The 51,708-nt window shown below is 69.1% G+C and carries 51 protein-coding genes and 2 pseudogenes; 17 read left to right on the top strand and 36 right to left on the bottom strand.

Translation table 11 applies throughout. The features are described from left to right. Nucleotides 1–142: 142 nt before the first annotated feature. A pseudogene (locus ETD86_RS60075) lies at nt 143–367 on the top strand (integrase core domain-containing protein); the annotation flags it as partial. Here ETD86_RS60075 and ETD86_RS16650 read toward each other — a convergent pair. Further along, on the bottom strand, nt 335–625 hold the full coding sequence (locus ETD86_RS16650; protein ID WP_138667070.1) for a YraN family protein: 291 nt from the start codon (nt 623–625) through the stop codon (nt 335–337). The pseudogene ETD86_RS60075 and the gene ETD86_RS16650 sit on opposite strands and share 33 nt — an antisense overlap. A gap of 450 nt (nt 626–1,075) precedes the next feature. Here ETD86_RS16650 and ETD86_RS16655 point away from each other — a divergent pair, with 450 nt between their 5' ends. Beyond that, entirely contained in the window at nt 1,076–1,564 is a 489-nt protein-coding gene (locus ETD86_RS16655; protein ID WP_138667071.1) for a DinB family protein, read from the top strand. Nucleotides 1,565–1,571: 7 nt separating this feature from the next. Here ETD86_RS16655 and ETD86_RS16660 read toward each other — a convergent pair. The 17 genes and pseudogenes from ETD86_RS16660 to ETD86_RS16740 all read right to left on the bottom strand — a co-directional run bounded on the left by ETD86_RS16660 (nt 1,572) and on the right by ETD86_RS16740 (nt 14,838). Further along, a pseudogene (locus ETD86_RS16660) lies at nt 1,572–2,190 on the bottom strand (IS5 family transposase). A 651-nt stretch (nt 2,191–2,841) separates the two neighbouring features. Further along, a complete protein-coding gene (locus ETD86_RS16665) occupies nt 2,842–3,105 on the bottom strand; it encodes a hypothetical protein (protein WP_138667072.1) in 264 nt (87 codons plus the stop codon). A 265-nt stretch (nt 3,106–3,370) separates the two neighbouring features. Next, nucleotides 3,371–3,694 (bottom strand): DUF2469 domain-containing protein, encoded by a 324-nt coding sequence (locus ETD86_RS16670; protein WP_026215037.1) that lies wholly within the window; start codon nt 3,692–3,694, stop codon nt 3,371–3,373. Between the two features lie 39 nt (nt 3,695–3,733). After that, nucleotides 3,734–4,402 carry a ribonuclease HII gene (locus ETD86_RS16675; RefSeq protein WP_138667073.1) on the bottom strand — a complete coding sequence of 223 codons (669 nt, stop codon included), beginning with the start codon at nt 4,400–4,402 and terminating at the stop codon, nt 3,734–3,736. Between the two features lie 52 nt (nt 4,403–4,454). Then, nucleotides 4,455–5,048, bottom strand: coding sequence for a signal peptidase I (lepB, locus tag ETD86_RS16680; RefSeq protein ID WP_138667074.1), 594 nt, complete (start codon nt 5,046–5,048; stop codon nt 4,455–4,457). After that, the gene (gene lepB, locus ETD86_RS16685; RefSeq protein WP_170223111.1) at nt 5,048–5,908 is read right to left on the bottom strand and encodes a signal peptidase I; all 861 of its coding nucleotides are present in this window, start codon (nt 5,906–5,908) and stop codon (nt 5,048–5,050) included. The genes lepB (ETD86_RS16680) and lepB (ETD86_RS16685) overlap by 1 nt, the downstream gene beginning before the upstream one ends. A 146-nt stretch (nt 5,909–6,054) precedes the next feature. Then, on the bottom strand, nt 6,055–6,417 hold the full coding sequence (gene rplS, locus ETD86_RS16690; RefSeq protein WP_138667075.1) for a 50S ribosomal protein L19: 363 nt from the start codon (nt 6,415–6,417) through the stop codon (nt 6,055–6,057). A 137-nt stretch (nt 6,418–6,554) separates the two neighbouring features. After that, nucleotides 6,555–7,334 carry a tRNA (guanosine(37)-N1)-methyltransferase TrmD gene (trmD, locus tag ETD86_RS16695; RefSeq protein WP_138667076.1) on the bottom strand — a complete coding sequence of 260 codons (780 nt, stop codon included), beginning with the start codon at nt 7,332–7,334 and terminating at the stop codon, nt 6,555–6,557. After that, the gene (gene rimM, locus ETD86_RS16700) at nt 7,334–7,834 is read right to left on the bottom strand and encodes a ribosome maturation factor RimM (protein WP_138667077.1); all 501 of its coding nucleotides are present in this window, start codon (nt 7,832–7,834) and stop codon (nt 7,334–7,336) included. Before rimM ends, trmD begins: the two co-directional genes overlap by 1 nt. Nucleotides 7,835–7,905: 71 nt before the next feature. Continuing rightward, nucleotides 7,906–8,151 carry an RNA-binding protein gene (locus ETD86_RS16705; RefSeq protein ID WP_043634919.1) on the bottom strand — a complete coding sequence of 82 codons (246 nt, stop codon included), beginning with the start codon at nt 8,149–8,151 and terminating at the stop codon, nt 7,906–7,908. Between the two features lies 1 nt (nt 8,152). Then, complete coding sequence (gene rpsP / locus ETD86_RS16710) at nt 8,153–8,593, bottom strand: 30S ribosomal protein S16 (protein WP_138667078.1); 441 nt, start codon at nt 8,591–8,593, stop codon at nt 8,153–8,155. A 320-nt stretch (nt 8,594–8,913) separates the two neighbouring features. After that, nucleotides 8,914–10,464, bottom strand: coding sequence for a signal recognition particle protein (gene ffh, locus ETD86_RS16715; RefSeq protein ID WP_138667079.1), 1,551 nt, complete (start codon nt 10,462–10,464; stop codon nt 8,914–8,916). Between the two features lie 57 nt (nt 10,465–10,521). Further along, a complete protein-coding gene (locus ETD86_RS16720; protein ID WP_138667106.1) occupies nt 10,522–11,082 on the bottom strand; it encodes a GTP-binding protein in 561 nt (186 codons plus the stop codon). Between the two features lie 7 nt (nt 11,083–11,089). Then, entirely contained in the window at nt 11,090–11,506 is a 417-nt protein-coding gene (locus tag ETD86_RS16725; protein ID WP_425465641.1) for a DUF742 domain-containing protein, read from the bottom strand. Between the two features lie 5 nt (nt 11,507–11,511). Beyond that, the gene (locus ETD86_RS16730; protein ID WP_138667080.1) at nt 11,512–11,934 is read right to left on the bottom strand and encodes a roadblock/LC7 domain-containing protein; all 423 of its coding nucleotides are present in this window, start codon (nt 11,932–11,934) and stop codon (nt 11,512–11,514) included. A gap of 67 nt (nt 11,935–12,001) precedes the next feature. Continuing rightward, a complete protein-coding gene (locus ETD86_RS16735) occupies nt 12,002–13,063 on the bottom strand; it encodes a hypothetical protein (RefSeq protein WP_170223112.1) in 1,062 nt (353 codons plus the stop codon). Further along, nucleotides 13,030–14,838, bottom strand: a complete 1,809-nt coding sequence (locus ETD86_RS16740) for a sensor histidine kinase (protein WP_138667082.1) — start codon at nt 14,836–14,838, stop codon at nt 13,030–13,032. Before ETD86_RS16740 ends, ETD86_RS16735 begins: the two co-directional genes overlap by 34 nt. Before the next feature lie 437 nt (nt 14,839–15,275). Here ETD86_RS16740 and ETD86_RS16745 point away from each other — a divergent pair, with 437 nt between their 5' ends. Genes ETD86_RS16745 through ETD86_RS16760 form a run of 4 tightly spaced genes read left to right on the top strand, consistent with a single transcriptional unit; the run spans nt 15,276 to nt 18,857 of the window. Continuing rightward, nucleotides 15,276–16,262: an ABC transporter substrate-binding protein gene (locus ETD86_RS16745; RefSeq protein ID WP_246147952.1), complete on the top strand. Its 987-nt coding sequence runs from the start codon at nt 15,276–15,278 to the stop codon at nt 16,260–16,262. After that, nucleotides 16,259–17,035, top strand: a complete 777-nt coding sequence (locus ETD86_RS16750) for an ABC transporter permease (protein WP_138667083.1) — start codon at nt 16,259–16,261, stop codon at nt 17,033–17,035. Before ETD86_RS16745 ends, ETD86_RS16750 begins: the two co-directional genes overlap by 4 nt. After that, on the top strand, nt 17,032–17,823 hold the full coding sequence (locus ETD86_RS16755; RefSeq protein ID WP_246147953.1) for an ABC transporter permease: 792 nt from the start codon (nt 17,032–17,034) through the stop codon (nt 17,821–17,823). The genes ETD86_RS16750 and ETD86_RS16755 overlap by 4 nt, the downstream gene beginning before the upstream one ends. A gap of 17 nt (nt 17,824–17,840) precedes the next feature. Then, nucleotides 17,841–18,857, top strand: coding sequence for a methyltransferase (locus ETD86_RS16760; RefSeq protein ID WP_138667084.1), 1,017 nt, complete (start codon nt 17,841–17,843; stop codon nt 18,855–18,857). Between the two features lie 54 nt (nt 18,858–18,911). Here the strand turns inward: ETD86_RS16760 and ETD86_RS16765 are convergent, their stop codons facing one another. From ETD86_RS16765 to ETD86_RS16780, 4 genes are all read right to left on the bottom strand, one after another. After that, nucleotides 18,912–19,499: a GTP-binding protein gene (locus ETD86_RS16765; protein ID WP_138667085.1), complete on the bottom strand. Its 588-nt coding sequence runs from the start codon at nt 19,497–19,499 to the stop codon at nt 18,912–18,914. Beyond that, entirely contained in the window at nt 19,480–19,827 is a 348-nt protein-coding gene (locus tag ETD86_RS16770) for a DUF742 domain-containing protein (RefSeq protein ID WP_138667110.1), read from the bottom strand. Before ETD86_RS16770 ends, ETD86_RS16765 begins: the two co-directional genes overlap by 20 nt. A 73-nt stretch (nt 19,828–19,900) precedes the next feature. Next, a complete protein-coding gene (locus ETD86_RS16775) occupies nt 19,901–20,323 on the bottom strand; it encodes a roadblock/LC7 domain-containing protein (protein WP_020546542.1) in 423 nt (140 codons plus the stop codon). Beyond that, on the bottom strand, nt 20,320–23,271 hold the full coding sequence (locus tag ETD86_RS16780) for a sensor histidine kinase (RefSeq protein ID WP_170223113.1): 2,952 nt from the start codon (nt 23,269–23,271) through the stop codon (nt 20,320–20,322). Before ETD86_RS16780 ends, ETD86_RS16775 begins: the two co-directional genes overlap by 4 nt. A gap of 518 nt (nt 23,272–23,789) precedes the next feature. Between ETD86_RS16780 and ETD86_RS16785 the strand changes: the two genes are divergently transcribed. The 4 genes from ETD86_RS16785 (at nt 23,790) to ETD86_RS16800 (ending at nt 27,329) form a co-directional block, all read left to right on the top strand. Beyond that, nucleotides 23,790–24,788 carry an ABC transporter substrate-binding protein gene (locus ETD86_RS16785; RefSeq protein WP_138667087.1) on the top strand — a complete coding sequence of 333 codons (999 nt, stop codon included), beginning with the start codon at nt 23,790–23,792 and terminating at the stop codon, nt 24,786–24,788. After that, nucleotides 24,785–25,600: an ABC transporter permease gene (locus ETD86_RS16790; protein WP_170223114.1), complete on the top strand. Its 816-nt coding sequence runs from the start codon at nt 24,785–24,787 to the stop codon at nt 25,598–25,600. Before ETD86_RS16785 ends, ETD86_RS16790 begins: the two co-directional genes overlap by 4 nt. Then, nucleotides 25,597–26,457 (top strand): ABC transporter permease, encoded by an 861-nt coding sequence (locus tag ETD86_RS16795; RefSeq protein ID WP_138667089.1) that lies wholly within the window; start codon nt 25,597–25,599, stop codon nt 26,455–26,457. Before ETD86_RS16790 ends, ETD86_RS16795 begins: the two co-directional genes overlap by 4 nt. Nucleotides 26,458–26,555: 98 nt before the next feature. Continuing rightward, nucleotides 26,556–27,329 (top strand): ABC transporter ATP-binding protein, encoded by a 774-nt coding sequence (locus tag ETD86_RS16800; RefSeq protein ID WP_138667090.1) that lies wholly within the window; start codon nt 26,556–26,558, stop codon nt 27,327–27,329. Nucleotides 27,330–27,363: 34 nt separating this feature from the next. Here the strand turns inward: ETD86_RS16800 and ETD86_RS16805 are convergent, their stop codons facing one another. After that, nucleotides 27,364–27,840, bottom strand: a complete 477-nt coding sequence (locus ETD86_RS16805; RefSeq protein WP_246147954.1) for an NUDIX domain-containing protein — start codon at nt 27,838–27,840, stop codon at nt 27,364–27,366. A 120-nt stretch (nt 27,841–27,960) separates the two neighbouring features. Here ETD86_RS16805 and ETD86_RS16810 point away from each other — a divergent pair, with 120 nt between their 5' ends. The 3 genes from ETD86_RS16810 (at nt 27,961) to ETD86_RS16820 (ending at nt 31,086) form a co-directional block, all read left to right on the top strand. Further along, nucleotides 27,961–28,689 (top strand): SAM-dependent methyltransferase, encoded by a 729-nt coding sequence (locus ETD86_RS16810; RefSeq protein ID WP_138667091.1) that lies wholly within the window; start codon nt 27,961–27,963, stop codon nt 28,687–28,689. 170 nt (nt 28,690–28,859) lie between these two features. Continuing rightward, a complete protein-coding gene (locus ETD86_RS16815; protein WP_138667092.1) occupies nt 28,860–29,480 on the top strand; it encodes a TetR/AcrR family transcriptional regulator in 621 nt (206 codons plus the stop codon). Between the two features lie 4 nt (nt 29,481–29,484). After that, nucleotides 29,485–31,086, top strand: a complete 1,602-nt coding sequence (locus ETD86_RS16820; RefSeq protein ID WP_138667093.1) for an FAD-dependent monooxygenase — start codon at nt 29,485–29,487, stop codon at nt 31,084–31,086. Nucleotides 31,087–31,090: 4 nt separating this feature from the next. Here ETD86_RS16820 and ETD86_RS16825 read toward each other — a convergent pair whose 3' ends face one another. From ETD86_RS16825 to ETD86_RS16835, 3 genes are all read right to left on the bottom strand, one after another. Continuing rightward, nucleotides 31,091–31,411, bottom strand: a complete 321-nt coding sequence (locus ETD86_RS16825) for a tetratricopeptide repeat protein (RefSeq protein ID WP_138667094.1) — start codon at nt 31,409–31,411, stop codon at nt 31,091–31,093. A gap of 1 nt (nt 31,412) precedes the next feature. Continuing rightward, on the bottom strand, nt 31,413–32,402 hold the full coding sequence (locus tag ETD86_RS16830) for a pirin family protein (RefSeq protein ID WP_138667095.1): 990 nt from the start codon (nt 32,400–32,402) through the stop codon (nt 31,413–31,415). A 163-nt stretch (nt 32,403–32,565) separates the two neighbouring features. Then, nucleotides 32,566–33,360 (bottom strand): SDR family oxidoreductase, encoded by a 795-nt coding sequence (locus tag ETD86_RS16835; RefSeq protein ID WP_138667096.1) that lies wholly within the window; start codon nt 33,358–33,360, stop codon nt 32,566–32,568. A 224-nt stretch (nt 33,361–33,584) separates the two neighbouring features. Between ETD86_RS16835 and ETD86_RS16840 the strand changes: the two genes are divergently transcribed. Beyond that, on the top strand, nt 33,585–37,430 hold the full coding sequence (locus ETD86_RS16840) for a Pls/PosA family non-ribosomal peptide synthetase (protein ID WP_138667097.1): 3,846 nt from the start codon (nt 33,585–33,587) through the stop codon (nt 37,428–37,430). Then, nucleotides 37,427–38,713, top strand: a complete 1,287-nt coding sequence (locus tag ETD86_RS16845) for a M1 family metallopeptidase (protein ID WP_138667112.1) — start codon at nt 37,427–37,429, stop codon at nt 38,711–38,713. Before ETD86_RS16840 ends, ETD86_RS16845 begins: the two co-directional genes overlap by 4 nt. Before the next feature lie 137 nt (nt 38,714–38,850). Here the strand turns inward: ETD86_RS16845 and ETD86_RS16850 are convergent, their stop codons facing one another. The 6 genes from ETD86_RS16850 to ETD86_RS16875 all read right to left on the bottom strand — a co-directional run bounded on the left by ETD86_RS16850 (nt 38,851) and on the right by ETD86_RS16875 (nt 46,457). Then, nucleotides 38,851–39,429 carry a GTP-binding protein gene (locus ETD86_RS16850; RefSeq protein ID WP_138667098.1) on the bottom strand — a complete coding sequence of 193 codons (579 nt, stop codon included), beginning with the start codon at nt 39,427–39,429 and terminating at the stop codon, nt 38,851–38,853. Then, nucleotides 39,410–39,814: a DUF742 domain-containing protein gene (locus ETD86_RS16855; RefSeq protein ID WP_241564763.1), complete on the bottom strand. Its 405-nt coding sequence runs from the start codon at nt 39,812–39,814 to the stop codon at nt 39,410–39,412. Before ETD86_RS16855 ends, ETD86_RS16850 begins: the two co-directional genes overlap by 20 nt. 22 nt (nt 39,815–39,836) lie before the next feature. Then, on the bottom strand, nt 39,837–40,259 hold the full coding sequence (locus ETD86_RS16860) for a roadblock/LC7 domain-containing protein (protein ID WP_090935862.1): 423 nt from the start codon (nt 40,257–40,259) through the stop codon (nt 39,837–39,839). Beyond that, a complete protein-coding gene (locus ETD86_RS16865; protein WP_138667099.1) occupies nt 40,256–43,519 on the bottom strand; it encodes a sensor histidine kinase in 3,264 nt (1,087 codons plus the stop codon). The genes ETD86_RS16860 and ETD86_RS16865 overlap by 4 nt, the downstream gene beginning before the upstream one ends. Before the next feature lie 254 nt (nt 43,520–43,773). Beyond that, complete coding sequence (locus ETD86_RS16870; protein WP_138667100.1) at nt 43,774–45,171, bottom strand: aminobutyraldehyde dehydrogenase; 1,398 nt, start codon at nt 45,169–45,171, stop codon at nt 43,774–43,776. Nucleotides 45,172–45,185: 14 nt separating this feature from the next. Beyond that, nucleotides 45,186–46,457, bottom strand: a complete 1,272-nt coding sequence (locus ETD86_RS16875; protein WP_138667101.1) for a glycosyltransferase — start codon at nt 46,455–46,457, stop codon at nt 45,186–45,188. A 124-nt stretch (nt 46,458–46,581) separates the two neighbouring features. Here ETD86_RS16875 and ETD86_RS16880 point away from each other — a divergent pair, with 124 nt between their 5' ends. After that, a complete protein-coding gene (locus tag ETD86_RS16880) occupies nt 46,582–47,187 on the top strand; it encodes a TetR/AcrR family transcriptional regulator (protein WP_170223115.1) in 606 nt (201 codons plus the stop codon). 32 nt (nt 47,188–47,219) lie between these two features. Here the strand turns inward: ETD86_RS16880 and ETD86_RS16885 are convergent, their stop codons facing one another. Genes ETD86_RS16885 through ETD86_RS16900 form a run of 4 tightly spaced genes read right to left on the bottom strand, consistent with a single transcriptional unit; the run spans nt 47,220 to nt 51,024 of the window. Continuing rightward, nucleotides 47,220–48,269 (bottom strand): ABC transporter ATP-binding protein, encoded by a 1,050-nt coding sequence (locus tag ETD86_RS16885; RefSeq protein WP_138667102.1) that lies wholly within the window; start codon nt 48,267–48,269, stop codon nt 47,220–47,222. Next, nucleotides 48,256–49,041, bottom strand: a complete 786-nt coding sequence (locus tag ETD86_RS16890) for an ABC transporter permease (RefSeq protein WP_138667103.1) — start codon at nt 49,039–49,041, stop codon at nt 48,256–48,258. Before ETD86_RS16890 ends, ETD86_RS16885 begins: the two co-directional genes overlap by 14 nt. Further along, nucleotides 49,034–49,900: an ABC transporter permease gene (locus ETD86_RS16895; protein ID WP_246147955.1), complete on the bottom strand. Its 867-nt coding sequence runs from the start codon at nt 49,898–49,900 to the stop codon at nt 49,034–49,036. The genes ETD86_RS16890 and ETD86_RS16895 overlap by 8 nt, the downstream gene beginning before the upstream one ends. Nucleotides 49,901–49,905: 5 nt before the next feature. After that, on the bottom strand, nt 49,906–51,024 hold the full coding sequence (locus ETD86_RS16900) for a polyamine ABC transporter substrate-binding protein (protein ID WP_138667104.1): 1,119 nt from the start codon (nt 51,022–51,024) through the stop codon (nt 49,906–49,908). Between the two features lie 360 nt (nt 51,025–51,384). On the opposite strand from ETD86_RS16900, the gene ETD86_RS16905 reads away from it, so the two are divergent. Continuing rightward, nucleotides 51,385–51,708, top strand: a 324-nt coding sequence (locus tag ETD86_RS16905; RefSeq protein ID WP_211370098.1) for a hypothetical protein, incomplete at its 3' end; no start/stop codon positions are given.

Here is a 51,708-nt window from a genome sequence, read left to right on the forward strand (position 1 = left end):
ACACCGCCCTGGAAGCCGTCGCTGCACGCGTCCGGCGCCACGAAGAGCAACTCCGCCGACTTACCACCCGGGTCAGCTGAAAGCGTTAACCGGCCAACGCCCAGAACCAGCGTCATTAGCCGGATAAGCGCTCGATAACGCAGCGGCCGAGGCGTTCAACAGCACGCTCAAGGTCGAGTACGTGCACCGTCACCGGTTCCGCACCCGGGCCGAAGCCCGTCTGAAGATCGCCACCTGGATCGCGGACTTCTATAACACCATCCGCAGACACAGTGCGAACGACGGCTTGGCGCCCATCACATTCGAACGTCACATGATCGAGAAGAGGACAGCCTCATCGGCCCTGCTGAGGACCGCTGTGGCATAGATCCGTCTCCACGCTTTGAGGGGATTGACACTCCAGCTTGGCAGGGTTCACGGACTCCAGGGCTGTGCCGTGGGATCTGCTCGATCGGGTCTTGACTTCGACGACGACGAGGGTGGGGCCGTCTTCGGCGATGATGTCGATCTCTCCGTAACGGCAGCGCCAGTTGCGTTCGAGGATCTTCATGCCCTTGGCCTCCAGGTAGATCACGGCTATTTGCTCGCCCTGTTTGCCGAGCTCGAGGTCGTTCTTCGTGGCCATGCGCCCCTCCGTCAGGTCGGCTTCGGTCCGGTCCGGTACGGGAACCGACCTTGGCGGATGGGGGGTGGTGGCCGTCGAGCCGAGCGGGATTCTGGGGATTGTGGAGCGATGAGCGCTGTGGCTTGTGGATAGGGGGCCGCGATCTGTTGGCGACTTGGGGGTGAAATGCCAGGGCATGCTGCGATGAAGACGGTGTCGAGCGTGAGATGCGACCCACACGCCGACGTCGTAAGCGGACGTGACGAGGAACGTCTCGGCGCCAGAGGCATCTCAGGGGGCCTTAGAGGTCCTAACAAAATGAATCTTGACCGGCCGTGCATCCATGCTTCGATGCCCATCGAGATGTCTGGAGCCTAAGTTGCGTTCCGGAGCCGTTGTCGGTCTCCGCCGGGTTGTGGTCAGTGAGTGTGCCCTGTCCGGTCGTGTAACGCACTGAACTGGAGGCCGTGGTTGTCCGATGAGATTCCGACCACTGATAATCGCGAACCGGCGCTGGTCGTCACGTCGATGATCGACCACGTACTCGACCTGGCGGCGACCTGGACAACGTGGGACGGTCGCCCGGTGCGCGCCGATGAGCGGGTCTACACCCCGCACAAGGCAATCCGCCGAGTCACCGATCACCTCATCGATCACCTCGCCGAGGTGGAAGCACGGCTGGCCGGCGACCCAACGATCCCTGATCGCTGGCATGCGTCGGCGAGCACAACTCCTGCCGATCTGGCGCCCTTCACCGACCAAGACCTGAACGAGGCCAGGAGCCGGCTCACCCGGCTCAGCCGGATCTGGGCCGACCGACTGACCGCGCTCACTCCAGACCAGCTCGACCGGTCGCCCGGTGAGGGCTGGACATTCCGGCAGATCGCGTTCCACCTGGCAGACTCGGCCTACTACGCCGACGCCGTTGGGGACCTGTCGGCGGTTGGATCCGATCGCTGACCTGTTATCAGCTTCTCGTGAGCCGTCGCCAGCAGATGATTGCGGCGGCGAGGGTCATGAAGGCCTCGTGGATGTCGTCGCGGACCTCCCAGCGGATGCGCAGGCGGAGGCGGGCCGCTTGCGAGGGCGGCCGCGCACCGGCGGGATGGCCTTGATCAGCGGCAGGAGCTGAGTGACGTCGTTGCGGTTGCCGCCGGTTAACGACACGGCGAGGGGGATCCCATTGCCGTCGGTGATGACGTGGTGTTTCGAGCCCGGCTTGGCGCGGTCAACCGGGCTCGGCCCGGTTTTGGGCCACCCTTGAGCGTCCGGACGTGGGAGCTGTCGATCACCGCCTTGGACCAGTCCAGCTGACCAGCGGCGTGCAACTCGGCGAGCAGCAACTGGTGCAGCTTGTCCCACACCTCGGCCTGATGCCAGTCCCGCAACCTGCGCCAGCAGGTCATCCCCGAACCGAAGCCAAGCTCTTGCGGCAGGAACTCCCAGGCAATGCCTGTGTAGAGCACGAACAGGATGCCCGACAGGACCTTCCGGTTATCCAGGCGCTTGCGGCCCGGGTGATCGGCACGGCGTGGCACAATCGGCAACAACGGCTCAATCCGCGCCCACAACTCGTCGGGCACGATCCACGGTGGCTGCTCGCCCTTACTCACAGCGATGATCAACCTGAAGATGATCACCTTTATTCTTAGATCATTTTGTTAGGACCTCTTAGCCTCAAGGCGCCTTCGCCTCAAGGCGCCAGGCACGTGGAGGCAAACACGTGGAGGCAAACACGTGGAGGCAAACACGTGGAGGCAAGCACGTGGGGCTTGCAGGCGCGCAAGGGCGACAGACATGCGGAGGGTGTCCAGGCCTACGCGAAGTGCCAGGCATGCGCGGAGCGCTAGCTAAACGAGAAGTGCCAGGCATACGCGCAGCAGCAGGCACACACGCAGCGGCAGGCACATGGGCAGCAGCAGGCACACGAGCAGCGCCAGGCACACGCAGCGCCAGGCGCGGGCAGTGCCAGGGCGGGCAGCGCCAGGGCGGGCAGCGCCAGGCATGCGCGGGAGCGCCAGGTCCATAAACGTTCAGCGCCGAGGCAGGCGAAGCCGTGCGGGCGCGGTCTGGTGCCGGATGGTGGTGCCGCAGGCAATAGACATAGACACCGTGGCGGGACGCGACCTCACAGAGCCGGTAAGCCTGACGCCGCGGGAAGACCTGCCGAGGTGGCAGCGCGGGCTGCAGATTGATCGCTAGCCGTGTCGGCTGCCAGCTACACCGGTAGGGCGGGGTCAGCGGAACCGGTCGAGGGCCTCGTCATAGATACGATCGAAATTGATCTTGAAGTGTCGCCCATCCGGCGTCGTGAGACCGACGGTCACGAATTCCGCACCCTGTGGCGTCTGGATCTCGACGCCTGCTCCTGCCCGCGGGATGGTCCTCCGCAAGACCTTGGCATCCCGGTCGATGGTGTGGACCACCTGTTGATCCGAGATCGTCAAGTAGCCGCCGATCCAGCCCTGGCGACTGTCGATCGAGGCAAAACCGTGGATCATGCAGGAACGGTCACCGAGCCATCGGCATGCGACTTCGCGCGAGGCATCCCCCACCGACGAGGAGCCGAGCCCAGGAACCAACCGAGGAGGCCGCCGAGAATGGTGCCAGGCTACGTTCCAGGGCAGGCAGACGCGCGCATCGACCACTGCCAAGCGGGCCCCGGACCCGACCGGACCCAGCGGACGGTAGGCGGGCCACGCCCGACCTGGCGGACGGTAGGCGGACGAGCCGAGAGCCACCCGACCCACCCCGCTCGAACACGGGCTACCCCGAGAACCCTTCCTTCGGCATCTCCAGATCGGCCTTGGCCAGCTCCTCCACGTTGACATCCTTAAACGTGACCACCCGCACGTTCTTCACGAATCGCGCCGGCCGATACATGTCCCACACCCAAGCGTCCTGCATCTTCACATCGAAGAAGACATCGCCGTTCTCCGCGGTACGGACGTCGAGGTCGACCGAGTTGGTCAGATAGAAGCGCCGCTCAGTCTCCACGACGTATGTGAACAAACCGACGACATCACGGTATTCGCGGTAAAGCTGCAGCTCCATCTCGGTTTCGTACTTTTCGAGATCCTCTGCGCTCATCGCGGTCCTCCTGTCGTACCGGTCCCCCGGTTTGCCTGCTCAGGCAACCCCGGCCCCCATTTCATTCTCACCCATCTCCCTGGCCACCGTGACGAAGGAGTAACGGTGATCAGGACATGGGCCGTGCGCTTCCAGCGCCAGCCGATGCCCCGGTGTGACGTACCCCTTGTGCTCGGCGAAGCCGTACTGCGGGAAACGTTCGTCGAGCCCCACCATCAGGCGGTCCCTCGTCACCTTGGCCACGATGGACGCGGCCGCCACGCACGCGGCCACCTGATCCCCCTTCCACACGGCGAGCGACGGCGCGGGCAGCCCGGGTACCGGGAAGCCGTCCGTCAGGATGTACTCCGGGTCACAGGGCAACTGTGCAACAGCTCGCCGCATTCCTGAAACGTTGCACTTGTGAAGACCTTTGGCATCGATCTCCCCCGGCGGGATGATCACGATGCCTACGTGGGAGACACGCGTGATCCGATCGTAGAGACGCTCGCGCACCGCAGGCGTGAGGAGTTTCGAGTCGCCGAGGCCGTCGATCTCCCTGCGCAGGATCACGGCCGCCACCACGAGCGGCCCCGCGCAGGCGCCGCGGCCTGCCTCGTCGACGCCGGCGATCGGGGTGAGGCCGCGACGGGCCAGCGCCCGCTCATAGGCGTAGAGTCCGGAATCGCGCCGGACGACACTCGGTCGAGGGCGGAACGCAACTGTCATGACAGAGGCAGCGTACGCCCCATTCGCCGCAGCCCGCGACCGAAAGCCCTCTCTACTTGACCTTGTCGAAAATGTCGGGCCGGGAGAAGAGATAGCCGCGGGACAGCGGCCAATACCGCACGACCGCCTTGCCGACCACCGCCTCTTCGGAGATGAACCCCTTACCCGGCTCATCCATGTGGGCCCGGGAGTCGGCTGAGGCGCTGCGATGATCTCCCATCAGCCACAGTTTCCCGGCAGGCACGGTGATGTTGAACTTGTCATCGGAAGCGTAATCGCCGGGGTACAGGTAGGACGTCTCGTCCAGGGGCGTGCCGTTGACGCTGATGCGCTTTTTCGAGTCGCAGCACACCACCTTGTCGCCGCCGACGCCGATGACGCGCTTGATGGTGTCCTCGCCGTTCCAGCCCTTGAACACCACGATGTCGCCGCGCTCCGGCTTGCCCGCGAGCTTGTTGACGAACACGCGGTCGTTGACCAGCAGAGTGTTCTCCATCGAGACGGACGGGATGTAGAACGAGCCGACCACGAACGCCTGCAGCAACAACGCGAGGCCGATGCCCAGGACGAGCAGCAGCAGCGTTTCGCGGAAGCCGCCCTTCTTCTTCTCTTTCCCCACGCCCTCCGCCTTCTTGGTGACGGCCATCAACGCCTCCTCCGCAGCCGGCGCCGACGAACCAGGACCAAGGGTACGGCCAGCCCGAACCCGGCGACCAGCGGCATGGACCCGCCGAGCGCCTGCAGCGCGGGCTGCGCGAACGTGTCCGGGATGTCGATCACGCCCGCCCGGTCGAACGGCCAGACCTTCACGAACGCCCGCCCGATGACCTGACCTTCGGGAATGGAACCGCCACCCGGGTCGCCGGTGTGGGAACGCGAGTCGAGCGAGACCGAGCGGTGGTCGCCCATGACCCACAACCGCCCTTGCGGCACCGTGATGTCGAAGAACTTGTCGGATGGAACGTTACCGGGGTAGAGATAACTCTCCTCGTCGATGGGCGTGCCGTTGACCGTGATGCGTCCCTTGGAGTCGCAACACTTGACGTGGTCCCCACCGATGCCGATGACCCGCTTGATGTAGTCCTTCTCGCCGGGCACGATGCCGAACGCCGTGCCCACCCACAGGAAGAACCCCGCGACCGCGTTGGACGGCTCCTCCAACTGGAACTCGCCGTCCCAGGAGTCGACGCCCGAGAAGACCACCACATCGCCGCGCTCGATGTCGCGCGTGTGGTAGACGAGCTTGTTGACCAGGACCCTGTCATTCTTCAGCAGGGTGTTCTCCATCGACTCCGACGGGATGTAGAACGCCTGAACCACAAACGTCTTGATGATCAGGGCCAGCACCAGGGCCACCACGACAAGAACGGGAAGTTCTTTCCAGAACGACCCCTTCTTCTCCTGTTTCTTGTCCTTGGCCGGCTTCTGAGTCTCTTCGGCGACCACGTCCACCTCGTCCTCGACAGGGCGGCGCGCCGCGCCGTACTCCTGGCTCTCGCTAGTCATCGCTGACGAGCCTAGATGATGAATCGGCTCGGCAAGCCTGGACCGACGTTACACCGAGCACGAGTCGCTCCACATAAAGGGAACGGCCCTGTAAAGCCGAATGGTCCGCGCCGGGTGGCGCGGACCATTCGGGGAAAGACCAGGGGCTACTTCGCGGTCGTCGTCTCGCGCTTCTCGCGGATACGGGCGGCCTTGCCGCGCAGGTCACGCATGTAGTAGAGCTTCGCCCTGCGCACGTCGCCGCGGGTCACGAGCACGATCTTCTCGATGACCGGGCTGTGCACGGGGAAGGTGCGCTCGACGCCGACGCCGTAGCTGACCTTGCGGACCGTGAAGGTCTCGCGGGCGCCGCTGCCCTGCCTGCGCAGCACGAAGCCCTTGAAGACCTGGATACGGGAGCGGTTGCCTTCGACGACTCGTACGTGAACCTCGAGCGTGTCACCGGGGCGGAAACCCGGCACGTCGCTGCGCAGGGTCGCCTTCTCGAGCTCCTGGATCTTCGTGTGCATGAGAGCTGTCCTCAAGTCCTCGTGAGCACGCGGAGGTCCACCCGGCCGTGGCTCGCGGCGGACGCGCCTGCTGATGTGATGAACCCGGGATCGTTTCCCGGGCATGGCTGACCAACCAATTGACAGTTGGCAGCGATTCAGTTTGCCATATCTTCCGGCAGGACGCGAAACGAGAGCTCCTCCAGGAGCTTCCTGTCGTGTTTGTCGAGCGTGTCGGGGTCGAGTGCCGCGGCCAGCTCGGGCCGGTTCCGCACGGTGCGGCGCAGCGCCTCGTCCCGTCGCCACCTGGCCACCTTCCCGTGGTGCCCGGAGAGCAACACGGCAGGCACCTCGTGGCCGCGCCAGACGGGCGGTTTGGTGTAAACGGGGCCCTCGACCAGGTTACGCATGGACCCGGGCGCGAAGGAGTCGTCCACGGCCGACTGGGCGTTGCCCAGCACGCCGGGCAGCAGCCGGCCGATGGCCTCCACCATGACCAGCACCGCGACCTCGCCTCCGGCCAGCACGTAATCACCGATGCTGACCTCGTCCACGGGCAGCCGGGTGGCGTACTCGGCCATGACCCGCGAGTCGATCCCCTCGTACCGCCCGCACGCGAACAGCAACCACGGCTCCCCCGCCAGCTCCTGCGCGAGCTCCTGCGTGAACGGCCGCCCGCTCGGCGTCGGCACGATCATCCGCGGCGCGCCGTCCCCGATCACCGCGTCGATGGCCTCGCCCCACACCTCGGGCTTCATGACCATGCCGGGACCACCGCCGTACGGCGTGTCGTCCACCGTCTTGTGCACGTCGTGGGTCCAGTCCCGCAGCTGGTGGATGCGTACGTCGAGCGTGCCGCGCTCACGTGCCTTGCCGATCAGCGACACGTCCAGCGGCGCGAAGTACTCGGGAAAGATGGAGATGATGTCGAGCCGCATCACAGCAGACCCTCCGGCGGGTCGACGACGAGCCGCCCGCCCTGCAGGTCCACCTCGGGCACCAGCGCCTTGACGAACGGGATGAGCGCCTCGTCCGCGCCCTTCCTGCTGACGACCAGCAGGTCCTGCCCATGGTGCAGGACGTCGGTGACCTCGCCCACCGGGTCGCCGGCGACGGTCTCCACCGCCAGGCCGATGAGCTGGTGGTCGTGGAATTCGTCGGGGTCGTCGGACGGCTCCACGTCGGCCGAGTCGATGACCAGCATGGTGTCCCGCAGCTCCTCGGCCGCGTCGCGGCCGGTGACGCCCTCGAACCACACCAGCAGGATGCCCTTGTGCCACCGGCGGGCGGCGACGACGAGCGGCCCCCTGCCTGCGGGGTCGGTCGCGATCGACGTGCCGACGGCGAAGCGCCGCTCGGGCTCGTCGGTGCGTACCTCCACGGTCACTTCACCGCGTACCCCGTGCGGACGGCCTATCCGGCCGACGACCAGCTGCACGTGAATGTGCCCTTTCTTAACGCAAGCGCCCCCATCGGTCGGCAAACCGATGAGGGCGCGGAAACCTGACGCTAACGGACTGCTTCGTGCAGATCGAGCAGGTCGACCCGTACATACTTCCCGTCGGCCAGGGCGTTCACGACTGTACGCAGCGCCTTGGCGGTGCGCCCGCCGCGTCCGATGACCTTACCCAGGTCCTCGGGGTGCACCCGGACCTCCAGGACGCGCCCGCTGCGAATGCGGCGTGCGCGGACCCGGACATCGTCAGGATGTTCGACGATGCCCTTCACGAGGTGCTCGAGAGCCTCCTCGAGCACGTCAGGCCTCGCCCTCGGTCGGGGTCTCGACGGGGGCCTCGGCCTCTTCCTTCTTCTTGGCCCGCTTCGGCGTGGTGGCGGCCGTGCCGGTGTCGCCACCGGACAGCGCCTCCTTGGCCGCGGCCTCGTAGATGGCGTGACGGTCAGGCTTGGGCTCGGCCACCTTCAGCGGCGCCGGGGCGGGCTCGCCCTTGAACTTCTGCCAGTCACCGGTGAGCTTGAGCAGCTTGAGCACCGGCTCGGTCGGCTGCGCGCCGACCCCGAGCCAGTAAGCCGCACGCTCGGCGTTGACCTCGATGCGCGAAGGGTCGTCCTTCGGGTGGTACAGGCCGATCTCCTCGATCGCCCGGCCGTCACGCTTGGTGCGGCTGTCGGCGACGACGATACGGTATTGAGCGTTGCGGATCATGCCGAGCCGCTTGAGCTTGATCTTGACTGCCACGGGTGTGGTCTCTCCTGCATTCGAGCGTGGGTGAACGGCGCTTCGCCGAGTGGGGCACGGCTGGACGACGCTCCAGGGACAGACGCGGCCGGCGGGAGGTTAGAGGGCGCCCGCCTGGTCACGGTGTTCCAACATGTCATTCTGCCAGATCGACGGCACTGCCTACGACCGCATGCGGAACGGCGCCGCAAAGGCTCGGCAACAATCCCGCCTCCCCGCCCTGCCCGCCGGCACCGGAGTGGGGAGCGACTCCCCATCCGAAGGACGGGCCCCGAAAAGGGCAGCACCCCGAGAACGTGCCTTCGGGGTGCGGCGGGTGGTCACTGCTGGCCGGGAAGCTTGAACTTGGAGGGATCGAAGCCCGGCGGCAACTCCATCCCCGGAGGCAGCTTGCCCTGCAGATTCCCCAGCATCCCGCCCTGCTTCGGCTGCGCCGGAGCCTCACCGGACGAGGACGCCTTCTCCAGCGCCGCCTTCCGCGGGTCCCCGCTGACCCGCCGCCCCTTCTTGCTCTTCTTGGCCGCCTTGGCCGCCTTGCCACGCCCGCCCGGCATCCCGGGGATGCCCATGCCCCCGGCCATGCGCTTCATCATCTTCTGCGCCTCGAAGAAGCGGGTGACCAGGTTGCTCACGGCGGTGACCGTGACGCCGGAGCCGCCGGCGATGCGCGCGCGACGCGACCCGTTGATGATCTTGGGGTCCTGGCGCTCGGCCGGCGTCATGGAGCGGATGATCGCGGCGATGCGGTCCAGGTCCCGGTCGTCGATCGCGTTGAGCTGGTCGCGCATCTGCCCCATGCCGGGCATCATGCCGAGCAGGTTCTTGATCGGCCCCATCTTCTGGACCATCATCATCTGCTCGAGGAAGTCCTCGAGCGTGAAGCTCTCGCCCGACGTGAGCTTGCCGGCCATCTTGGCGGCCTGCTCCTCGTCGAACGTCTTCTGCGCCTGCTCGATCAGGGTGAGGATGTCACCCATGTCGAGGATGCGGGACGCCATCCGGTCCGGGTGGAAGGCGTCGAAGTCCTCGAGCTTCTCGCCCGTCGACGCGAACATGATCGGCCGGCCGGTGATGTGCCTGACCGACAGCGCGGCACCGCCTCGGGCGTCGCCGTCGAGCTTGGTCAGCACGACGCCGTCGAAACCGACACCCTCCATGAACGCCTGGGCCGTGGTGACGGCGTCCTGGCCGATCATGGCGTCCACGACGAACAGGATCTCGTCGGGCTGGACCACGTCGCGGATGTCGGCGGCCTGCTTCATCATCTCCTGGTCGATGCCCAGGCGGCCGGCGGTGTCGATGATGACGATGTCGTGATTCAGGCGCTTGGCCTCGTCGAGCGACGTGCGGGCGACCCCGATCGGGTCGCCGACGCCGTTGCCCGGCTCGGGCGCGTAGACGGCGACCTGCGCGCGCTCGCCCACGACCTGGAGCTGCTGGACGGCGTTGGGGCGCTGCAGGTCGGCGGCGACCAGCATGGGCGCGTGGCCCTGCTCGCGCAGCCACCTGGCCAGCTTGCCGGCCAGCGTGGTCTTACCGGCGCCCTGCAGACCGGCGAGCATGATGACGGTCGGCGGCGTCTTGGCGAAGCGGAGCCTGCGGGTCTCACCGCCGAGAATCTCGATCAGCTCGTCATTGACGATCTTGACGACCTGCTGCGCCGGGTTGAGCGCCTGCGAGACCTCGGAGCCGCGGGCGCGCTCCTTCACCTGGGCGACGAAAGTCTTCACCACCGGCAGCGCGACATCGGCCTCCAGCAGGGCGATGCGGATCTCGCGAGTGGTGGCGTCGATGTCGGCGTCGGACAGCCGGCCCTTGGCTCGGAGGGAGGAGAAGACCGATGTCAGCCGGTCGGATAGCGTCTCGAACACGTGGTTGGCCAGTCCTCGAAGCGAATGTACGTCGGAGACTCCAGCCTATCCGCTCTCCTAGCCGCTCCAGCCTGGCACGGCCATGCGAACCGTGAGCGCGTGCTCGACCAGGTTGATCAGAGCGCCTTTGACCGAGTCCTTCGAGCGGGCGTCGAGCCGCACCATCGGGATGTGCGGCGCCAAGGTCAGGGCGTCGCGCACCTCGCCGTCGCTGTGCGGGTACTCCCCGTCCCAGCCGTTCACCCCCACGATGAACGGCAGCTGGGCCTCTTCGAAGTAATCGATGGCGGGGAAGCTGTCGGCCAGGCGGCGCGTGTCCACCAGCACGACGGCGCCGATCGCGCCGCGTACCAGGTCGTCCCACATGAACCAGAACCGATGCTGCCCGGGGGTGCCGAACAGGTAAAGGATCAGGTCACGGTCCAGCGAGACGCGCCCGAAGTCCATGGCCACGGTCGTCGTCGACTTCAGGGGCGTCATGCCCAGGTCGTCGATGCCGGCGGAGGCGTCGGTCATGACGGCCTCCGTGGTCAACGGCATGATCTCCGACACCGCGCCGACGAACGTCGTCTTACCCACGCCGAAGCCCCCGGCCACGACGATCTTCGTCGAGGTCAGGCCGGGGCTAGAGCCTGCGTAGTCCACTGAGCACCCTTTCCAGCAGGTTGACGTCCGGTCTACCCGCATCCAGCTGCGGCTGATGCACTCGTACGAGGCCTTCTGCCGCCATGTCCGCGATCAGAACACGCACCACGCCGAGCGGGATCCGCAGCAGCGCCGAGACCTCCGCCACCGACCTGACCTGCAGGCAGAGCTGGCTGATCGCCTTGTATTCGGGCGTGATGTGCGAGAACTCCCGGTGCTCGGCGGTCGCCGAGGACACCAGCGCCTCCATCGCCAGCTTCACCTTGGGCGCCGTCCGCCCGCCCGTGACGGCGTACGGCCGCACCGGCGAGGCCGGCTCGGCGCCGGAGGGCGAAGGCGGCGGTGGCTCCCAGCCGCCGCTGTTCCACCCGCCGCTGTTCCATGGTGGGTTCGTCACTCACATCACCTGGACTGGCTGGCGCGCAGCTCCGCGCGCACAGCCGGAGTCAGCACCTGACCGGCGCGATCGACCATCAACGTCATCTGGTACGCCACCAGCCCCATGTCACAGTCCGGCGCCGCCAGCACCGCCAGGCACGAGCCGTCGCTGATCGACATGATCAGCATCAGGCCGCGCTGCATCTCCACGATGGTCTGGTTGACCGCGCCGCCTTCGAACACCCTGGCGGCGCCCTGCGTCAGGCTCACCAGTCCCGACGCGATGGCGGCCAGCTGATCGGCCCGGTCGGCCGGGAATCCCGACGATGCCGCGAGCGGCAGCCCGTCGGACGAGACGACCACCGCGTGCGCGACCCCCGGAACCGTACTGACGAAGTCGGTGATTAACCAGTCCACTCCGCGTGCCGCGTGGCTCAGGTCGTTCATACGCCCTCCTCCGTCGGTCGCATGAACGACAGTCGGCTGTGTGTGACTGGCCGCTCGCTGCGCTCGCTCATGCGCCATCGTCCCTACTGTTGTTCCTGGGGCCGGACCCGTACGTCCTGCCCTCGCTGATGTCGTCGCGAGCGGCCCTGAACCCTTGCTGGAAGCTCGAAAGGCGGCTGCGCACCCGGTCGGGCGAGATCGTCGGCATGGGCGCGACGCCCTTCGGGGCCGAGACGGCCTCGGCTGAGCCTGGCACCAGGTTGGCCTTGGGCACCCGCTTGGGGAGCCCGGCGGCCGTGGACCCGTCGCGTACCGGCTCGACCACGGCCTCGGCGGCGCTCCAGCCGGCGTCGGCCTTGGCCGAGCCCCACGTCGCGCCGTTCTCGACGCCGTGGTCGAACCAGGCGGACTCGACCGAGGCGAAGATCGGCAGGTACTCGTCCCCGGCCGAGGCGGGCTTGACCGCCGGTATGGGGCCGGTCGCCGCGGACTCGGTCTCCGGGAAGTCGTAGCGCTGGGCCGCTGGGGCCGGACGCTGCTCGGGACCGCGTGTCCACGGGCTGGGCTCCTCCGGCGGCAGGCCGCCGCGCCGTGGCAGCGCGGTGGTCTCTCCCGTGGCGGGCCCGCGCGAGGACACCCACACGTCCGACGAGGGAGCCGAGTTGCTCGCCATCCAGTTGTCGCCGGTCGCAGGCCATTGCGGCGCCGACGACCAGGGGCTGCTCGGCACCGGCTCCGCCGACGGATACGAGGGATAGGACGGGTGCCCGGGGCCGGGCTGGTAGCCGCCCGGCGGCCACGGGCCGGCGGCGGCCGCGGGCTGCGGCGTGGGGAAGGCCTGCTCACGGGCGAGGCCGGCACCGGCGGTCGCGGGCGCGGCGCCGGCGGTCGTGGGAGCCTGCGTGCCGAGCAGGGATTCGGGGATGAGCACCATCGCGGTGAGGCCGCCGGAGCCGTGCGGGCGCAGCTGCACCCGGATGCCGTGGCGGTGCGCCAGCCGGGCGACCACGAACAGGCCCATGCGGCGGGAGACCGACACGTCCACGGTGGGCGCGTCGATCAGGCGCTGGTTGGCCTGGGCGAGTTCCTCCCCGGTCATTCCGATGCCGGAGTCGCTGATGGAGAGCATGATGCCGCCGCCGTCGATCCGGCTACCGGAGACGGGCACGCGGGTCTCGCGGGGGAGAACGACAGAGCGTTCTCGATCAGCTCGGCGAGCAGGTGGATGATGTCGTTGACGGCCTGCCCCGCGATGGAGACGCCTTCGGGCACCTCCAGCACGACGCGCTCGTAGTTCTCGACCTCTGACAGCGAGGCGCGGGCGACGTCCACGAGCTTGACGGGCTGGCTCCAGCGGCGTGGTGGCTCCTGGCCGGCGAGGACCAGCAGGTTCTCGCTGTTGCGCCGCATGCGGGTGGCCAGGTGGTCGAGCTTGAACAGGTTCCCGAGCCGCTGCTCGTCCTGTTCGCCCTGCTCGAGGCCGTCGATGAGGGTGATCTGCCGCTCGACCAGGGTCTGGCTGCGCCGCGACAGGTTCACGAACATCGCGTTGACGTTGCTGCGGAGCTTGGACTCCTCGCCGGCCAGGCGCACCGCTTCGCGGTGGACCTCGTCGAACGCCCGCGCCACTTCACCGATCTCGTCCTTGGAGTTGATCTCGATGGGCGGCACGCGCAGCCTGTCGGGGTCGACGTCGGTGCTGCGCAGCTGGCGGACGAGGTCGGGCAGGGTCTGGCCGGCGATCTTGAGTGCGTCGCCGCGCAGGCGCCGAAGCGGCCGTACGAGCGAGCCGGCCATGACGGCGGTGATCGCGAGCACCAGCACCAGCAGGGCGATGACGATCGCGATGTTGACCGCGGCGAGCTGCCGGTCAGCGCCGGCGAGGTCGGCGCTGCGGGTGGCCACCTGATCGCCGAGCGCCTTCTGGACCTGGTGGAGCCGGTCGACGGTCTCGCTGATGGAGTCGAACCAGCGGTCGGTGTCACTCGTGGTGGAGGTGTCCAGCCTCCGCAGGTAGGAGCTCCTCGCGAGCGTGTTCGACGCGCCGATGGAGGTGTTGTGCAGCAGCACCGCGCGGTCGATGTAGAGCTCGGCGCGGCCGATCTTCACGTTGGCGACGGTGTCGTCGAACATCTGGCGCTGCGCCAGCGTGGCCACGGCCAGGAAGGCGGCGCGCTCGCTGTCCCGCCGGGAGCCGGCGTCGAGGAACGCGCTGAACTCCGGCGCGTCGAAGGACTCTCTGACGAGCGCGACCGTCAGCAGCGCGCGCTGCTTGGACGCCTCTTCCTCGGCTCGGGCGATGGCCCGCAGAGCCGAGCTGGTGGAGATCAGCTCTTCGTCCGTCGCGCCCTGGGCGAGCTCGTTGTAGAGCTGCAACATGTCGGCGATGGTCTCGGAGTACTTCTCCACCGTGGGCAGCGGCGCCAGTTGTGTCTTCGCCACCGTCTCGCGCAGCGAGGCGAGCTGGCCGAGCCGGGTCTCGATGCGGTCGAGGCTCCTGCGGCCGATGTCGGACAGGGACGACCCGGTCTCCCGGGCGATCGACCGGACGCGGCCGACGCTGATGTCGACGATGTCCTGCTGACCTTTCAGCCGCTGCGCCTCGGTCGTCCCTCGGCCGGAGGCGACGTAGCGGGCGGCCAGGTCACGTTCGAGTCCGAGGTCGCGGGAGAGCTCGCCGAAGCCCGTGACCAGACGGCCGACCTCACCGATGACCTGGTACTGCTGGGCACTGGAGATCGACGTGGTGACCCGCAGGGCGCCCAGGATGACGGCCACGATCGTGGGAATGGCGATGAGGGCGATGAGGCGGGTGCGTACTCGCCAGTTGCGCAAGGCGAACGAACTGCCCGCCTTGGGCAGCTGCACTTCCGGCACCTCGCCGCCCGCCGGCTGTTCGGGCACGTCCGGAGCCCTACCACGACCGGGGTCGGTCGTTGTTGTCCTCACTGGTGGCAACCTCTCGCCATGGCCTGCTTCAGGGGGGTCTCAGCAGTTTCGTCGCGAGGACGATTGATCGCAGGCAGGTTCGAGGCCCAATTTGAGCACAAACCTCATAGTTCAGCCAACGTCTCGGGAGTTTTCAACCGTTCCAAGTCACACATTGTTCACATGGCAAGGTCTCGGACACGGAGCGCAACCAGCACATCAATTCGGACATATAACCACTAATCGGTCGTTATCCACTTATTTACATCTATAGTCTCTTACTGTCATATTTATCAGATAAACCTCCGATACAAGGCATAGCGCTGCCGATCGGATCTCCCCTTCCGGTACGCTTCACGCCCGGTATTCTGTGCCGATCTCCAGACGCTTCCCCCTGGTAGGAGAACCCCCCCATGACACGCAAACTGCGCTGCAACGCCGTCGCACTCGGCGTCGCAGTCGCTCTCGTGCTTACCGGCTGCGGCGGATCCGACAACTCCGCGAACACGTCGGCCAACAGCAAGGGCTTGGAGAAAACCACCATCAAGGTCGGGGCGCTCCCGATCCCCGACCCCGTGGCGCTCTACATCGCCAACGCCAAGGGCTTCTTCAAGGAGGAGGGCCTGACGGTCGAGCCGGTGACCATCACCGGTGGCGCGGCCGCGTTGCCGCAGATCGAGAGCGGCGCGCTGGACATCTCGCAGACCAACTACGTCTCGACGTTCCTGGCCGTCAGCAAGGGCAAGAAGATCAAGCTGGTCGCGGACAGCTACCAGGCCGGTCCCAACACGTTCAACATCATGGTCCCGAAGGACTCGCCCATCAAGACGGTGGCGGACCTGAAGGGCAAGACCATCATGGTCAACAACCTCAACAACATCGCCACGCTCGCCGTGGAGACGCAGCTCAAGGTGGCCGGTCTCACCAAGGCCGACGTCAAGTTCGCGGAGAAGCCGTTCCCCGAGATGGGCGCCGCTGTCAACTCGGGCCAGGCCGACGCGGGCTGGATCACCGAGCCCTTCATCACGGCCACCCAGAGCGGGCTCGGCTTCCGCAAGCTGGTCGACACGATGACCGGCCAGACCGAGAACCTCCCCATCGCCGGCTGGATGGCCACCGAGGAGTGGGCGCAGAAGTACCCGAAGACGCTGGCCGCGTTCCAGCGGGCGATCGCCAAGGCGCAGCAGCTCGCCTCGACTGACCGCAAGGAGATCGAGAAGATGCTGCCCACGTACACGAAGATCGACGCGAAGACCGCGTCCGTGATCACGCTGGGCAGCTACCCCAGCGAGCTGAACGAGAACCGCCTGCAGAAGGTGGCCGACCTCATGCTCGAATACGGCTACATCACGAGCCCGATCGACGTGAAGTCCGTCATCGCGGCGCCCTCGGCCGGATGATCAGTGCTCGACTGCTCCGCGGCGCCGCCGGCGCCGCGGGGCTTCTCGCCGTCGGGGAGCTCTACATCCGCTTCGTCATAGGCGACGACGCGATCTTCCCTGCCCCCTCGGCCATCCTGTACGAAGCCGCACTCCTGCTGATCGATCCGGACTTCCTCGCCGGGCTCGGCACGACCCTCACGAACTGGGCGCTCGGCATGCTGATCGCGATCGGGATCGCCGTTCCCCTGGGCGTGCTGCTCGGCGCGCTGCCGCCGGTGGAGCGGGCCATCAGGCCGGTGCTGGAGTTCATGCGGCCGATCCCCTCCGTCGCCATCATCCCGCTCGCCATCCTGCTGATCCCGGTGGACGAGCTGATGAAGGTCTCGGTCATCGTGTACGCCTGCATGTGGCCGATCCTGATCAACACCCTCTATGGCATGCACGACGTGGACCCGCTGGCCAAGGAGTCGCTGCGCAGCTTCGGCTTCGGCCCGCTGGCCGTGCTGGCCAGGGTGAGCCTGCCAAGCGCCGCCCCCTTCGTCGCGACGGGGGTGCGGATCGCCGCGGGCATCGCGCTGATCCTGGCCGTCAGCGCCGAGCTGCTGGCCGGCGGCACCGCCGGCATCGGCGTCTACGTGGTCCAGGCGAGCAGCGGCAACCGGATGGACCTCATGATGGCGGCGACGTTCTGGGCCGGGATCTTCGGCGTGCTCGCCAACCTGGTCCTGCAGTCCGGAGAGCGCCGCCTGTTCCACTGGCACCGCGTGCGGACGGGAGCGCAGGAGTCGTGAAATCCCTCTTGAACACCGGCGCCAGACTTTGGATCATCCCCGTCGTGCTCGTCGCCTGGGAGGTCATCGCACGTGGGCTGGAGGACAGCGACTTCCCCCCGCCCACGACGATCGTCGCCCGCATGTACGAGCTGTGGTTCTCCGGCCCCGTCTCGCGAGTCTTCCTCACCGACGGCGCGGTGGAGAACCTGCTGCCGAGCCTGGGCCGCATGTTCGGAGGGTGGATCCTGGCCGCCGTGCTCGGCATCGTGCTGGGCGTCCTGCTCGGGCGCTCGCGGACGGCGACCGACTACGTGGACCCGCTGATCGAGTTCGGCCGGGCCGTCCCGCCGCCGCTGCTGCTGCCGCTTTTCCTCGTGCTGTTCCACGCGGGGCTGACCATGCAGCTGGCCACGATCGTGTTCGGCGTGATCTGGCCGGTGCTGCTCAACACGATCGACGGGGTCAGGGCGGTGGACCGCACGTACACCGAGACCGCGACGGTCTTCAACCTGTCCAAGGCACAGTACCTGCGGGTGGTGCTGCTCCCGGCGGCCTCGCCGAAGATCTTCGCCGGGCTGCGGCTGAGCCTGTCGCTCGCGCTGATCCTCATGGTGATCTCGGAGCTGTTCGGCAGCACCGACGGCATCGGCTACCAGCTGCTGCAGGCGCAGCGCAGCTTCGACGGCGCCGGCGTGTGGGCCACGATCGCCCTGCTCGGCGTCCTCGGTTATCTCGTGAACTCCCTGTTCGTGCTGGCCGAGCGGCGCCTGCTCGTCTGGCACCGGCAGGCCACCCGTAACGCGTGATCCCGCTGGAAGGACTCATGCCGCATTCCGACGACCTCCTCTGGGGCGCCATCAGCGACCTCTCCCGTTTCTCGGCCCTGCTGACCATGGCCGAGCTGGGACTGGCCGACCATCTGGCGCCCGGCCCGCTCGACAGCGCCGAGCTGGCCCGGCGCTGTGGCGCGCACGCGCCGGCACTACGCCGGGTGCTGCGCGAGCTGGCGAGCCAGGATCTGGTCCGCCCCAGCGGTCCTGACTCCTACGGCCTCACCGAGCGGGGCGCCGCGCTGCGTTCCGACGCGCCCGACTCCGTCCGCTCCTCGATCCGCATGCTCGGCGAGGAGGGCTTCTGGTACGCCATGGGCATGCTCCCCGCCACGGTGCGGGACGGCAGCTCCGCCTTCGTGAAGCGTTACGGCCACCTCTACGACCACCTGGCCAAGAACCCGTCATCGAGCGGCATGTTCGACGACTACATGAGGCGCCGGGCCATCCCCCTCACCGAGGGCCTGGCCAAGCGGTACGCCTTCCCGGCCACCGCGACCATGGTCGACGTGGCCGGCGGCAAGGGCCACATCCTGGCCACGGTCCTGCACGCCAACCCGCGGATGCGGGGCATCCTGTTCGACCTGGAGCACGTGACCGACCACGCCGCGCGGACGCTGGCCGCGGAGGGCCTGTCAGACCGGGCGGAGGTCGTCGCGGGCGACTTCTTCGCCGCGGTCCCGGCCGGCGGGGACGTCTACCTGCTGGCCAGCGTGCTGCACAACTGGGACGACGAGGACGCGGTCAAGATCCTGCGCAACGTCCGCCAGGCCATGAACCCCGACGGCCGCGTTCTGATCCTCGAAGTGGTGCTGCCCGACGACGAGGCGCCGCATCTGGGCAAGGACATCGACCTGCGGATGCTGGCGATCTTCAACGGTGGCGCGGAGCGCAGCCGCGACGAGTACGCGGCGCTGCTCGGCCGGGCGGATCTGACGCTCGGCGAGGTCATCGAGATGGGCGCAGGAGCGAGCCTCATCGAGGCCCGGCCCAGTGACGCGCCCGGATGACCCAGGGCCGTCCGGCGGGTCGTCAGGGTGTCGGCCCTGGCGCCGCCCCGGGGGCTAACCGCCCCAGCCCGGAACGGCCATCCGGACCGTGAGCGCGTGCTCGACGAGGTTGATCAGCGTGCTCTTCACGGAGTCCTTCTTGCGGGCGTCCAGGCGTACCAGCGGGATGTGCGGCGCCAGTGTCAGGGCGTCGCGCACCTCGCCGTCGCTGTGCGGGTATTGGCCGTCCCAGCCGTTGACGCCCACGATGAACGGCAGCTGCGCCTCCTCGAAATAGTCGATCGCCGGGAAACTGTCGGCAAGCCGGCGGGTGTCCACCAGCACGACGGCGCCGATCGCGCCGCGTACCAGGTCGTCCCACATGAACCAGAACCGGTGCTGTCCAGGCGTGCCGAACAGATAGAGGATCAGGTCACGGTCGAGGGACACCCGGCCGAAGTCCATGGCCACGGTCGTCGTCGACTTCAGCGGCGTCATGCCCAGGTCGTCGATCCCCGCCGAGGCGTCGGTCATCACCGCCTCCGTGGTCAACGGCATGATCTCCGACACCGCACCGACGAACGTCGTCTTGCCCACCCCGAAACCTCCAGCCACCACGATCTTCGTCGAGGTGAGGCCGGGGCTAGAGCCTGCGAAGTCCACTGAGCACCCTTTCGAGCAGATTAACGTCGGGCCGTCCGGCGTCCAGCTGTGGCTGGTGCACGCGGACCAGGCCTTCGGCCGCCATGTCAGCGATCAGCACGCGCACCACGCCGAGGGGGATCCGCAGCAGGGCCGACACCTCCGCCACGGACCGGACCTGCCGGCACAGCTGGCTGATCGCCTCGTACTCCGGCGTGATATGCGAGAACTCCCGGTGCTCGGCCGTGGCCGAGGACACCAGCGCCTCCATCGCCAGTTTGACCCGCGGCGCCGTCCGTCCACCTGTCACCGCGTACGGACGGACGGGCGAAGCGGGGTCTGGGTTCAGCTGCGACTGGGACTGTGGTTCTGGCGGGGACGCCCATTCGCGGCTGGTCCATCGTGGGTCTGTCACGTTCTCATCACCTGGTCTGGCTGGCACGCAGCTCCGCGCGCACAGCCGGGGTCAGCACCTGACCGGCGCGATCGACCATCAGTGTCATCTGGTACGCCACCAGACCCATGTCGCAGTCCGGGGCGGCCAGCACCGCCAAGCACGAGCCGTCGCTGATCGACATGATCAGCATGAGCCCGCGCTGCATCTCCACGATCGTCTGATTGACCGCACCGCCCTCGAACACCCTGGCCGCCCCCTGCGTCAGGCTCACCAGCCCCGACGCGATGGCGGCCAGCTGATCAGCCCGGTCAGCCGGGAAGCCCGACGAAGCCGCCAGTGGCAGCCCGTCAGATGAGACGACCACCGCGTGCGCGACGCCCGGGACCGTACTGACGAAATCGGTGATCAGCCAGTCGACCCCGCGCGCCGCGTGGCTCAGGTCATTCATACGCCCTCCTCCCTGTCGTCGCTCCGCGGGCCGGAGGTGAACGCGGCCCTGCCCTCGGTGATGTCGTCGCGCGCCGCCCGGAAGCCCTGCTGGAAGCTGGAGAGCCGGTTGCGCACCCGGTCCGGGGACACCGACGGCATCGGCGTGACGCCCTTGGGCGCCGACGACATGTCCGCCGAGCCCGGCACCAGATTGGCCTTGGGCACCCGCTTGGGTAGGCCGGCCGCCGTCGATTCACCACGTACCGGCTCCACAACCGCCTCCGCAGCGCTCCAGCCCTCGTCCGCCTTGGAGGAGCTCCAGCTCTTGTCCCGCCCGAACCAGGCGGACTCCACAGCGGCGAAGATCGGCAGGTAGTCGTCGCCCGCGGACGCGGGCGGAGCGGGCGGCATGGGCCCGGTGGCCCCATGCTCGCCGTCGGTGAACTCGAACCCCGGTCGCTGCGGCGGCATGGTGTCGCCGCCGCCGTTCCAGCCGCCGCGCGGCGGCTCGGTGGGCACGGGGCGCTTGGGCAGGCTGCTGCCGTTCCAGCCCGCGTTGCGTGGCGGGGACCAGACGTCCGCGCTGTCGTAGCCGCCGAGGCCACGCGGCCCGGCGGACCAGGCGCCCGGGTCGGGCTGCCACTGGGTCGGCGGCGCCGGCCAGCCGCCCGGCTCGGCGTTCGACGGGAAGGACGGGTGGCCGGGGCCTATCTGGTACGGGGCCTGCGGCCAGTCTGTGGCGGGCGGTGCCGGATGCGGCCCCGAGTAGGGCTCGTCCCTGCCGCTCCCCGCGCCCGAGAAGGCGAGGGGCGGGTCGCCCGCGAAGGCCGGCGGCTGGTCGCCCGCGAAAGTTGGCGGCTGGTCGCCCGCGAAGGCGGTCGGCTGAGCGAGCGGCGAAGGCGGGTCGCTCGCGAAGACGGGCGGCGGGTTGAACGACGGCGGCTGGTTGCCCGAGTAGGACGGCTGGCCGGGGAAGGTCGGCGCCTGGGAGCCGAGCATGTTCTCCGGGATGAGCACCATCGCGGTCAGCCCGCCCGAGCTGTGCGGGCGCAGTTGAACGCGGATGCCGTGCCGGTGCGCCAGCCTGGCGACCACGAACAGGCCCATCCGCCGCGACACCGACACGTCCACGCTCGGCGCGTCGGTCAACCGCTCGTTGGCCTGGACCAGCTCCTCCTGCGTCATCCCGATGCCGGAGTCGGTGATCGACAACATCACGCCGCCGCCGTCGATCCTGCTGCCGGACACCGTCACCCGGGTCTCGCGCGGCGAGAACGACAGAGCGTTCTCCACCAGCTCGGCGAGCAGGTGGATGACGTCGTTGACGGCCTGCCCCGCGACCGAGACACCGTCGGGCACCTGGAGGACGACCCGCTCGTAGTTCTCGACCTCCGACAGCGAGGCCCGCGCCACGTCGACCAGCTTCACCGGCTGGCTCCACCGGCGCGGCGGGTCCTGACCGGCCAGCACCAGAAGGTTCTCGCTGTTGCGCCGCATGCGGGTGGCCAGGTGGTCCAGCTTGAACAGGTTCCCCAGCCGCTGCTCGTCCTGCTCGCCCTGCTCCAGCCCGTCGATCAGGGTGATCTGCCGCTCCACCAGGGTCTGGCTGCGCCGCGACAGGTTCACGAACATCGCGTTGACGTTGCTGCGCAGCCGCGCCTCCTCGCCGGCCAGGCGCACCGCTTCGCGGTGCACCTCGTCGAACGCCCGCGCCACCTCGCCGATCTCGTCGTGGGTGTCCACGCCGATCGGGACGACGGGGCCGACCGTGCCGTCACCGCTCTCCCGCAGCTGCTGCACGGTCTCGGGCAGGCGGTGCCCGGCGATGTTGAGTGCCTCGTGGCGCAGCCTGCGCAGCGGCCTGATGAGCGAGCGGGCGATGAGCGAGATGATCGCGACCACCACGAGCAGCAGAACCAGGATGAGACCCCCGGAGATCAGCGCCGAGCGATTGGCGCCTTCCTCCAGGGTGCGGGCGCGCAGGATCACCGAGGAGGCCAGCTCCTTCTCCACGACACGCAGCGCGTCGATCTTGCCGGTGCTGACCTCGAACCACGTGGCCACGTCCTTGTTGGACGGCACGCCGATGCTCAGCTCCTTGCCCTCGGCCGACTGCGCCATGGCCCGCAGCCGGAACAGGTCCGTCTGGTCCACGTCCCGCCCGACGACGGTGTTGCGGTAGAGCTCCAGCTGGTCGAGGTTGGCCAGCGTGGCGAAGAGCGTCTCCTCGCTCTCCTCACGCGACTTGGCGTCGGTGAGCGCGTCGAACTCGCCGCTGTCGAAGCCCTTCTTGTCCAGCGCGCTGGCCAGGATGCCGCGCTGCTTGGACGCCTGCTCCTTGGCGCGGGCGATCGCGGCCATGGCACTGGCGCTGTCGGAGACCTGGTCGTCGACCGCGACCTGGCCGACCTGGTCGTGGAACTGCAGAAGAGCCGCGACGATCTCCGAGTACTTCCGGATCATCGGCAGCGGCTGGATCTTCCCGTCGACGGCCGTGTCCCGCAGCGTCGGGATCTCCTCCAGGCGCCGCAGCACCGGCCGTACGGCCTCGGCGTGGGTGTCGGTGATCGCCCGCGCCCGCTGCTTGGCCTCGTCGATCAGCGCGTTCACCCCGCTGTACGTGGTGCGCAGCTGGGCCTCGCGGTTCTCGGGGCGGCCTTGGGCGATGTAGAGAGCGGTCTCGTCCCGTTCGAAGGACAGCCCGTGGGTGACCGCCCCGAGCTGCTCGCTGACCTCGGCGACCTCGCGGAGGGTCTGGTAGGTCCTGGCGTCGTTGAGCGAGGTGATCACGTTCAGCCCGCCTAGGCCCACGGCCACGGCCGTGGGAACGACGATCAGCGCGATGAGGCGCGACCGCACGTGCCAGTTGCCCAGCCCGAATCTGCCAGACGACGATTTGGGCGGCCGTCGCTTCTGGTGCGCGTGCGGCTCGCGGTCGGCGGAAGCTTCAGCGCTCTGCGTTCTCACTTGCCTTCGCAACCTCTCGCCCCGGGAGGGGAATTCTCGGGTGACCCTGCAGGTAAATGCACGTGGGGCAATATGTACATCGAGATAAGCGCCATTTGAGCACACGGGTTAGCTAGGGCCAACCACCAATAGTGCCCCGATGAGGCGTTTATCCCTGATTGTCCGAAAAATACGACAGAATCGGTAGACCACCGCTGATCTGGGGAAACAGGCAATAAACGACCGTCCCATGAGCCCCTCCAGGCTCAGAGAGAGCAGCGTAAATCCCGTCCCAGCAGCAACTCGAGCCCCGGCGACACCACCTTTCCCAAAAAGGACAAACACTCAGTTTCTTACCGGTCATCAAATTTTCACGATATAGCGACAAACGGACATTGCAACCACAAGTGTTATCTTCGCGATAATGACCACCAATTTGGTGCTACGGTCAATCCCTGTTGTGCGTCAGGCACACAACCCCGGCAGCAGAAACCGCCCGGTCCCCCACCCCCCGGCTCCATCTGAAGGGAGTCCCTGACATGAGGCTTGGCCATCCCGCCAGGGCCGCCATCATCGGATTAGCTTTGACACTCGGCGCCGTCGCGTGCAGCATGGGCGGCTCCACGACTGCCAGCGCGCCACCATCCGCCACCGCCGGCGGCCTGGAGAAGACGAAGATCAAGATCGCTACCCTGCCGGCGATCGACAGCGCGGCCCTCTACGTCGCGATCGACCAGAAGCTCTTCGAGAAGGAGGGGCTGGAGGTCACCCCGCAGGTGGTCCAGGCGGCGCCCGAGGCCATCCCCATGTTGCTGAACGGCGAGATCGACGCCATGTTCGGCAACTACGTGTCCATGTTCGCCGCCCACGACAAGGGGGCGCTCAAACTGCGGATCCTGGCCGAGGGCTCGCGCGCCGCGCCCGACTCGCTGAGCATCATGGCCCTGCCCGACTCGCCCATCAAGACGGCCAAGGACCTCGAAGGCAAGACGATCAATGTGAACGTCCTGCAGAACTTCCAGGAGCTGGCCCTCACCCAGGTGCTGAAGGCCAACAACGTCGACCCGGCCTCGATCAAATACGTCCAGGTGACGTTCCAGAACATCATGCCGTCGTGGAAGAGCGGCCAGATCGACGCCGCCTACCTGGGTGAACCCATGGTGACGGCGGCCACGGCCTCGATGGGCGCCCGCAAGATCCTCGACCCCGCCTCCGGCCCCGCGGCGGAGTTCCCGATCTCCGGGTACGTCAGCACCCAAGAGTGGTACGACAAGAACCCGAAGGTCGCGGCGGCGTTCCAGCGAGCCATCCACAACGCGGCCAAGTTGATGGAGAACAACCGCGAGGCGGTGGCCAAGGTGCTGCCGACCTTCACCCAGATCGACGCGGCCACCGCGGCCACCGTCACGTTCCCGTACTTCTCCAGCAACGACAACCCGGTCAGGCTGCAACGAGTGGCCGACTGGATGCTGGAGGCCAAGTGGCTGGGCAAGCCGATCGAGGTCAAGACGCTCATGTCACCCACGACCTCCGGGTGAGCGCCCAAACCTTGGCCCGCGCCCGCCCGGTCGGGACCGCCACACGGTGGTCGCGCCGGGCGGCCGGAGCCGTCGCCTTCGTCGCGCTGATCGAGCTGCTCAGCCGGACGGGCCTGGTCGACCCCGAGTCCCTGCCACCCGCGACGGAGATCGCCGCGCGGGGCGTGACGCTGGTGTCCGACCCGGCCTTCCGCGCGCACGCCCTGACGAGCATGCTCGCCTGGGCCATCGGGCTCGGCCTCGCGGCGCTGATCGCGGTGCCGCTGGGCCTGCTGCTCGGCAGTGTGCCGATCATCGACGCCGCGAGCCGCTCGGTCGTGGAGTTCCTGCGGCCGATCCCCTCCGTGGCGCTGATCCCGCTGGTGGCCCTCCTCATCGGCACCGGCCTGCAGTTACGTGTCACGCTCGTGGTCTACGCCGCGTTGTGGCCGATCCTCTACAACACGATGTACGGCCTGCGCGGCGTCGACCCCCTGGCCAAGGAGTCGCTCAGGTCGTACGGCTTCGGCCCCCTGTCCGTGCTGCTGCGCGTCTCGCTGCCGTCGTCGGCGCCCTTCATCATGACCGGCTTCAGGCTGGCCGCCGGGGTGGCGCTGATCCTGACCGTCAGCACCGAGATCGTGGCCGGGCAGGGCGAGGGCATCGGCGTGTTCATCTACTTGGCCGGCCTGGCCGTGCCCGCGCGGATGACGGACATCCTGGCCGGGGTGTGCTGGGTCGGGCTGTTCGGGGTCGTGGTGAACGCCTTGCTGGTCGCGGCCGAGCGGCGGGCGTTCCGCTGGCATCACGCGCGGTTGGGAGAGCCGGGATGAAAGCCACGGCAGAGGTCGCCACGAGAGCGGCGATCGCGAGAAGGGACAGCGTCGCGCGGAGGAAGGGCGTGCGGACGGCGGCGTTCCGCTGGCTGGTGCTCGTCGTGCTCATCCTGGTGTGGGAGACGGTCACCAGAGTGCTCGGCAGCGCGTTCTTCCCGCCGCCGAGCATGATCGTGGTGCGGATGTACACGATGTGGTTCTCCGGGCCGCCCAGCACGTTGTTCCTGACCGACCCGGCCATCGAGCACATCCTGCCCAGCCTCGGCCGGATGGCCGCGGGGTTCGCCGGGGGCGCGCTGGCCGGGGTCGTGCTCGGGCTGGCGGTGGGGCTGTCCGCGCGGGCGTACGACTATCTCGACGGGGTGCTGCAGTTCCTGCGGGCGATCCCGCCACCGGCGCTGATCACGGTGTTCCTGGTCGTGTTCGGGTTCGGCCTGAAGGCGCAGCTGGCGTTCATCATGTTCAGCATCGTGTGGCCGGTGTTGCTCAACACCGCCGACGGCGCCCGCTCGGTGGAGCCGCTGCACCTGCAGACGTGCCAGGTGTTCCGGCTGACGCGGGCCGAGCGGCTGCGCCGGGTGATCCTGCCGTCGACGCTGCCCAAGATGTTCGCCGGGCTGCGGCTGGCGGTGTCGCTGTCGTTGATCGTCATGGTGTTCTCCGAGCTGCTGCCCGGCACGACCGACGGGATCGGGTTCCAGCTCACGTTCGCGAAGTCTCAGTCCGATCTGACCGCCATGTGGGCCGGGATCGTGCTCCTCGGGGTGCTCGGCTATCTGCTCAACGAGTTGTTCCTGGTCGTGGAGCGCCGAGTGCTCGGCTGGCACCACGCCGCGCAGCAGCTCACGGAGTAAGATCAGCGCCCTGAGCACGTTTACCTGACCGACATGTCCAACTTTCCGTGCTTCGCTACAGTCTTGTGCTGACTCAGGTCTCCCCCCAAGGAATTCCATTGCTCGAGATAACGAATCTCTCCCACGTCTACGGCGGCGGTAGCCCGAACGCGCACCACGCCATCGAAGGCCTCAACCTGAGCGTCGCCGCGGGCGAGCTGCTGTGCATCGTCGGGCCGTCGGGCTGCGGGAAGTCGACGCTGCTGCGCTCGATCGCGGGCCTGATCACGCCGACGGGCGGCCAGATCAAGGTCGAGGGCGACCTCGTGCGCCAGACGCCGGACAACCTGGCCGTGGTCTTCCAGGACTACAGCCGCTCGTTGTTCCCGTGGATGTCGGTGGCGGACAACGTGGCGCTGCCGCTGCGCCGCAAGAACATGGACAAGAAGGCGCGCCGCGAGGCCGCACACGAGGCGCTGGAGTCGGTGGGGCTGGCGGGCGCCGAACGCAAATACCCGTTCCAGTTGTCGGGCGGCATGCAGCAGCGGGTGGCGATCGCGCGGGCGCTGGCGTACCGGCCGTCGCTGATGCTCATGGACGAGCCGTTCGGCTCCGTGGACGCCCAGACCCGGGAGGACCTGGAAGACCTGGTGCTCAAGGTACGCGGCCACCACCGGATGACGATCGTGCTCATCACGCACGACATCGACGAGAGCGTCTACGTCGGCGACCGCGTGGTGGTGTTGTCCAAGGCCCCCGCTCACGTGGTCGGCGACCTCAAGGTGGACCTGCCCGGGCCGCGCGACCAGATCACCACCCGTGAGCACCCGGACTTCGTGCACCTCCGCGCCGAGGTCGGCCGCCTGGTCCGCGGCCACGCCGCGGCGGCCTGACCCTCCTCCGGGCGCGGAGGTCGCCGAACTCGGATCAGGCGGGCCCAACGCCGTGACCCAGCAGCGCCGCGAGCGGCGCGCGGATGTCGCCTGGATGCAGATTCAGCTCGTCGAACTCGTCGGCGGTCACCCACATGAGCTCGAAGCTGTTGTCCGCCCCGTGCTCCGCGGTCTCCGCCCCGGACAGGACGGGCGTGCCCGTGACGTCCGCCATCAGGAAATATGAGGCAGGACGCCGGTTGTGCCAACCCGTCCACAGCAGCCGATCGACCCTGCCCTCGAGCGTCGTCTCCTCGTGCAACTCGCGCAGCGCCGCCGCCGCGGCGGTCTCGCCCTCCTCGACATGGCCGCCGGGCAGTACGGCGTAGTGGTGACCGGGGCACATCGGCCCCCGCTCACCGTAGGCCTCGCACATGGGGCACGCCTCTGAGCGCCCCAGTCTGAGAAAGCGTTTGATGATCAGCACTCGTGGTCCGTCGACGACCACGGCGACCGCTCGGGGAATCGGCATGTGCTCGATCATGACATTCCCGGGCCGGGCCATGGCCGCCACCACCCGCCTCCTCCTGCTCCTCGAACGCCACAGGTGAGCCCGGGAAAACGTGTTGCGGACGCCGAGAAGATGGACGGCATGGACCGACAGTTGCTCAGCGCCATCGCCCACCGCGACCACCCGATCGCCGGCCCCATCTCGGACGACACGCTCGACAGGTTGGTGCGCCGGGCCGCGCTGCCGGACAGGGCCCGCATCCTCGACCTCGGCTGCGGCGAGGCCGCATGGTCGCTGCGGGCGCTCGAGCTTGTCCCGTCGGCCGTCGCCGACGGCGTGGACGTTTCCCCGCACGCTATCGCCGCCGCCCAACGTGCCGCGGACGCGCGCGGTCTGTCCGACCGCTTGTCGCTGCATCTGACGCCCGCCGCGGACTTCCCCGCCACCCAGCCGTACGACCTGGTGCTCTGCGTCGGCTCCACCCACGCCTTCGGCGGGCTGAAAGGGACCATGGACGCCGTCTCCCGTTTCGTCCGCCCGGGCGGGCTGGCGCTGGTCGGCGAGGGATTCTGGGAACGCACTCCCGATCGCGCGCTCGCCGAGGCCATCGGCACGTACCCCGGCCTCGCGGGCACCATCGCGGCGGCCGAGTCCGATGGCTGGCTGACCGTCTACGGCCACGTGAGCGACCTGGCCGAATGGGACGACTACGAGCTGTCGTGGACCGGCACGCTGGCCCGCTGGGCCGCCGCCAACCCCGGCCCCGACGGCGAGCACGCCCTGGCCGTCATGCGGGAGCACCGCGACATGTGGCTCACCGGCTACCGCGGCGTGCTCGGCTTCGTCAGCCTGCTGCTCCAGCGGGTGTGAGCAGGCCGGGAGACGCCGTTGATCAGGGCCGTGGACGGCTCAGGGGGTGAACATGCCGTTCCGACCACAGCGACGAAGGGAATGCCCGTACGCATTTCTATCAAATGATTGACAGCTCCATGGCCGCCGCCTAGTTTTCTATCAGTTGATAGAAATGGAGGGCGGGCAGTATGACTGCCAAGCGCGCGAAACCCGGGCCACGCGCCGAGGAACGCCGTGAGCGCCTGATCGCCGCGGGCTACCGCGCCATGGTGCGCTCCGGCCTGGAGGGGGCCCGCACCCGCGATATCGCCGCCGAGGCCGGCATCACGGTCGCCACCCTGCACTACTACTTCCCCACCAAGAACGACCTGGTCCGAGCCGTGCTGGAGCACACGATCCGTGAGCAGATGCTGGCTCCCCTCCGGCTGGACGCCGACTGGGAGGACGGGGTGGCCGCGCTGCGAACAATGCTCACCGGGCTGTCCTACCAGGCCGAGGCGGAGCCCGGACGCTTCCGGCTGCTCAACGAGATGACCTGGGCCGCACGAGAGGACACGGCGCTGCTGGCCATGCTCGCCACCTGGCACGAGGCTTGGCACGAGACCATCGTCGAATGGTTGCGGTCCGGGCAGCGCGACGGACGCGTACGCGGCGATCTCGACGCGGAGGCCGCCGCCACGATGATCGTCTACCTCGTGCTCGGCATGGTGATGCGCCCTCCGCTGCCCGCCGACGCCCCCGGCCGCGTCAGTGACGAGCTCCACCGGCTACTGGCCGCCGTCGAACCTCCCGCCTCCGGAAAGGAATGACGACATGTCCCAGGAACGCACGCACGTGCTGATCGCCGGCGGAAGCCTGGTCGGCCTGTCCGCCGCCTTGTTCCTCCGCCGGCACGGCGTGGACGTGGTGCTGGCCGAACGCCATCCCGGCACGTCCATCCACCCGCGCACGCCCGGCTACAACGCACGCACCATGGAACTGTTCCGGGCCGCGGGCGTGGAGGAGGCCGTCCGCGCCGCCGGCCCCTGGAAGCTGACCGACTCGGGACTGCTGTGGGCCGAAAGCCTGACCAGTCCCGATCACCACTGGCTCAGCCCGCCGAACGCCCGCGGCGCGCACGAAGGCTTCTCCGACGTCAGTCCCTGCGACGACGCGGTCCTGTCCCAGGACGTGCTCGAGCCGGTGCTGCGCCGGCACGCGGGAGCGCTCGGCGCCGACCTGCGCTTCGGTACCGAACTCCAGTCGTTCGAGGACGGGTCGGACGGGATCTCCGCGATCCTGACCGACCGGGCGACCGGCGCCCGGACCGCCGTGCACGCCGACTACCTGATCGCCGCCGACGGCGCGAACAGCGGCATCCGCGCCCGGCTCGGCATCGGCCGAAGCGGTGTGGGAGTGCTGGAGCACGTCGCCGGCATCATGGTGCGCGCCGACCTCGGCGACGCACTCGGCGACAAGAGCTTCGCGATCTGCCAGATCAACAATCCTGGGTTCGCCGGTATGGTCCGCGTCATCGGCGACAAGATGGCGCTGCACGTCACGTACCGTCCCGACCTCGGGGAGAGCCCCGACCAGTTCACGCCGGAGAGGTGCGTGGAGCTGGCCAGGGCGGCCGCGGGGATTCCCGGCCTGGCGGTCGAACCGCTCGACGTCCTGCCGTGGCAGACCACCGCCGCCGTGGCCGATCGGCTCGCGGCGGGCCGGGTGTTCCTGGCCGGGGACGCCGCCCATGTCATGCCTCCCGCGGGAGCGTACGGGGCCAACACCGGCATCCAGGACGCCGCGAACCTCGCCTGGAAACTCGCCTACGTCCTGCGCGGTTGGGCGAGCCCTGCCCTCCTCGACACCTACGACGTCGAACGGCGGCCCGTCGCCCAGCTGACCGTGGACCAGGCACTGGCCACGGGCAGGGAGTGGTTCGGCGCCGACCTGCCCCCGGAGGCCGGCGCGGTCGAGCTTCTCGACGAGGTGACGCTCAAGTTCGGCTACCGGTACGGCCCCGGCGATCCTTTCGAGGACCCACGCCACCCCAGCGGAGCTCCCGGCAGCCGGGCGGCCCACGTGTGGCTGGAGCGGGACGGCAAACAGGTATCCACCGTGGACCTGTGGGCAGGCGGGCTGGTTCTCTTGGCGGGCATGGGCGGCGCCGCCTGGATCGAGGCCGCCACCCGCATCGCCGAACGCGACGGACTGCCGCTGACCCCGTACCGGCTGGCAGCGGGCGACTTGCCGGACGGGACGCCCTTTGTCGTCGACCGCGAGAATCGTTGCGCGGCGGCGTTCGCAATCACCGGCACCGGCGCCGTGCTGATCCGGCCGGACGGGTTCATCGCCTGGCGTGCGACGGAGACGGCCGGGCCCCGCTGCGGCGCCGTGCTCGACGATGCCTGCCGCCGGCTGCTCGGCACGGAGTGATGACTCACTCCCCCGTCATCGCAGCGTGGAGCCGCAGGTACGGCTCGGCCTCCTCAGGCCTGTTCCGGCGCTGCAGCGTACGGCCGAGCAGCAGGCAGGCGTACCCCTCGGCCGGGTCGCGCTCCAGCACCAGCCGGAGCTCGGCCTCGGCCCGGCCGAGCTGGGCAGAGTGGTAGTAGGCGCGGGCCAGCAGCAGCCGGGCCGCCAGGTTCTCCGGGGCCGCCTCGACCACCCCGGCCAGGATGCCGGCGGCACCGATGTAGTCCTCGGAGTCGAAGTACAGGCGGCCGCGCTCGTACTCCGCGGCCAGGTTCACGATCGGCATGTCACTCCTTTCCCGGGACGGGCCCGTCGGCGTGCGGAACGCGTTCGGCGGGGACGACGCCCAGGCGGCCGGCCTGGTAGTCCTCCATCGCCTGGATGATCTCGGCGCGGGTGTTCATCACGAAGGGGCCGTAGTGCACGACCGGCTCGCGGATCGGCTGCCCGCCGAGCAGCAGCACCTCCAGGTTGGGCTCGGCCTGGGGCTGGGCGGTGTCGGCGGTGACGGTCAGCGCCCCGCCCTGACCGAAGACGGCCAGTTGCCCCTTGCGCACCGGCCGACGCTCGTCGCCGGCGAAGCCCTGCCCGGCCAGCACGTACGCGAGGGCGTTGAAGCCGGGGTTCCACGGCAGCTCCAGGCGCGCGCCGGGGCTCACGGTCGCGTGCACCATCGTGATCGGGGTGAACGTGACGCCCGGCCCGGCATGCCCGTCCAGGTCACCGGCGATCACCCGCAGCAGCGCGCCACCGTCGGCGGAGGCGAGCAGCGCGGCCTGGCGACCGCGGATGTCCTGGTAGCGCGGCAGGTGGAACTTGTGGGCGCGCGGCAGGTTGACCCACAGCTGGACACCGTGGAACAACCCGCCGGACACCACCAGGTGCTCCGGCGGCTTCTCGATGTGCAGCAGCCCGGACCCCGCGGTCATCCACTGGGTGTCGCCGTCGGTGATCGTGCCACCGCCGCCGTTGGAGTCCTGGTGCTCGAAGATGCCGTCCATGATGTAGGTGACGGTCTCGAAGCCGCGGTGCGGGTGCCAGGGGGTGCCCTTGGGCTCGCCGGGCGCGTACTCGACCTCGCCCATCTGGTCCATGTGGATGAACGGGTCCAGCGCGGACTGGGGCACGCCGGCGAACGCCCGCCGTACCGGGAAGCCCTCGCCCTCGAACCCGCTGGGCGCGGTCGTCACCGACCGCACGGGGCGGCGTGCGACGACGGCCGGATCGGGTGCGGCGACGCGCGGCAGCGTCAGGGTGTCGGCGGTGATGGCGGGCATGGCCCCTCCTAGCTGTTTAATATTCAACTACTGACCGCCTCAACACGGGGCCGCGGTCCTGCATTCCCACTCCGCGAGAAGCCACGTGGCCGGAGCTGCCGGGCGCGGTGGGCAGGTGGCAGGCCCTCGGGTGCGAGAGGGCGACCGGCGCCTCGTGGTGACCCTACTGGCCTGGGCGCTCCTGCTCGGCCAGGAAGTCCTCCCAGGTCCGGTGGCCGACGGCGTGCTCGGGGGCGAGGTTGGCACCGGCACGGAACGCGGACGCGGCCTTGCCGGGCGACCGGACCGGCAGGATCAACCGGCGCTTCCCGGCGGCCTTGAGGTAGTCGCGGGCCAGCTCCTCCATCCTGTACACGCGCGGCCCGGCGATGTCCGGCACGAGCCCGGCCGGCTTGTCCAAGGCGAGCTCGGCCAGCCGGGCCGCCACCTCACCGGTGTCGACCGGCTGGAACCGGACACCACCCCACGTCATCAAGACCGGCAGCTTGGCCATCAGCCCCAGCGTCAGCCAGATCCAGTCGTGGAACTGGGTGGCCCGCAGCGTGGTCCACGGCAGGCCGGACTCGGCGATGATCTGCTCGGCCTCTCGCTTGGCCGCGAAGTAGCCGAACATGGCGCGGTCGACGGCACTGACGACCGGCACCCGGTCGACGCCGACGACCGAGATGTACACCACATGCGGGGCACCCGCCCGCGCCGCCGCCTCCACCAGGTTCCGAGCCTTGACCTCATCGCCCTTGGCGCTGCCCGCGCAGTGCACGATCGTCTCCACCCCGTCCACTGCGGCCTGGAGCCCCTCGCCGGTGGACACGTCGCCGGTCACGTACTCGATGCCCTTCTCAGGTCCGTGGCCGCCTCGGCTGAGCACCCGTACGGCGCACCCGGCCTCCTGCAGCATCGGCGCCAGCAGGCGCCCCAGCGTGCCCGTCCCACCGGTCACCAGAATCGTCGACGTCATCGCCTTCTCCAAACTCGTTTCGTGGGTCACTGCTGAGGTGACCCCGGGCGAGAGAGGAATGTGACGGGGGCGTGGGTTTCCAGGATCGGGCGGCTTCAGGAATAGCATCGGTTGTCGAGGCCGTTGGGCACGGGGGTGGCACGAAGGCCACGATGGATCCGGATGCCGCGGCATATGCCCTCCCGGGGGAGGCGCCACCGACCGCCTGACTCAGGGAGCAGCGTTTGTCTCGCAACTCGGCCGATTTACGCCCGAAGACCGCGTCCGCCATCTATCCCGCCGGCCTCCTGGCGCCGCCACCGCGCACGTTGCTCGACATCCTCGACGAGACCACGCGCCTTCATCCGGAGGCGCTCGCGCTGGACGACGGCGCCGTGCGCCTGGACTACCGCTCGTTGCGGGCGGAGGTGGACCGGGTCGCCGCCGAGCTCGCCGAAGCCGGCATCGGCCGCGGTGCCAGGGTCGGCGTGCGCATCGCGTCGGGCACCGCCGGGTTGTACGTCTCCATCCTCGCCGTCCTCGCGACCGGCGCCGCTTACGTGCCCGTCGACGCCGACGACCCGGACGAGCGGGCCGAACTGGTCTTCGCCGAGGCCGGGGTGGACGCCGTCATCGCCGGCAAGCTGACGGTCGACGGGGGCGCGCCGCTCGGAAGCGGGCGTGGGGTGACGCCGCCGCTCCCGGACGACGACGCGTGGATCATCTTCACGTCCGGGTCCACCGGCAAGCCGAAGGGCGTCGCGGTGACGCACCGGTCCGCGGCCGCGTTCGCCGACGCGGAAGCGGGACTCTTCCTGCGGGAGCGGCCGCTGGGCCCCGGCGACCGGGTGCTGGCCGGGCTCTCCGTGGCCTTCGACGCCTCCTGCGAGGAGATGTGGCTGGCCTGGCGGCACGGCGCCTGCCTCGTGCCCGCGCCCAGAGCCCTCGTACGCACCGGAATGGACCTGGGACCCTGGCTGGAGGCCCAGCGCATCACGGCCGTCTCGACCGTGCCGACGCTGGCCGCGCTCTGGCCCGTCGAGCATCTCGGCGGGATCCGGCTGCTCATCTTCGGCGGGGAGGCGTGCCCTCCCGAGCTGGCGGAGCGGCTCGCCGTACCGGGGCGAGAGGTGTGGAACACCTACGGGCCCACCGAGGCGACGGTGGTCGCGTCCGCGGCCCGGCTCACGGGCGACGGGCCCGTACGCATCGGGCTGCCCCTCGACGGCTGGGACCTGGCGGTGGTCGGCGACTCGGGCGAGCCGGTGGCCATGGGCGAGAGCGGCGAGCTGGTCATCGGGGGCGTCGGCCTGGCACGCTACCTGGACCCGGTGAAGGACGCCGAGAAGTACGCGCCGCTGCCGTCGCTGGGCTGGGAACGCGCCTACCGCAGCGGTGACCTGGTACGTGCCGACCCCGAGGGCCTCGTCTTCATCGGCCGGGCCGACGACCAGGTGAAGCTCGGCGGGCGCCGGATCGAGCTGGGCGAGGTGGACGCCGCGTTACAGGCGTTGCCCGGCGTCACCGGCGCGGCCTCCGCCGTCCGCACCGCGGGCGGCGGGCACCAGGTGCTCGTGGGGTACGTCGTCACCGGGCCCGGCTTCGACACCGGCGAGGCGCGCGAGCTGCTCGCCGACTCGCTGCCCGCCGCCCTGGTGCCGCGCCTGGCGCCGGTCGGCTCGCTCCCGACCAGGACCTCCGGCAAGATCGATCGGGATGCGCTGCCCTGGCCGCTGGCCGAGCCGACCACGGCCGAGGCCGAGTGGAGCCCGGCCGAGGCGCTGCTGGCGGAGCGGTGGGCCGGCATCCTCGGCGTGGCGCCTGAAGGGCCCGGCGCGGACTTCTTCGCCGACGGCGGCACCAGTCTGGCCGCGGCCAGGCTGGTGTCCGTGCTGCGCCCCGACTACCCGGACGTGGCGGTCGGCGACGTGTACGCGCGGCCGACGCTCGCCGGGCTGGCGCGGCTCCTGGTCGCGAGCAGCGAGCAAGAGCCCGCGCGGCCGCCCGTCGTGCCCATGCCCCGGCGGGCCGCCCTGGTGCAGTCCCTGCTCATGGTTCCGCTGCTCACCGTCGGCGCGATGCGCTGGATCGTGCTGCTCGCCGCACTCAACAACCTGCTCGCGCCGGCGTGGGCGCCGGCTCTGTCATGGTGGTGGGTGGCCCTGGGCGGGCTGGCGTTCGTCACCCCCATGGGACGGATGGGCCTGTCCGCGGCGCTGGCGCGGCTGCTGCTGCGCGGCGTACGGCCGGGCAGCCACCCGCGCGGTGGCGACGTCCATCTGAGGCTGTGGTTCGCCGAGCAGTTCGCGGCCAGGCTCGGTGTGCCCGACCTGGCCAGTGCGCCGTGGATGGCGTGGTACGCCCGGCTGCTCGGCGCCAAGGTGGGCCCGGACGCCGACCTGCACTCACCCCCGCCCGTCACAGGACTGCTCAGGCTGGGCCGGGGCGCGTCGGTCGAGCAGGAGGTCGACCTCACCGGCCATTGGTACGACGGCGACCTGCTGCACATCGGCGAGATCCGGATCGGCGCGGGCGCCACCGTCGGCTCCCGCTCGACGCTGCTGCCCGGTGCGAGGATCGGGAAGAACTCCCGGGTAGCCCCGGGGTCGGCGGTCACCGGCACCGTACCCTCAGGCGAGTTGTGGGCAGGCGCGCCGGCGTTCAGGCAGGGCAAGGCACGCAAGCCAGGAGAGCGGGCCGGCCGGTCCCGCTTCTGGGCGTCGCTGTACGGCTTGACCGCCATCGTGCTCAGCCTGCTGCCGGCGGTCGCGACGGGAGCCGGTCTCGCGGTGCTGGCCGCGTTCGCCGGGGACGCCCGCACGCTCGGCGCGGCCCTCACCGCCGCCCTGGCCGGCGTGCCGCTGGCGACGATCACCGGCATGGCGGCCTTCGCCCTGATCACGCTGGTCAGCGTGCGGCTGCTCGGGCTGCGCCTGCGCCCGGGTCAACACCCGGTGCACAGCCGCCAGGCGTGGCAGGCCTGGGCGACGGGACGGCTGATGGCCTCGGCGCGCGTCTGGCTCTTCCCGCTGTACGCGAGCGTCCTGACCCCCGCGTGGCTGCGGGCCCTCGGTATGAAGGTGGGCCGCGGCGTCGAGCTGTCCACGGTCCTCGCGCTGCCCACGATGACCTCGGTCGGCGATGGCGCCTTCCTGGCGGACGACACCATGGTCGCCCCGTACGAGCTCGACGGCGGCTGGATGCGCATCGCGTCCGCCCGGATCGGCAAGCGTGCCTTCCTCGGCAATTCCGGGATGACCGCACCGGGCCGCAAGGTGCCCAAGGACGGCCTGGTCGGGGTGCTGTCGGCGGCGCCGAAGAAGGCCAAGTCCGGCTCGTCGTACGTGGGCATGCCGCCCATGGAGCTGCGCCGCACCGCCGAAGAGGCCGACAGGAGCCGGACCTACGACCCACCGGCGCGGTTCAAGGCGGCGCGAGCGCTCGTCGAGGGGTTCCGCGTGGTGCCCGCGATGTGCGCGGTCGCGCTCGCCGTCCTCGTCGCGGCCGCCTTCGAAGGGCTCGCGGCACGGTACGGCTTCGCCGCGGCGGCCGCCCTGTCCGGCGTGGTCATGCTGGTCGCCGGGGTGGTCGCGGCGGCGGTCGCGACGGCCGCCAAGTGGGCGCTGGTCGGCCGGATCCCGGCCGGGAACCAGCCGCTGTGGAGCTCGTTCGTGTGGCTCAACGAGCTGGCGGACAACTTCGTGGAGGTCCTGGCCGCGCCCTGGTTCGCGCAGCCGTGGCTGGGCACGGCGCCGCTCAACGTGTGGCTGCGCTCGCTCGGGGCACGCATTGGACATGGGGTCACGTGTGACACGTACTGGCTGCCCGAGGCGGATCTGGTGACACTCGGCGACGGCGCGTGCGTCAACCGGGGCTGCGTCCTGCAGACGCATCTCTTCCATGACCGGGTCATGAGCATGGACACGGTGACGCTCGAGGCCGGCGCGACGCTGGGCCCGCACGGCGTGGTCCTGCCGGCCGCACGGGTGGGCGCCGACACCACGATCGGTCCCGCCTCGCTGGTCATGCGCGGGGAGACCGTGCCGAGCCGGGCCAGGTGGTTCGGCAACCCCATCGCGGCGTGGCGATGACGTCGTACTTCCCTGAGCACGGCGACCACCGGTACGGCGTTTCGCACTACGACCTGACGCTGAAGTACCGGGTCGCGGCCAATCGGCTCGATGGCACGGCCCGGCTCACGGTGTCCGCCGCCGAACCCCTCAGCGCCCTCGACCTGGACCTCGGCAGGTTCCGGATCTCGGGCGTCACCGTGGACGGCCGCTCCGCCCGCTACGTGCACGGCAAGGGCAAGCTGCGCGTGACCCTGCCCAGGCCGCTGCCCGCGGGAGCGCGCGCCGGCATCGAGGTGCGCTACTCGGGCAGCCCCGTACCGGTGCCGAGCCTTTGGGGCGGCCTGGGCTGGGAGGAGCTGACCGACGGCGCGCTCGTCGCCGGCCAGCCGATCGGCGCGCCTTCGTGGTTCCCGTGCAACGACCGGCCCGGCGACAAGGCGTCCTACCGGATCTCCGTGACCACCGCGTCGCCGTACCAGGTCATCGCGAACGGGGTGCTCGTCGCCAAGCGCCGCACGGCCGGGAACACGACGTGGATCTACGACCAGACCGAGCCCATGGCGACCTACCTGGCGAGCGTGCAGATCGGGCGCTACCAGCTCTCCGAGATCGCCGGCACCCGGCTCGCCCACCCGGCGCGCCTCGCCACGCGCGTACGACGCGACTTCGGCCGGCAGGGCGAGATGATGGCGCTGTTCACCGACCGGTTCGGGCCCTATCCGTTCACCGGCTACACCGTCGTGGTGACCGACGACGACCTGGACATCCCGGTCGAGGCCCAGGCCATGTCGATCTTCGGCAGGAACCATGTGGACGGCATGCGCGGGTTCGAACGCCTCATCGCGCACGAGCTGGCGCACCAGTGGTTCGGCAACAGCCTCACCGTGGCCTGCTGGCGCGACATCTGGCTGCAGGAGGGCTTCGCCGCCTACGCCGAGTGGCTCTGGTCGGAGGCGTCAGGCGGCCCGCCCGCCGCCGACCACGCCCAGCGCTGGCACCACCGGCTCACCCAGCTCCCGCAGGACTTCGTCCTGGCCGATCCCGGCGCGGCCATGTTGTTCGACGACCGCGTCTACAAGCGCGGCGCGCTGGCCCTGCACGCGTTGCGCCAAGCCCTGGGCGACGAGATCTTCTTTCCGGTCCTGCGCGCCTGGACGACCGAGCACCGGCACGGGAGCGTCACCACGCAGGAGTTCGCCGGACACGTCCAGCGGCACACCTCGCGACCGGTCGGGCCGCTGCTGTCCGCCTGGCTGCACGACAAACCGCTGCCTCCCGTGGCGCCACTGCCACGCCGGTGAACCCGGCGGCGTTCAGCCGCCCTTGGTGGTGGACAGTGGTCGCGCCGGTGGGGCGGGCTCCCTTCAGCCCACGGTCCAGTGGGGCAAGGGGTGGGTGCCGCCGGGCAGGCTGCTCCAGGCGGCACCCGGTGCACGTCTTATACGGGCGTGTGCATGTGGCGGGTCAGAGCATGCTCCACCAAGGTGATCAAGGTTGACTTGACGGAGTCGCGTTGCCTCGCGTCCAGGCGCACGATCGGGATGTGGCCGCCGATCGACAGGGCCTCGCGGATCTCCTCCTCCGCGTGCCCGAACTGGCCGTCCCAGCCGTTGATGCCGATCACGAACGGCAGTTTCGCCTCTTCGAAGTAGTCGATGGCCGGGAAGCTGTCGGCCAGGCGGCGGGTGTCCACCAGGACGACCGCGCCGATCGCCCCACGTACCAGGTCGTCCCACATGAACCAGAACCGGTGCTGTCCGGGCGTGCCGAACAGGTACAGGATCAGGTCACGGTCGAGTGAGACGCGGCCGAAGTCCATGGCGACGGTCGTGGTCGTCTTGTTCGGCGTGAGCGAGACGTCGTCGACGTGCGCGGAGGCGTCCGTCATGACCGCCTCCGTGGTGAGCGGGAGGATTTCCGACACCGCACCCACGAACGTCGTCTTGCCCACGCCGAAGCCCCCCGCCACGACGATCTTCGTCGAGGTCAGGCCGGGGCTAGAGCCTGCGAAGTCCACTGAGCACCCTTTCGAGCAGGTTGAGGTCCGGCTTTCCCGCGTCCAGCGCAGGCTGGTGCACGCGGATCAGGCCCTCCGACGCCATGTCGGCGATCAGCACCCGGACCACGCCAAGGGGCTGGCGTAAAAGGGCAGAGATCTCAGCAACCGACCGGACGTTCCGGGTCAACTGAATGATCGCCTGATACTCCGGACTTAGTAGGGAAATGTCTTGGTATTCCGACGTCACGGAGGACACCAGTGCCTCCATGGCGAACTTCATCCGCGGCGCGGTGCGCCCCCCGGTCACGGCATACGGCCGTACCAGGGAGCTCGGCTTCTGCGGACGGGGAGCCGCCGGATGCGGCGGAGTACTATCACCAGCCCAACCCTGACCTGTCACCATGATCTCCTGTCACCCACCCCCGCTAGCGGGGGCGGGCCGCTTGCAGCTCTGCGCGTACGGCCGGGGTCAGCACCTGCCCCGCACGCTCGACCAGCAGGGTCATCTGGTAAGCCACCAGGCCCATGTCACAGTCGGGCGCGGCCAGGACCGCCAAGCAGGATCCATCACTGATGGACATGATCATCAATAGCCCGCGCTGCATCTCGATGACAGTCTGCGTCACCATGCCGCCCTCGAAGACCCGCGCGGCGCCCTGGGTCAAACTGATCACACCAGAGGCGACCGCCGCGAGCTGGTCGGCCCGGTCCTTGGGAAAACCCTCGGAGAAGGCCAGCGGCAAACCATCGGACGAGACCACGACCGTGTGCGCGACGCCTGGCACATTGTTCACGAAGTCCGTGATCAGCCAGCTAATGCCGCGTGCTCCCTGGCTCATCTCTCTCATTTGTCCTCCTCATTCTCTTCGCCCCGGGTGAACGCCCGGCCTTGCCGGACACCCTGCTGGAAGCTGGAGAGCCGGTTGCGCAGCCGCTCGGGCGAGATCTGCGGCGCCGGTGACGTGGGCTGGGGCTCGGCGAGGCTGGCCGTACCGGGCACCAGGTTGGCCTTGGGCACGCGGCGCGGCAGCCCCGAGGGCGTCGTACCGCCCTGCGCGGGCTGGGCGGCCGCCTGCGCGGCCTGGAAGCCGGAGTCCGCGGGCGACGACCAGGACGCGCCTGCCCCCGACTGACCCGGCTTGCGCTGCGGCAACCCCGACCTCCCCGTAGGCGCCGGCGCGTCCGTGGGGATGGCCGGGTGCACGGCGGTGGTCTCGGACTCTTCCTCGTACGAGGGCCCGGCGGCCGCCTGCGGCTCGGATGGGAACGGTGGCTCGGAGCGCGGCCTCAGCTGCTCGGGCTCCGGCCGGCGGAACCAGTCCGAGCCGACCGACGAGAAGATCGGCAGGAACTCCTCGCCCTGTTCTTCCATGGGCGAGTTGCGCACCACCGGCAGCGGGCCGGTCATGTCCTGGGACGAGTACCGGCCGGGCCCGAACCGATCGAAGTCGGAGTGCCCGTTCTGCTCGAACCTGTCGGCGGGCTTGGGCTCCTCACCGAAGGGGACGCGGTAGTCGTCGCCGAACTGCGGCCGCGGCCGGTCCTCCGACTCGAACATCGACCTGCGCGGCAGCGGGTCGGCGAAGGGCGACCACGGGTCGGGGTCGCCCTGGTCCTTCGGCGGCTCCGTGGCGAACGAGGGCCAGCGCGGCTCCTCCTCCTCCAGGGGAGGCGGCTGCTCGGCGAACGACGGCCACCGGTTCTCGGCGAACGACGTCGGCTGCGCGGGCGCGGGGGGCTGCGCGGGCACGGACGGCTGCTCCTCCGCGAACGACGGCCAGCGGGGTTCCTCGAACCAACGCTGCTCGTCCTGCGGCCGGGCAGCGGGCGGCTCATCGGCGAACGACGGCCAGCGCGGCTCGCCACCCGGTACACCGCCCGGCATCCCGCCAGGCGGCTGCTCCCCGAACGCGGCGGGCTCTCCAAAAGCCGCAGGCTGGTCCCCGAACGCGCCCGGCTGCTCGCCGAACGCCGCCGGCTGGTCCCGGAACACCCCCGGCTGCTCGCCGAACGCCGCAGGCTGCTCGCCGAAGGACGGCCAGGCGCCGGTCCCCGGCGCAGGCACCGAGCCCGGCCACTCCGTGTCCACCACCTGGTGGGACGGATCCGCGGAGGGCATCGAGTGCCGCGGTCCCGACCCGTTCGTCGACGGCTGCCCGAACATGCTCGGGTCGAACGACGTGAACGCCTCGTACTGCCCACCCTGCTGCGGCACCCCGGCCGCGCTGGTGATCAGCATGTCGGGCAGCATGACCAGCGCGCTCAGGCCACCGGCCTCCCGCATGCTGAGCTGGACCCTGATGCCGTGCCGCAGCGCCAGGCGGCCGACCACGAACAGGCCCATGCGGCGCGACACCGACACGTCCACCACCGGTGGATTGGCCAGCCGCCAGTTCGCCTCGCCCAGCTCCTCCTGGCTCATGCCGATGCCCAGGTCGTTGATGGTGACCAGTACGCCGCCCTCGGCCGGCGCACTGGTGACGGTGACCTTGCTCTCGCGCGGGGAGAACGAGATCGCGTTCTCGATCAGCTCGGCCAGCAGGTGGACGGCGTCGGTGACGGCCGGGCCGACGATCAGCGTGCCGGACGGGATCTGGATCTGGACGCGCTCGTAGTTCTCGACCTCCGACAGCGAGGCGCGGGCGATGTCGACCAGCGGCACCGGCTCGCTCCACTTGCGCGCGGCCTCCTGGCCGGCGAGGACCAGGAGGTTCTCGCTGTTGCGGCGCATGCGGGTGGCCAGGTGGTCGAGGCGGAAGAAGTTCGCGAGCCGCTGCTCGTCCTCCTCGCCCTGCTCCAGGCCCTCGATGAGCTGCAGCTGCCGCTCGACGAGCGTCTGGCTGCGGCGGGAGAGGTTGACGAACATGGCGTTGACGTTGGCGCGCAGCTTGGCCTCGTCGCTGGCCAGCCGGATCGCCTCGCGGTGGACCTCGTCGAACGCCCGCGCCACTTCACCGATCTCGTCGCGCGTGTTGACGCCGACCGAGGGGACCTCCGGGACCTGCGCGCCCTCGCCGGACTCGCGCAGCACGCGGACGGTCTCGGGCAGCCGGGTGGTGGCGACCTGGAGCGCCTCTGCCCGCAGCCGCCGCAGCGGGCGGACCAGCGAGCCGGCCACGCGGGTGGTGATGATCAGGACGAGCAGCAGCAGGACGAGGATCATCGCGCCGGAGATGATCGCGTTGCGCTGCTCGGTGTCGCTCAGGTCGCGGGTGGTGGTCACGATCTTCGTGGCCAGGTTGTCCTCGACCTTGCGCATGGCGGTGGTGGTCAGCGTGGTGCTGTCGTACCAGAAGTTCAGGTCCCTGCGGGTGGTGACGTCGAGGTCCCTGATCCGGTTGTACTCGCGCACCTGGGCCAGCGCGCGCTGCCGCATGGCGTCGGCGCGGTCGATCTGCTGCCCCTTGACGCCCTGCTGATATGCCCGCAGGTCCGCGGGCGCGGCCTCCTGCTCGAAGGCGGCCTGCTCGGCCTGCTGCTTGTTCCAGGAGCCCAGGAAGTCAGTGAGGGCCTCGTTGTCCAGCTCGCGCTCGACGAGCGCGATGATCAGGATGATCTGCTGGCGCGAGACCTCCTCCTTCATGCGCTCCAGCGAGCCGAGCGCGGCCACGTCCCGCTGGAGGCCGTCGTCGTTGACGCCGTCTCCGAGGCCGTCCTGGACCGACGTGAAGACGCCGATCATGGTGCTGTACGTGCCGATGGCGGCGCGTGCCGGCACGTTGCTCACCATGGACTCGCGGAGGCTGTCGAGGCCTTCGAGCCAGCGGCGCAGGTTCTCGACGCCGTCCTGGACGCGGGTGGAGTGCGTCTCGTCGATGGCCGACGCGGCGCTCAGGACTCGCGCCTTGACCTTGTCGGTGGCTTCTCGCTGGGTCTTGAGCTGGACGAAGCGCCCGGCCCTGTCGCGGTCGGCGACGTACCACGCGGTGAGCGTGCGTTCCTTGCCGAGCTCGTGGTTGAGCGCGCCGATGCGCTGGACCAGCTCGGCGACCTGGGTCAGGCGCCGGTACTCGGCACTGGTCCCGATGGCGTTGGCCAGCTGGACGCCGGCGAGGAGCACGCCCACGACGGTGGGGATGAGGATGAGCGCGACCAGCCTCGAGCGCACACGCCAGTTAGCCAGCCGGAATCTTCCGCCTGTGTACTCCCCTGACCGCGTGTGCCTGGGGTCTTTCGTCCTCACTGACTCTCGCAACCTCTCGCCGGTACGTGCTCGAAAGAAAATCAGTCACGCGTGGGGCGCATGGGATTCCGTCCGGCTGGGTAATTGGAACACAACCCGTACCAGATCGGCCAACCGAACATATCCCATCAAGTGCGCCCATAGCAGCGCTTCAGGGCGCATAGCTCCGTACGTGTTTTTCAGGCGGGCCGGAACGAGTCCCGTTCGGCCGGTGCCGCGTGCTTGACCATCAGGTGCCGCGTCACCGAGTACTCCAGCACCGCCTCCTGGCTCATGTCCTTGCCGAACCCGCTGCCCTTCACCCCGCCGTGCGGCGCCTCGCTGGCGATGGGAAGATGATCGTTCACCCAGGTCACGCCCACATCGAGCCGGTGCGAGACGCGCATCGCGCGCGACACGTCACGCGACCACACCGACGACGCCAAACCGTACCTGGTGTCGTTGGCCAGCCGGACCGCCTCATCCTCGCCGTCGAAGGGCAACACGACCAGGACCGGCCCGAACAGCTCTCCTTGTACGATCTCACTGTCTTGTGCGACATCGGTCACAAGTGTGGGCGGATAGAAGAAGCCGGGCCCGTCGAGCGGGACACCGCCGTGCAGCACCCGCCCGCCCGAGCGGGCGACGAAGCCGTGCACCCGATCCCGGTGAGCGGCCGAGATCAGCGGACCGATGTCCGTAGCCGGATCCCAGGGGTCACCGACGGAAATTTCAGCAAGAATTGCCCGCATTGCCTCCACCGCGTCGGCATAGACGTCTCTCGCCACGTAGACGCGGGTCGCGGCCGTGCAGTCCTGCCCGGTGTTGTAGGTCGCCCCCATGGCCACCCCGCGGGCCATCTCCGCCAGGTCGGCGTCCGCGAACACCAGCGCCGGGGCTTTGCCGCCGAGCTCCAGGTGCACCCGCTTGAGCGTGGCCGCGGCACCGGACATCACGGCCCTGCCGGTCTCCGTGGAGCCCGTGACGCTGACCATGTCCACGCCGGGATCGGTGACCAGCGCCTGGCCGACCTCGGCGTCGCCGGTGACCGCCTGGACGAGCCCCTCAGGGGCGCCTGCCTTGGCGAACAGCTCGGCCAGCCGCAACGTCGTCCGCGGCGTCTGCGGCGCCGGCTTGATCACCACCGCGTTGCCGGCCGCCACTGCCGGACCGACCTTCCAGACGGCCATGACGAACGGGAAGTTCCACGGCGCGATCGACCCCACCACCCCGACGGGACGGCGCAGCATGACCGAGGTGTAGCCAGGGCTGAACACCCCGGCGCCCGAGCCGTCGAGCGATCGGGCGGCACCGGCGAAGAAGCGCAGGTTGTCCACGGCGAACGGCAGCTCGCCGTCCCTGAACACCGCCGCCGGCTTGCCCGTCTCCTCCACTTCGAGCCTGGTCAGCTCCTCGGCGTCGGCCTCCACGAGGTCGGCCAGCCGCAGCAGCAGCCGCGCGCGCTCGGCGGGGGTGGTCTGCGACCACTCCTCGTACGCGGCACGCGCGGTACGTACGGCCGACGCCACACCCTCCACCGGCGTGTCCGGAACTTCGGCACACGGGAGTCCGGTGGCGGGGTTGATCAGTTCACGCATGGAAGGTCATGTCCTTACTGGCCGAGCTGCTCGATCAGGTCCGCGGCCCGGCGCAGGCCGTCGCGACCCCGGATCTCCTCGCCCGCGGCGGCGAGCCGCGCCCGCAGCTCGGTGTCGCCGAGCAGCCGCGCGATCGCCCCGGTCAGTTCCTCGTCGGTGAAGGTGTAGGTCGAAAGCCTGACACCATAGCCCAATTCATCGACCCGCTGGGCGTTGTCGTACTGGTCCCAGAAGAGCGGCAGCAGGATCATCGGCTTGCCGAAGTGCAGCGCCTCGGTGGTGGTGTTGTTGCCGCCGTGGGTGATGACCAGGTCACACTGTGGGATGATCTTGGTCTGCGGGAGGAACTCCGCGCCCCACATGTTGTCGGCGAGCTTGATCTCCTCGTGCAGCGGGCCCTTGGAGACGATGTACTGGTGCGGCGTGGTGGCCAGCACGTCGATCACCCGCTGCATGAGCTCCACGTCGGAGGAGCCGAGCGAGCCGAGCGAGAAGTAGATCAGCGAGCCGTTGTCACGCTGGAAGGGGAGCGTGAAGTCCTCGTCGGTCTCACGGACCGAGGAGTCGAGCCGGTGCCAGGTCGGGCCGAGCGGGCGGGCGTCGGTGTAGTCGAGGAGCTCCGGATAGACGTAGAGGTTCAGGTCGCCCTCGTGGATGAAGTCGAGGTCGGGCAGCGGCTCGGCGCCCTGCTCGACGGACCACTCGTTGAAGGCGCTCCACAGCTCGCGGTGGGTGCGGTCGTACTCGGCGCGGAAGGCGTCCCACTGCGAGCGGTCGTCCGCGGGCAGTCCGGAGAAGACCGGCGCGATGTTCTCACCGCGCACCTCCAGCGGGTTGCAGGAGACGATGCGGACGAACTTCTTGCCCGCCGTGAGCAGCGCCGGGAACGTGATCACGTTGTCCTCGACGATCACGTCCGGGTTCACCCGGTCGATGATGGCCTTGAGCTGCGGCTCGCAGTACTTCGCGCCCTCGATCAACTCGGCCCAGATGGGCGCGGTAACGGTCTCCAGCTGCTCCTGCGTGCTCTTGCGGTATTCGGGCGCGGTCTCGCGGATGAAGTCCTTCCAGAACTGCCCCGGGTCCTGCTCCTCGGCGTTCTCGGGCGGCGGCGCCAGGTCGACCAGGTCTTCCTCGAAGCCGAGCGCCTCCAGCTTGCCCTTCCACGACGCCTCGGCGGCGAAGACGACGCGGTGGCCGCGGCGGCGCAGGATGTCGCCGATGCCGATGGAGTTGTTGGTCGGGCCGTACGCGCTTTCCGGCATGAACAGGATCGTGAGAGACATCGACACTCCGGGGATCTTCAGCGAATTGAAGGGGAATTCAAAACTTGTCTAGCGTGAAGGTCAAGTTAAGTGCACTATGGTCACGGCTAACTGAACGGTAGCCGAACACGTGAAGGTGGTGAGGGTGACCAAGCGCAAGAGCCGAAGCGACCGCCGTCTCGACTTGATCGAGGCCGCGCGCAAGGCCATCGTCCGCCACGGCATCGATGGTGTACAGCTCTCGCACGTCGCCGAGGAGGCCGGGCTGACCTCCGGAGCCGTCCTCTACCACTACCCCGACCTCGGCGAGTTGCTGGTCGAGGCGCAGCACGCGGGGATGGAGCGCTTCTACGAGCAGCGGATGCGCCGGCTGGCCGACTTCACCGACCCGGCCGAGAAGCTGGTCGTCACGATCAGGTCGGGGCTGCCGACCGGGCCGCTCGACCCGGACGTGCGCCTCCTCAACGAGCTGGGCGGGGCCGCCGGCCGCAACCGCGTCTACGGCGTCCTGCTCACCTCGCTCTACGACCGCCAGGTCTCGATGTACCAGGCGATCCTCGACACGGGGGCCGCGCTCGGCGTCTTCCGGCTGAGCTCGGACTCGCTGACGATCGCGCGCAACCTGGTCGCCCTGGAGGATGCGTACGGTTACCGCATCACGGCCAGGCACCCGGTGATCGGCCCGGATGAGGCGGCCGCGCTGATCCTGTCGTACGCCCGTGCGGCCACGGGCCACGACCTGGCATTCTGACCCCCGCCTCATGCTCTTCATGGCCTCGCGGCTCATCGGTCGACCGCCATGATCACGGCGTCCTGGGCCTTCCAGCGCACCTTGACCTTGGCGCCCGCCTGCACGGTGCTCGCGCCCTGCACGGCCACCAGCAGCGGCTTGGGATGCCCGGGCACGTCCACGGAGATGTGGGACACACCGCCGTAGAAGCTGACGTCCAGGACGTTGCCCGCGAGGCCCCTGACGGCGCTCTCGTCGGCGAGCTCCACCTTTTCTGGCCGTACCGCCAGAAGGGCCGCGGAGCCCGCTACGAGCTCCGTCAGCGGCGCGCCCGGCAACATGCCGAATTCGTCGCTCTTGAGCGCCTCCATGCCGCTCGCGGTGCCGCGGAAGAGGTTGTTGGCACCCACGAAGTCGGCCACGAACGGCGAACGCGGCCGCTCGTAGAGCGCGACAGGCTCGTCCACCTGGCGCACCTTGCCGCTGTCGAAGACCGCGATGCGGTCCGCCAGCGACATGGCCTCCTCCTGGTCGTGGGTGACGACCACGAACGTGATGCCGACCTCGTGCTGCAGCCGCTTGAGCTCCAGCTGCATGTCCGCGCGGACCTTCTTGTCCAGGGCCGACAGCGGCTCGTCGAGCAGGAGCAGGCGGGGCCGTTTGACGATGGAGCGGGCCAGCGCGACCCGCTGCCGCTGCCCGCCGGACAACTGCGCGGGCTTGCGGGAGGCGTGCTGCGACAGCCCGACGGTCTCCAGCACCTCGCCGACGCGCTGCTTGATCTCCTGGCGGGACAGCCGCTCGCGCTCCAGCCCGTACGCGACGTTCTTGGCCACGGTCATGTGCGGGAAGAGCGCGTACGACTGGAACATGAGGCTGATCGGCCGCCGGTTGGGCGCCTTGGCCAGCAGGTCGTCCCCGTCGAGCGTCACCTTGCCCGCGTCGGGTGTCTCGAACCCGGCGACGATGCGCAGCAGCGTCGTCTTGCCGCACCCGGAGGGCCCCAGCAGGGCGAAGAACTCGCCCTGCTCGATCTGGAGGGAGACGTCGTCGAGCGCGGTGACGTTCCCGAACGTGCGGGACACGCCGTCAATCTTGAGCACGAGACCCTCTCTCCCCGATCTTGGTCATCCGCTGCCCGGCGATCACCGCCGTGAAGCTCACCAGGAGCAGGATCGCGGCCAGCGCGTTGATCTTCGGGGTCACCCCGAAACGAATCATTGAGTAGATGACGATCGGCAGCGTCGGCTCGGCGTTCCCGATCGTGAAGAAGGCGATCACGAACTCGTCCAGAGACAACGTGAACGCCAGCAGCGCCCCCGCGAGAATGCCGGGCGCGAGCTGCGGCAGCGTGATCTTCATGAAGGTGATCACCGGTCCGGCGCCCAGGTCGCGCGAGGCCTCTTCCAGCGAGGCGTCGGCGTTGGAGAGCCGGGTCCGCACCACCGCTGCCACGAACGCCATGGAGAAGAGCGCGTGCGAGAGGGTCACCGAGTACAGACCGAGCGTCAGCTGGATCATCCCGTAGAAGACCAGCAACCCGATCGCCAGCACCAGGTCCGGTAGCACGGCGGGCATGAGTGCGAGCGCGTCGAGGGTCTTGGAGCGGGTGTACCTGGCCAGCCCGACGGCCAGCAGCGTGCCCAGCACGGTGGCGATGGCGGTCGAGCCGGTGGCCACGATCAACGTGTTCACCAGCCCCGTGGCGACCCGCTCGTCCGCGGCCAGCTCGCCGTACCACTTGAGGCTGAACCCCTCGTACGTGTACGGCGACCTGCCCGCGTTGAACGACATGACCACCAGCACGGCGATCGGCAGGTAGAGGAAGACGTAGGTGGCCCAGAACGGGACGTACAGGAACTTGGACCTACGCACGGCGGGCCGCCCATGCCTGCGCGATCAGCAGCACGATCAGCACGGCGATGAGCGCCAGCGTCAGCGTCGCGCCGAACGGCCAGTCGCGCGCCTTGAGGAACTGGTCGCGGATGAGGTTGCCGACCATGATCGACTTGTTGCCGCCGAGGATCTCGGGGATGACGAAGTTGCCGAAGCTGGGCACGAACACGAACAGGCACCCGGTCAGCACACCCGGAACCGTGAGCGGCAGCGTGATCTTCCTGAAGGTGGTGAATCCGGAAGCCCCGAGGTTCGCCGACGCCTCCCGCAGCTGCGGGTCGAGCCGCTCGATCGCCGAGTACAGCGGCAGCACCATCAGCGGCAGGTACGAGTACAGCAGGCCGGTGACGATCGCGCCCTGGTTGTAGAGCAGCTCGTACGGCCCCAGCCCCAACGCCTCCAGCCCGCTGTTGACCAGCCCAGGACCGCTGAGCAGGATGATCCAGGCGTAGACGCGGATGATGAAGTTCGTCCAGAACGGCAGCACGACCGCGACCAGCGCGATCGTCTTCCACTTGGGCGGCAGCTGCGCGATCACGTACGCCGTCGGATAGCCGACCAGCAACGCGATCAGCGTGGTCAGGCCCGCGATCTTCAACGAGCCGGCGACCACGCCCAGGTAGAGCGGGTCGATCAAGCGGGTGAAGTTCTCCGTCGTGAACTCGTACACGACGCCGCCGAAGCGCCCGCGCTGGAAGACGCCGTAGCTCAGCACCAGCGCCAGCGGCGCCAGCAGCAACACGACCAGGTAGGTCAGGCCGGGCGAAAGGAAAACGAACGCGCCCAGCCGGCGTCCCCTAGGGCGGGGCGCCGGCCGGGCCTTAGCCTCTGACTTCACCGCAATTACGACTGCGCCGTGATTTCGGTCGACAGGCGGGTGTACTTGGTCGACGCCTGGCCCAGGTCGATGATCGACTCACCGTTGAGCAGCTCGGCCGGCTTGATGCCGAGCAGCGAGCCCTCGGGGACCTGCACCTTCTCCATGGCGGGCTTGTTGGGGACCTTGTAGTTGATGTTCGCGGCGGCCCAGCTGTGGATCTCGGGGTCGAGGATGTAGTTGATCAGGGCGTGCGCCGCCTCCTTGTTCTTGGAGGTCTTCATGATCACCATGGTGTCCACCCAGAGGTCGCTGCCCTCCTTCGGCACCACGAACTTGACGTTCTTCTCCGAGGTCGGGCACCAGCCGTCCCATGCCTCGACCATGGCGGCCTCACCGGACTTCAGCTTCTCGCCGAACGTCGTGTCGTCGTAGCCGAGCAGGTGCGGCTTGGCTGCGAGCAGCAGCTCCTTGGCCTTGGCGATCTCGTCGTCCTTGTCGGTGTTGACCGAGTAGCCGAGCGCCTTGAGCGCGGGCAGGGCCAGCCAGCGCTCCGTGGTCATCATGGTGACCTTCTTGTCGGCCCAGGCCGGCGGCTTGAGGAGATCGTTCCAACTCGTCACCGGGGTCTTCGCCAGGTCGCTGCGGTAGCAGATGCCGGTGGTGCCCCAGGTGTAGGGCACGGAGTACTTGTTGCCCTTGTCGTAGGAGAGCTGGGTGGCCTCCGGGTAGAGGTTGGCCAGGTTGGGGATCAGCTCGGCGTGGATGGGCTCCAGCAGGCCCTGCTCGTTGAGCGCCTGGGCATACTGGCCGGACACGAAGGCCACGTCGATGCCGCTGTCGCCGGAGGCGGTGAGCTTCTGCATCGCCTCCTCGTTGGTGGCGTGCAGGGCGATCTTCATGTCCTTGACCTTGAGCTTCTCCTTGACCTTCTCGGGAAGCTCCTTGGGCGTGTAGCCGTCCCAGACGGTGACCTGGAGCGACTGCTGCGACAGGTCCGCGTTGGGCTTGAGGTCGTCGGCCTTCGCCGCGGTCGTGCCTGCTGAGCTGGTCGACGACTCACCGCCGCACGCCGCGACGGCAAGCGCGAGGCCGGCCACCGCGACGGCGGCCGGAAGACGACGGGTGAACCGGATACGGGACACGGCCGCTACTCCTTCTGAATGTGCGATGTACGAGGGGTCGCGCGACCTTACCGGACACAGCAGACCAGACCAGGAGTGTTGCAGCAGAAATCAACATGAGCAAGACTTTTCCCCACATTGCCACCAGGAAGTTCGCTACTCGTGTTGAATTGGCATTCAATAGCTCAGAGATTGATCTCTCTCGGTGAGAAACCCCTTACCGCCCGAGACCGCGGGTTCACGGCCGCCCTTCTGGCGGTGTTGGAGGGGGACGCGCCCCCGCCGTTCGCCGTACGCCGCTTCCTTCCGTTGCCAACCCTCTCGTACGAACGCGGGGATCTCCACACTGGGGTCCCAGCTGAGCGTGATTTCGGCGCCCACGTGGACCAGACGAACTACTCGGTCGTGGTGGACGAGCAGGTCGTCGTGAAGTGGCTGACGCCGCCGGTGCCGCTTCCCCATCCCGCTCCCGAGATCTTCGCCCACCTCGTTGAGGCGGGGTTCAACGACACCGCCCCTCCTTACGCCGCCCTGACCGGCCCGGTGGACGGACGCGACTGTCTCCTGGCCCTGGTGACCGGGTACCTGCCGGAGGCTCGGGACGGCTGGGAATGGTGCGTCGACGAAGCCGAAGCCGGCACGACCACCTTCGCGGCCGACCTCGGCCGCCTCACCGCCGACCTCCACCTCGCCCTCGCCCTCGCC

Source organism: Nonomuraea turkmeniaca (assembly GCF_005889735.1).
GTDB lineage: Bacteria > Actinomycetota > Actinomycetes > Streptosporangiales > Streptosporangiaceae > Nonomuraea > Nonomuraea turkmeniaca.

Coding starts and splice junctions, on each gene's coding strand:
- ETD86_RS16650 (WP_138667070.1), bottom strand. CDS start 625: ATGGCCACGAAGAACGACCTCGAGCTCGGCAAACAGGGCGAGCAAATA.
- ETD86_RS16665 (WP_138667072.1), bottom strand. CDS start 3,105: ATGATCCACGGTTTTGCCTCGATCGACAGTCGCCAGGGCTGGATCGGC.
- ETD86_RS16670 (WP_026215037.1), bottom strand. CDS start 3,694: ATGAGCGCAGAGGATCTCGAAAAGTACGAAACCGAGATGGAGCTGCAG.
- ETD86_RS16675 (WP_138667073.1), bottom strand. CDS start 4,402: ATGACAGTTGCGTTCCGCCCTCGACCGAGTGTCGTCCGGCGCGATTCC.
- lepB (WP_138667074.1), bottom strand. CDS start 5,048: ATGGCCGTCACCAAGAAGGCGGAGGGCGTGGGGAAAGAGAAGAAGAAG.
- lepB (WP_170223111.1), bottom strand. CDS start 5,908: ATGACTAGCGAGAGCCAGGAGTACGGCGCGGCGCGCCGCCCTGTCGAG.
- rplS (WP_138667075.1), bottom strand. CDS start 6,417: ATGCACACGAAGATCCAGGAGCTCGAGAAGGCGACCCTGCGCAGCGAC.
- trmD (WP_138667076.1), bottom strand. CDS start 7,334: ATGCGGCTCGACATCATCTCCATCTTTCCCGAGTACTTCGCGCCGCTG.
- ETD86_RS16730 (WP_138667080.1), bottom strand. CDS start 11,934: ATGAACGACCTGAGCCACGCGGCACGCGGAGTGGACTGGTTAATCACC.
- ETD86_RS16735 (WP_170223112.1), bottom strand. CDS start 13,063: ATGCTCTCCATCAGCGACTCCGGCATCGGAATGACCGGGGAGGAACTC.
- ETD86_RS16745 (WP_246147952.1), top strand. CDS start 15,276: ATGACACGCAAACTGCGCTGCAACGCCGTCGCACTCGGCGTCGCAGTC.
- ETD86_RS16750 (WP_138667083.1), top strand. CDS start 16,259: ATGATCAGTGCTCGACTGCTCCGCGGCGCCGCCGGCGCCGCGGGGCTT.
- ETD86_RS16760 (WP_138667084.1), top strand. CDS start 17,841: ATGCCGCATTCCGACGACCTCCTCTGGGGCGCCATCAGCGACCTCTCC.
- ETD86_RS16775 (WP_020546542.1), bottom strand. CDS start 20,323: ATGAATGACCTGAGCCACGCGGCGCGCGGGGTCGACTGGCTGATCACC.
- ETD86_RS16785 (WP_138667087.1), top strand. CDS start 23,790: ATGAGGCTTGGCCATCCCGCCAGGGCCGCCATCATCGGATTAGCTTTG.
- ETD86_RS16795 (WP_138667089.1), top strand. CDS start 25,597: ATGAAAGCCACGGCAGAGGTCGCCACGAGAGCGGCGATCGCGAGAAGG.
- ETD86_RS16805 (WP_246147954.1), bottom strand. CDS start 27,840: ATGCCGATTCCCCGAGCGGTCGCCGTGGTCGTCGACGGACCACGAGTG.
- ETD86_RS16810 (WP_138667091.1), top strand. CDS start 27,961: ATGGACCGACAGTTGCTCAGCGCCATCGCCCACCGCGACCACCCGATC.
- ETD86_RS16815 (WP_138667092.1), top strand. CDS start 28,860: ATGACTGCCAAGCGCGCGAAACCCGGGCCACGCGCCGAGGAACGCCGT.
- ETD86_RS16820 (WP_138667093.1), top strand. CDS start 29,485: ATGTCCCAGGAACGCACGCACGTGCTGATCGCCGGCGGAAGCCTGGTC.
- ETD86_RS16825 (WP_138667094.1), bottom strand. CDS start 31,411: ATGCCGATCGTGAACCTGGCCGCGGAGTACGAGCGCGGCCGCCTGTAC.
- ETD86_RS16830 (WP_138667095.1), bottom strand. CDS start 32,402: ATGCCCGCCATCACCGCCGACACCCTGACGCTGCCGCGCGTCGCCGCA.
- ETD86_RS16835 (WP_138667096.1), bottom strand. CDS start 33,360: ATGACGTCGACGATTCTGGTGACCGGTGGGACGGGCACGCTGGGGCGC.
- ETD86_RS16845 (WP_138667112.1), top strand. CDS start 37,427: ATGACGTCGTACTTCCCTGAGCACGGCGACCACCGGTACGGCGTTTCG.
- ETD86_RS16855 (WP_241564763.1), bottom strand. CDS start 39,814: ATGGTGACAGGTCAGGGTTGGGCTGGTGATAGTACTCCGCCGCATCCG.
- ETD86_RS16860 (WP_090935862.1), bottom strand. CDS start 40,259: ATGAGAGAGATGAGCCAGGGAGCACGCGGCATTAGCTGGCTGATCACG.
- ETD86_RS16870 (WP_138667100.1), bottom strand. CDS start 45,171: ATGCGTGAACTGATCAACCCCGCCACCGGACTCCCGTGTGCCGAAGTT.
- ETD86_RS16875 (WP_138667101.1), bottom strand. CDS start 46,457: ATGTCTCTCACGATCCTGTTCATGCCGGAAAGCGCGTACGGCCCGACC.